54 protein-coding genes and 1 tRNA gene (1 of these 55 running past the window's edge) are annotated in these 57671 nt (G+C 61.8%); 41 read left to right on the plus strand and 14 right to left on the minus strand.

Translation table 11 applies throughout. The features are described 5' to 3' along the window. Positions 1-112: 112 nt before the first annotated feature. Positions 113-364 (minus strand): hypothetical protein, encoded by a 252-nt coding sequence (locus J7557_RS21495; protein WP_367272906.1) that lies wholly within the window; start codon positions 362-364, stop codon positions 113-115. A 50-nt stretch (positions 365-414) separates the two neighbouring features. Here J7557_RS21495 and J7557_RS21500 point away from each other — a divergent pair, with 50 nt between their 5' ends. Then, positions 415-1056 carry a hypothetical protein gene (locus J7557_RS21500; protein ID WP_367272907.1) on the plus strand — a complete coding sequence of 214 codons (642 nt, stop codon included), beginning with the start codon at positions 415-417 and terminating at the stop codon, positions 1054-1056. Positions 1057-1689: 633 nt separating this feature from the next. Here the strand turns inward: J7557_RS21500 and J7557_RS15635 are convergent. Next, positions 1690-1779 (minus strand) — tRNA-Ser (locus tag J7557_RS15635). 225 nt (positions 1780-2004) lie between these two features. Here J7557_RS15635 and J7557_RS15640 point away from each other — a divergent pair. From J7557_RS15640 to J7557_RS15655, 4 genes are read left to right on the plus strand one after another with little or no spacing between them, the layout of a single operon-like run. After that, a complete protein-coding gene (locus tag J7557_RS15640) occupies positions 2005-2328 on the plus strand; it encodes a hypothetical protein (RefSeq protein WP_291420976.1) in 324 nt (107 codons plus the stop codon). A 52-nt stretch (positions 2329-2380) separates the two neighbouring features. Then, positions 2381-3037: a peptide-methionine (S)-S-oxide reductase MsrA gene (msrA, locus tag J7557_RS15645; RefSeq protein WP_291420977.1), complete on the plus strand. Its 657-nt coding sequence runs from the start codon at positions 2381-2383 to the stop codon at positions 3035-3037. A 56-nt stretch (positions 3038-3093) separates the two neighbouring features. Continuing rightward, positions 3094-3486 carry an MmcQ/YjbR family DNA-binding protein gene (locus tag J7557_RS15650; protein ID WP_291420978.1) on the plus strand — a complete coding sequence of 131 codons (393 nt, stop codon included), beginning with the start codon at positions 3094-3096 and terminating at the stop codon, positions 3484-3486. Positions 3487-3512: 26 nt separating this feature from the next. Further along, a complete protein-coding gene (locus J7557_RS15655; protein ID WP_291420979.1) occupies positions 3513-3899 on the plus strand; it encodes a VOC family protein in 387 nt (128 codons plus the stop codon). A gap of 91 nt (positions 3900-3990) precedes the next feature. On the opposite strand, the gene J7557_RS15660 is transcribed toward J7557_RS15655, so the two are convergent. After that, entirely contained in the window at positions 3991-5091 is a 1101-nt protein-coding gene (locus J7557_RS15660; protein ID WP_291420980.1) for a Gfo/Idh/MocA family oxidoreductase, read from the minus strand. Positions 5092-5426: 335 nt separating this feature from the next. Between J7557_RS15660 and J7557_RS15665 the strand changes: the two genes are divergently transcribed. The 12 genes from J7557_RS15665 (at position 5427) to J7557_RS15720 (ending at position 21127) form a co-directional block, all read left to right on the plus strand. Next, positions 5427-6485 carry a LacI family transcriptional regulator gene (locus tag J7557_RS15665; protein ID WP_291420981.1) on the plus strand — a complete coding sequence of 353 codons (1059 nt, stop codon included), beginning with the start codon at positions 5427-5429 and terminating at the stop codon, positions 6483-6485. Between the two features lie 620 nt (positions 6486-7105). Further along, a complete protein-coding gene (locus tag J7557_RS15670) occupies positions 7106-7417 on the plus strand; it encodes an STAS domain-containing protein (RefSeq protein ID WP_291420982.1) in 312 nt (103 codons plus the stop codon). A gap of 18 nt (positions 7418-7435) precedes the next feature. Beyond that, entirely contained in the window at positions 7436-7804 is a 369-nt protein-coding gene (locus J7557_RS15675; RefSeq protein WP_291420983.1) for a response regulator, read from the plus strand. Beyond that, entirely contained in the window at positions 7801-9894 is a 2094-nt protein-coding gene (locus J7557_RS15680; RefSeq protein WP_291420984.1) for a chemotaxis protein CheA, read from the plus strand. The genes J7557_RS15675 and J7557_RS15680 overlap by 4 nt, the downstream gene beginning before the upstream one ends. Further along, positions 9891-10388, plus strand: coding sequence for a chemotaxis protein CheW (locus J7557_RS15685; RefSeq protein ID WP_291420985.1), 498 nt, complete (start codon positions 9891-9893; stop codon positions 10386-10388). Before J7557_RS15680 ends, J7557_RS15685 begins: the two co-directional genes overlap by 4 nt. Further along, positions 10385-12478: a methyl-accepting chemotaxis protein gene (locus tag J7557_RS15690; RefSeq protein WP_291420986.1), complete on the plus strand. Its 2094-nt coding sequence runs from the start codon at positions 10385-10387 to the stop codon at positions 12476-12478. Before J7557_RS15685 ends, J7557_RS15690 begins: the two co-directional genes overlap by 4 nt. Before the next feature lie 100 nt (positions 12479-12578). Further along, positions 12579-14900, plus strand: coding sequence for a methyl-accepting chemotaxis protein (locus J7557_RS15695; RefSeq protein WP_291420987.1), 2322 nt, complete (start codon positions 12579-12581; stop codon positions 14898-14900). 160 nt (positions 14901-15060) lie between these two features. Beyond that, a complete protein-coding gene (locus tag J7557_RS15700) occupies positions 15061-16863 on the plus strand; it encodes a methyl-accepting chemotaxis protein (RefSeq protein ID WP_291420988.1) in 1803 nt (600 codons plus the stop codon). Positions 16864-16871: 8 nt separating this feature from the next. Further along, positions 16872-17333 (plus strand): chemotaxis protein CheW, encoded by a 462-nt coding sequence (locus tag J7557_RS15705; protein ID WP_291420989.1) that lies wholly within the window; start codon positions 16872-16874, stop codon positions 17331-17333. An 80-nt stretch (positions 17334-17413) separates the two neighbouring features. Further along, positions 17414-18268 carry a CheR family methyltransferase gene (locus J7557_RS15710; RefSeq protein ID WP_291421105.1) on the plus strand — a complete coding sequence of 285 codons (855 nt, stop codon included), beginning with the start codon at positions 17414-17416 and terminating at the stop codon, positions 18266-18268. Between the two features lie 13 nt (positions 18269-18281). After that, positions 18282-19400, plus strand: a complete 1119-nt coding sequence (locus J7557_RS15715) for a chemotaxis response regulator protein-glutamate methylesterase (protein ID WP_291420990.1) — start codon at positions 18282-18284, stop codon at positions 19398-19400. Next, complete coding sequence (locus J7557_RS15720; RefSeq protein ID WP_291420991.1) at positions 19397-21127, plus strand: hypothetical protein; 1731 nt, start codon at positions 19397-19399, stop codon at positions 21125-21127. The genes J7557_RS15715 and J7557_RS15720 overlap by 4 nt, the downstream gene beginning before the upstream one ends. 175 nt (positions 21128-21302) lie before the next feature. On the opposite strand, the gene J7557_RS15725 is transcribed toward J7557_RS15720, so the two are convergent. From J7557_RS15725 to J7557_RS15745, 5 genes are all read right to left on the minus strand, one after another. Continuing rightward, complete coding sequence (locus J7557_RS15725; RefSeq protein ID WP_291420992.1) at positions 21303-22046, minus strand: fumarylacetoacetate hydrolase family protein; 744 nt, start codon at positions 22044-22046, stop codon at positions 21303-21305. 1 nt (position 22047) lies between these two features. Further along, the gene (locus tag J7557_RS15730; protein WP_291420993.1) at positions 22048-22818 is read right to left on the minus strand and encodes a DeoR/GlpR family DNA-binding transcription regulator; all 771 of its coding nucleotides are present in this window, start codon (positions 22816-22818) and stop codon (positions 22048-22050) included. A gap of 116 nt (positions 22819-22934) precedes the next feature. Beyond that, positions 22935-24368 carry a M81 family metallopeptidase gene (locus tag J7557_RS15735; protein WP_291420994.1) on the minus strand — a complete coding sequence of 478 codons (1434 nt, stop codon included), beginning with the start codon at positions 24366-24368 and terminating at the stop codon, positions 22935-22937. Continuing rightward, complete coding sequence (locus J7557_RS15740; RefSeq protein ID WP_291420995.1) at positions 24368-25555, minus strand: MFS transporter; 1188 nt, start codon at positions 25553-25555, stop codon at positions 24368-24370. The genes J7557_RS15735 and J7557_RS15740 overlap by 1 nt, the downstream gene beginning before the upstream one ends. Positions 25556-25714: 159 nt before the next feature. Beyond that, the gene (locus J7557_RS15745; RefSeq protein WP_291420996.1) at positions 25715-26203 is read right to left on the minus strand and encodes a hypothetical protein; all 489 of its coding nucleotides are present in this window, start codon (positions 26201-26203) and stop codon (positions 25715-25717) included. Between the two features lie 374 nt (positions 26204-26577). Here J7557_RS15745 and J7557_RS15750 point away from each other — a divergent pair, with 374 nt between their 5' ends. The 8 genes from J7557_RS15750 to nudI all read left to right on the plus strand — a co-directional run bounded on the left by J7557_RS15750 (position 26578) and on the right by nudI (position 35552). Then, positions 26578-27732, plus strand: a complete 1155-nt coding sequence (locus J7557_RS15750; protein WP_291420997.1) for a Gfo/Idh/MocA family oxidoreductase — start codon at positions 26578-26580, stop codon at positions 27730-27732. Positions 27733-27745: 13 nt separating this feature from the next. Then, positions 27746-28633 (plus strand): carbohydrate ABC transporter permease, encoded by an 888-nt coding sequence (locus J7557_RS15755; protein ID WP_291420998.1) that lies wholly within the window; start codon positions 27746-27748, stop codon positions 28631-28633. 119 nt (positions 28634-28752) lie between these two features. Further along, a complete protein-coding gene (locus tag J7557_RS15760; RefSeq protein WP_291421106.1) occupies positions 28753-29595 on the plus strand; it encodes a carbohydrate ABC transporter permease in 843 nt (280 codons plus the stop codon). Positions 29596-29655: 60 nt separating this feature from the next. Continuing rightward, positions 29656-30852, plus strand: a complete 1197-nt coding sequence (locus tag J7557_RS15765) for an ABC transporter substrate-binding protein (RefSeq protein ID WP_291421107.1) — start codon at positions 29656-29658, stop codon at positions 30850-30852. Positions 30853-30958: 106 nt separating this feature from the next. Then, positions 30959-32035 (plus strand): ABC transporter ATP-binding protein, encoded by a 1077-nt coding sequence (locus J7557_RS15770; protein ID WP_291420999.1) that lies wholly within the window; start codon positions 30959-30961, stop codon positions 32033-32035. Positions 32036-32064: 29 nt separating this feature from the next. Next, positions 32065-32931 (plus strand): MurR/RpiR family transcriptional regulator, encoded by an 867-nt coding sequence (locus tag J7557_RS15775; RefSeq protein WP_291421000.1) that lies wholly within the window; start codon positions 32065-32067, stop codon positions 32929-32931. A gap of 83 nt (positions 32932-33014) precedes the next feature. Continuing rightward, positions 33015-35027, plus strand: a complete 2013-nt coding sequence (locus J7557_RS15780; protein ID WP_291421001.1) for a beta-N-acetylhexosaminidase — start codon at positions 33015-33017, stop codon at positions 35025-35027. Positions 35028-35126: 99 nt separating this feature from the next. Further along, positions 35127-35552 (plus strand): nucleoside triphosphatase NudI, encoded by a 426-nt coding sequence (gene nudI, locus J7557_RS15785; RefSeq protein ID WP_291421002.1) that lies wholly within the window; start codon positions 35127-35129, stop codon positions 35550-35552. A 178-nt stretch (positions 35553-35730) separates the two neighbouring features. Here the strand turns inward: nudI and J7557_RS15790 are convergent, their stop codons facing one another. Next, positions 35731-37191, minus strand: coding sequence for a M81 family metallopeptidase (locus J7557_RS15790; protein ID WP_291421003.1), 1461 nt, complete (start codon positions 37189-37191; stop codon positions 35731-35733). A 196-nt stretch (positions 37192-37387) separates the two neighbouring features. Between J7557_RS15790 and J7557_RS15795 the strand changes: the two genes are divergently transcribed. The 13 genes from J7557_RS15795 to J7557_RS15855 all read left to right on the plus strand — a co-directional run bounded on the left by J7557_RS15795 (position 37388) and on the right by J7557_RS15855 (position 49813). Further along, positions 37388-37771, plus strand: coding sequence for a RidA family protein (locus J7557_RS15795; RefSeq protein WP_291421004.1), 384 nt, complete (start codon positions 37388-37390; stop codon positions 37769-37771). A 174-nt stretch (positions 37772-37945) separates the two neighbouring features. Further along, complete coding sequence (locus J7557_RS15800) at positions 37946-38722, plus strand: SDR family oxidoreductase (RefSeq protein WP_291421005.1); 777 nt, start codon at positions 37946-37948, stop codon at positions 38720-38722. Next, entirely contained in the window at positions 38719-39780 is a 1062-nt protein-coding gene (locus J7557_RS15805) for a D-TA family PLP-dependent enzyme (RefSeq protein ID WP_291421006.1), read from the plus strand. Before J7557_RS15800 ends, J7557_RS15805 begins: the two co-directional genes overlap by 4 nt. 4 nt (positions 39781-39784) lie before the next feature. Then, on the plus strand, positions 39785-40333 hold the full coding sequence (locus tag J7557_RS15810; protein WP_367272908.1) for a DNA-3-methyladenine glycosylase: 549 nt from the start codon (positions 39785-39787) through the stop codon (positions 40331-40333). Between the two features lie 251 nt (positions 40334-40584). After that, a complete protein-coding gene (locus J7557_RS15815; RefSeq protein WP_291421008.1) occupies positions 40585-40902 on the plus strand; it encodes a plasmid stabilization protein in 318 nt (105 codons plus the stop codon). 56 nt (positions 40903-40958) lie between these two features. After that, positions 40959-42809: a DNA helicase RecQ gene (gene recQ / locus J7557_RS15820; RefSeq protein ID WP_291421009.1), complete on the plus strand. Its 1851-nt coding sequence runs from the start codon at positions 40959-40961 to the stop codon at positions 42807-42809. Further along, a complete protein-coding gene (locus J7557_RS15825) occupies positions 42796-43788 on the plus strand; it encodes a heparan-alpha-glucosaminide N-acetyltransferase (RefSeq protein ID WP_291421010.1) in 993 nt (330 codons plus the stop codon). Before recQ ends, J7557_RS15825 begins: the two co-directional genes overlap by 14 nt. A 180-nt stretch (positions 43789-43968) precedes the next feature. Then, on the plus strand, positions 43969-44715 hold the full coding sequence (locus tag J7557_RS15830; protein WP_291421011.1) for a sulfite exporter TauE/SafE family protein: 747 nt from the start codon (positions 43969-43971) through the stop codon (positions 44713-44715). 263 nt (positions 44716-44978) lie between these two features. Continuing rightward, entirely contained in the window at positions 44979-45890 is a 912-nt protein-coding gene (locus tag J7557_RS15835) for a LysR family transcriptional regulator (RefSeq protein ID WP_291421012.1), read from the plus strand. A 181-nt stretch (positions 45891-46071) separates the two neighbouring features. Continuing rightward, the gene (locus J7557_RS15840; protein ID WP_291421013.1) at positions 46072-46995 is read left to right on the plus strand and encodes a siderophore ABC transporter substrate-binding protein; all 924 of its coding nucleotides are present in this window, start codon (positions 46072-46074) and stop codon (positions 46993-46995) included. Between the two features lie 55 nt (positions 46996-47050). Then, positions 47051-48013, plus strand: a complete 963-nt coding sequence (locus J7557_RS15845; protein WP_291421014.1) for an ABC transporter permease — start codon at positions 47051-47053, stop codon at positions 48011-48013. A 160-nt stretch (positions 48014-48173) separates the two neighbouring features. Beyond that, positions 48174-49058, plus strand: a complete 885-nt coding sequence (locus J7557_RS15850; RefSeq protein ID WP_291421108.1) for an iron chelate uptake ABC transporter family permease subunit — start codon at positions 48174-48176, stop codon at positions 49056-49058. Then, positions 49055-49813 (plus strand): ABC transporter ATP-binding protein, encoded by a 759-nt coding sequence (locus J7557_RS15855; RefSeq protein WP_291421015.1) that lies wholly within the window; start codon positions 49055-49057, stop codon positions 49811-49813. Before J7557_RS15850 ends, J7557_RS15855 begins: the two co-directional genes overlap by 4 nt. On the opposite strand, the gene J7557_RS15860 is transcribed toward J7557_RS15855, so the two are convergent. From J7557_RS15860 to J7557_RS15880, 5 genes are all read right to left on the minus strand, one after another. Next, a complete protein-coding gene (locus J7557_RS15860; protein WP_291421016.1) occupies positions 49804-51537 on the minus strand; it encodes a PAS domain S-box protein in 1734 nt (577 codons plus the stop codon). The two genes, J7557_RS15855 and J7557_RS15860, sit on opposite strands and share 10 nt — an antisense overlap. Before the next feature lie 10 nt (positions 51538-51547). Further along, on the minus strand, positions 51548-52381 hold the full coding sequence (locus J7557_RS15865; protein ID WP_291421017.1) for a sugar phosphate isomerase/epimerase: 834 nt from the start codon (positions 52379-52381) through the stop codon (positions 51548-51550). 224 nt (positions 52382-52605) lie between these two features. Then, entirely contained in the window at positions 52606-53436 is an 831-nt protein-coding gene (locus tag J7557_RS15870; RefSeq protein WP_291421018.1) for an amidohydrolase, read from the minus strand. 107 nt (positions 53437-53543) lie between these two features. Then, entirely contained in the window at positions 53544-53894 is a 351-nt protein-coding gene (locus J7557_RS15875; RefSeq protein ID WP_291421019.1) for a VOC family protein, read from the minus strand. A 68-nt stretch (positions 53895-53962) separates the two neighbouring features. After that, positions 53963-54811: a MurR/RpiR family transcriptional regulator gene (locus J7557_RS15880; protein WP_291421020.1), complete on the minus strand. Its 849-nt coding sequence runs from the start codon at positions 54809-54811 to the stop codon at positions 53963-53965. Positions 54812-54903: 92 nt separating this feature from the next. Between J7557_RS15880 and J7557_RS15885 the strand changes: the two genes are divergently transcribed. The 3 genes from J7557_RS15885 to J7557_RS15895 all read left to right on the plus strand — a co-directional run. Continuing rightward, positions 54904-55674: an N-formylglutamate amidohydrolase gene (locus J7557_RS15885; RefSeq protein WP_291421021.1), complete on the plus strand. Its 771-nt coding sequence runs from the start codon at positions 54904-54906 to the stop codon at positions 55672-55674. Between the two features lie 40 nt (positions 55675-55714). Next, on the plus strand, positions 55715-57259 hold the full coding sequence (locus J7557_RS15890) for an amino acid permease (RefSeq protein ID WP_291421022.1): 1545 nt from the start codon (positions 55715-55717) through the stop codon (positions 57257-57259). An 86-nt stretch (positions 57260-57345) separates the two neighbouring features. Then, a protein-coding gene (locus J7557_RS15895; RefSeq protein WP_291421023.1) for a glutamine synthetase family protein crosses the window boundary here: on the plus strand, positions 57346-57671 show its beginning. Its footprint extends 1033 nt past the window's final position; the window shows 326 of its 1359 coding nt (coding positions 1-326); its start codon is at positions 57346-57348; its stop codon lies off the right edge, out of view.

Genomic DNA, 57671 nt, shown 5'->3' on the forward strand with positions numbered 1-57671 from the left:
CCGCCAAAAACAAAGGAGAAACCTAGACCCTTGACCACAGCAACCGACCCAAAACAAAACTAACAGGCGGGTCACTTCTCAATGGAAAACCCGGGTCACTTCTCGGCGGAAATCAACAGACAATGGAAAAGGTGTTGCCGAAGCGAGACGTCAGAACCTCGATCACCTGTGTTTGCGATACGAAGGAGATGCCGAGGTCGCCGCGAGCAAAGCTTCCGGCCCAAAGCAGGTACTGCTCCCATAGTGGCTTGTCGAGATTGAGCTGCCCGCGCACCATCTCGATCTGTTCGCGTGTCGCATCCTTGCCGAAAACGACCTGGACCACGTCACCTGGCAGCGCTTGTGTCGCAGCGAATATGAGCACCGATACCAGTCGGCGGCCACGTCCTCAGCGCCATGGCCGGTCAGATAATTATGGACGTCGCGATCGATCCTAGCCGACCTGACGACCGATTTGAGCCGATGTCTCCAGCCGTGGTTCGGCGCAACGCCCTCGATACCGAGCGACCGCACCCAAACACCCAAACGCTGCCCAACCTTGTCCGCTTGCGTATTCGCGGGGTCGGCCTCCCGGGCGCGCTCGGGATCATAGAAGAGCGGCTTTCCGCGCCGCTTGTCGACGTAGAGGAGGAAGCCCTGTTCGAGCACATGCGGATGCAATGGGACGATGCGGAAGGTCTTCGACTTGATGGTGCCATCCTCCGGGGTCAGTCGCATGCACCAAATAGTTGTGCCATCCTGCGCTTTCTCCTCGACGACATTCGAGGAATGCAACTGTGCGATCTCGCCGATGCGAGCGCCGCTGTACGCAGCAAGCCATGCAGCCCATCGTCGGGCACCCGCGCCAGCTTCCGAGAATTTTTCGCTCGTGGGTTCGAGAGCGGCGGCGAGGATTTTCTCGGCGTCCGCGAGCCTAAAGCCCTTCTCCCGGGTCTGGGCCTTCTTTCTCACCTTCACTGCCATGTCCGAGAACGGATTGGACGCAAGGCGCGGGTATTTCTTCGAGCCGATCGCCCAATTGATGATTGCGCGCGGACCCGCCATATCGGCGTATGAAATAGTGCGGGCAGAAATGCCTTGGCCTTGTCGATGGTCGCGCCAGCGGATCACGTCGCCCTGCGTGATGCTGGCGACGTCGTCCCTGCCAAGGAACGCGGTGAGCAAGCGAAGCTTGCCCTCCCACGACTTGCGGGTCTTGGGGGCAATGTCGCCGGATGCGTACCAATCCGCGCACAGGTCCTTGTAGCCGTACGCCTCGCCATCGGCGACCATTTGTGTCGTGCTTTCCTCCACGGAGGGATACCGAGCTGCCTTGGGATCAGGGGCGTAGTCGCGGTTGGCGTTTCGCAAAAGCTGCTCGAACGCATCGCGCTTCACCATTGCGACGCGGCTGCACACCAGCAGTAGCGATCGAGCGTTGAGGCGGTCGCCGCGCTCGTTGAGATAGTCCTTCACTTCCGTCGAGTAGCGCAGCACCGCGGGATGTAGGGCAGGGATGAAGAAATGGCTGTCTGTGAACGTGCCGGGCGCCCCTGGCGCACGCTCGTTGCGTGGCAAGTACTTCTGAACGTCCTGCAGCGCCGAGATCCAGTCGGAGAGTCATCCTGTACCACCGTTCTGTACCACCAGCGGCTTTAGAAGAGCTTGATAAACAGGACTTTCAGGATTTCCGCAGGTCTGCGGTCGAACTGGCGGAGAGAGAGGGATTCGAACCCTCGAGACGGTTCCCCGCCTACACACTTTCCAGGCGTGCGCCTTCGACCACTCGGCCATCTCTCCGCATCGCCTTGGCAACCCTGGAACCAGGTTGTGCACGGCCTTGTTATGCCGTTGCGAGCGTGGCGCAATATACTGATGAACGTTTCGGGCGCAAGCGGGAGTTTCGCACTGTACCGTATGTTTTTCACGACCGCGCTGATCTCTTGTGAAACAGTCCCCGTGCGTGGCAGAAGGGGCAGGTGCAGGGGCGCAGCGGTCGGCGCCCAGAAGCACAGGACGGGGTGAATGCGGATAGCCTTGCGAATTATCGGCACCTGGCTCATTGGCCTGGCGCTGGTCTTGCTTGTCATTGATGGCACGAAATCTTTGGCGGCCAACGGGTTCGTCATGACTTCATTGGGCGATATCTGGCTTCAGATTCACGCGCAAAGCCTTGATACTGTGCGAGAATTTTTCCATAGCCGGTTCTTTGCCAATCTGCTCGACCGGGTCTTCGATGCGCTTCTTACCTATCCGGCCTTTGCCGTGATCGGGGTGCCGGGGATCGTTCTGGCGCTTTTGGGGCGAAAGCCGCGGCGCGAACGGTTTTTGCGAACCGACGATATCTGACCTAAAAATCGGGGGCGACAATCCCCATATTACGCGGCGAAAGGAGAAACAGATGTTCTTCCGCACCAAGCCGACTGCCATCCCCACCGAAGCCGAGGCTCTGCCCGGCCGCGACATGGAAATGCCTGTCGCGTCTCAACATTTTGTCAATGGCGCTGCCCTCAAGGGGCCCTATCCCGAGGGTGCCGAGACCATCTATTTTGGTCTAGGCTGCTTCTGGGGTGCCGAGCGCCTGTTCTGGAAGCTGCCCGGGGTTTTCGTGACCGCCGTGGGTTATCAGGGTGGGCACACGCCGAATGCCTCTTATGAGGAGGTCTGCTCGGGCCGCACCGGCCATACCGAGAGTGTCAAGGTGGTCTATGATCCCAAGGCTATCTCATTGGAAACGCTGCTGAAAACCTTCTGGGAAGAGCACGATCCAACCCAGGGCATGCGCCAGGGCAACGATGTGGGCACCCAGTATCGCTCGGCCATCTATACGACGACGCCTGAGCAGGCCGAGGCCGTTGCCGCGAGCAAGGCCATGTATGAAAAAGCCTTGAAGGACAAGGGCTTGGGCGCGATCACGACCGAGATCGCACCGGCCGGCCCCTTCTATTATGCCGAGACCTATCACCAGCAATATCTGGCCAAAAATCCCAATGGCTATTGCGGGCTCAACGGGACGGGCGTGAGCTGTCCCATCGGGCTCGGGGTTGCCGCCGAGTAATCACTTCTCTGTGCGGCGCGTCTCTGACGCGCCGCTTTGTTAGCAGACTGTTAACGTTGAGCCTCACCTATCCCTCCATCATGCGACGCGAAGGTTTCGAGGCCTTCGTCTCAGCGCTTCCGGCAGTGACATTGGTGCGCCAATGGCGCGACGATTCGGTCGCAAAAGTCGGCGACAAGATTTTTGCGCTGCTCGATCGCGATCCCGGCGAGGTTTGGTGCAAGGTCTCCGACATGTCTTTTGACCTTCTGACCGAACTGCCCGGCATTCGCCCCGCACCCTATTTTGCGCGGGCGGGTTGGGTGGCGATTTCCGTCGATAGTCCGCTCGGAGCGGCCGAGGTAGAGGCCTATGTGGTCGAAGCCCACCGGCTGGTCGCGACGAAGCTGAGCAGGAAGCTGCGCCTTCAATTGGGACTCGACCATTTGCCCGTTCATGCGCCAATTTAAGTTGGGGCTCGGGACGGGAGGAGAGAATGGCGAATGAAGGACTGCTTCAGGCGGTAGGACAGGTGTCGCGGCAGGTGCGCGATATCGAAGCGTCGACGGCCTGGTATCGCGATGTGCTGGGGCTGACCCATCTCTATCAATTCGGCGCCCTGAGCTTTTTCGATTGCGGCGGCTTGCGGCTCTATCTGCAGGAGAGCGCCGAGGCGGGGGCGGAATCGGTGCTTTATTTCCGAGTGCCCGACATTGATGCAGCTCATACGGCGCTGACGGCACGCGGGGTGGAGTTCATCCAGGCGCCGCATCTCATCCATCGGCATGAAGACGGGATGGAAGAGTGGATGGGTTTTTTCAAAGACCTCGAGGGTCGACCGCTGGCGGTGATGGCGCAGAAGCAGGGTCCTGCAGGGCCATGAAAAGAGATTCCCGCTTTCGTGGGAATGACACCGTGGAAATAAGAAAGCCCCGATCCAAGGTCGGGGCTTTCTTTTGTTCTTGCGCCTAAGATCAGCGCCCGAGCTTGCCGTCTACCAGCGAAGTGCCGAGCGGGGCAGGGCGGGTGACGGGGGTCGTGATCTCGACCGCCTGCCCGGTCTTTGAGGAGGTTTCAAACGCTTCCATGACTTCGAGGACGTGGAGGGCCAGATCGCCATTGCAGCGGTGCGGGCGGTTTTCGACGATGGCATGGGCCATGTCGGCAAGGCCGATGGAGCGGTAATTGCCGTCGGCATAGGGCTGGTCGGTGTCGACATTGGTCCACTCGCCGCCCTTTTTGAAGATTTCGACCTGGCCGCCAAAGTGGTTGGGGTCGGGGACGATCAGGGTCGCATCCGTGCCATAGATTTCGAGCGGCACGTGCTTGTGGCCGGCGACGTCAAAGCTCATGGAAATCTGCACCACGGCGCCATTGGCAAAGACCAGGGTGCCGGACACGTGGGTTGCCACATGCACCGGAATCACCTCGCCATTGCGTTCCTTGGCGGTGATGGTGCGTGTGTCGCGCAGCATGGTGCCGAAGCCGGAAACCTTGGCGACCGGGCCGAGCAGGTTCACGAGGTCGGTGATGTAATAGGGGCCCATATCGAGCATGGGGCCGCCGCCGGCTTCATAGTAGAAGGCCGGATTGGGGTGCCAGCGCTCATGGCCGGGGCACATGAAATAGGCGGTGCCGCCCACGGCCTGGCCGAGCTGGCCTTCATCGACAATGCGACGGGCGGTCTGGTGCGAACCGCCGAGGAAGGTGTCGGGGGCTGAGCCGACGCGCAGGTTTTTGGCGCGGGCGGCTTCGATGAGCTTCTTGCCCTCGGCAAAGACAACGCCGAGCGGCTTTTCCGAATAGACGTGCTTGCCGGCGGCAATGGCACGAAGACCCACTTCGACGTGGGCTTTTGGAATGGTGAGGTTGAGGATGATCTCGATGTCGGGATCGGCAAAGATCTCGTCCATGGTGACGGCCTTGACGCCGAACTCGGCGGCGCGGGCTGCCGCGGCCGCCGGATTAAGGTCGGCCACGGCCTTGATGTCGAGAACCGGAAAGCTCTGGGCGGCCTTGAGATAGGCCGCTGAAATATTGCCCAAACCAACGATGCCGATGCCAACCTTGCGCATATTCTCTCCTCTTGCCGCGGGAAAGCGCCGCAGCCAAATGCCTCGCTGCCTTGTATGGCAGCGTCCTCACCTCGCTTCTGACATGCCGGCTTGGGGCAAGACAACGGCTAAGAGGGTGTGCTGCAAATATTGTCGGCAGCGTATTGACATACGTACCTCAGCTCGATTTTACTGGGCGGATATGACAGGGCTGGCAATTTCACCAGCGTTGAGCGCATCCTGCAGGCCGCGAGCCTGTTGGGACTTTTGTGCTTTATCTTGATCTCCGGCGCTCAATCTGATGTTGTTTTCCCTTCACAAGCCCGTCCGGAAAGGACGGATGAGGGGATATTTCCGTGTCGCAAGACGATTTGCCGTCCGCCGGGCGCAGCAAGCGCGGCGTGAAGCCTTCCGGCAAGCCGACGCTCAAAACCATTGCCCAGATGACGGGCCTTGCCGTGACCACCATTTCCCGGGCGCTCAACAACGCGCCGGAACTGGCTCAGGAAACGCGCGACCGCGTGCAGCGCATCGCCGCCGAAATCGGCTATCTGCCGGATCGCGCCGCGCTGCGCCTCAAGACCGGGCGCACCAATGTCATCGCGCTGGTACTGGAGCCCGACGAACAGATCTACGGTTTTGGCACTTCGCTCGTGACCGGGATCACCGAATCGCTGCGCGACACGTCTTATCACCTCGTCATCACGCCGCTGTTCCGCAATGTGCTGCCGATCGAGCCGATCCGGCATATCGTGCGCAATCGCATGGCCGACGGGGTGATCTTCTCCAAGGCCGAAACCTTCGACGAGCGCATCCGCTTCCTCATCGACAATGACTTTCCCTTTGTCAGCCATGGCCGCAGCCAATGGCCGGAGGCCCATCCCTTTGTCGATTTCGACAATGAGGACTTTGCCTATCACGCCACGCTGCGCCTTGCGGCGAAGGGCTGCCGCAAGGTTTCGATCGTTCTGCCCGACAGCGCGCTGACCTATACCGAACACCTCAAGAGCGGTATCGAGCGCGGGGCGCGCGAAGCCGGGATCGCCTATGAATTTGCCGCCGACGTCAATCTCAACAGTGCCACCGACGCCATCCGCAACTATGTGATCAAGCGCTCCAAGCGCCCCGATGGGCCGGATGGCTATATCGGCGCTTCGGAAGTCTCGACCCTGGCCATTCTCGGCGGTCTTGCCGATAGCGGCCACAAGGTCGGCACGACGGCGCATGTGGTGACAAAGCAGGCCTCCTCCATGTTCATGCAGTTCCAGCCGGCGGCGGAAACCGTGGGCGAAGACTTCGTCGAAGCAGGGCGACAGCTCGGGCAAATCCTCCTGCGCCGCATATCGGGCGAGACCGAAGGACTGTCTTATCTGGCCAGGCCCAGTTTCCATTGGGCCGAACGCGCCGCGTCCTGACCAATTCGTCCCATTTTCAGAAAAGACTGGTCAGGCGCTGCGCGTCCGCGCGCAAGTGCCTGATGATACGCAAAAATAATCGCATTTCGCATTTTCGTGATCGCTTTGCGTTACGTGCACATTTTGATCTTGTCCTAATCGGGGCAAAATAAAGGCAGGGCGCACCAAGCGCCGGAGCCGCGCTGCACTGCATAAAATTGCATCAATTTTGGCGTTTTCGGCTCGCTTCGAAGTAGCGGGGCCAATGAATCAATCAGTATTGCCCGGTGCAGGACTCTGAATCGTCCGGGAGTCTATTTGCCACGATTCCCAGCTGACGCGGTTGGATTCAGAATCGTAGGGCGGGATACTCTTGCAGGGAGTCTGTATTTATTCTCAGGTTATACTAACGGATAGCAAGCTAGACTAGTAAAAAACTTCTGTTTGTAACCAATGATTAAGCCATTTCAGGAATGATCATGACAAGGCCGGATGGGAATACGGCTGCTGACATCGTCCATTGACTATCCAGACGGGTTCGCACGTCGCCTGAATACTTTAAACCGTTCATCGGTTGTTAACTAACCTAAGCCCGAGAGCACTATGACATCGCTGATATTTATTCCGACCAGGTCGCTGCCATGACCGGGAGCAGCACATTCACGCTCGTTTTGACCGGCGACGTCTCGGTCAAGTCCGCTCAGGACGTGCTTGGCCGCCTTCGGGAGGCCGTCGCCGGACATGCGGCGATCGCGATCGACACCCAGGATATTTCCCAGGCCGACGTGACCACGGTGCAGACGCTGCTGTCCGCGCGCGCCAAGGCCGAGGCGCTGGGCAAATCACTCACATTGAAGGGGCCGCCCGGCCCCAAGTTGCAGGCCGTTCTGGAAGGCGCAGGGTTCCTCAACCCCGCCCAGCCGGCAGCCCGCTTCTGGACCGAACACATTTAAGCGACGGGACGCGACGGCATGACCAAGACAATCCTCACGATCGATGACTCCGCCTCCATCCGCCAGATGGTGGCCATGACACTGACCGCCGCCGGCCTCGACGTGATCGAAGCCGTCAACGGGCAGGATGGCTATGACAAGGCCACTACCAATACGGTCCATGCCGTCATCACCGACCTCAACATGCCCGTTCTCAACGGCATCGAATTCATCCGCAAATACCGCCAGCACCCCGCCAGCAAGGGCATCCCGATCATCCTGCTGACGACCGAGTCCGACGAGGAACTCAAGCGTCAGGCCAAGGAAGCGGGCGCCACCGGCTGGATCGTCAAGCCCTTCAAGCAGGACCAGTTGCTGGCCGTCATCAAGAAGGTCACAGGGGCATGAACATTTCCGATCCGACCGAGACATTCCGCCAAGAGGCGCGCGAGCTGCTCGATCAGCTCGAAGCCGGCCTGCTCGATCTCGAGCAAGACCCTTCAAATGACGACCTGATCAATTCCACCTTCAGAGCCCTCCATACCATCAAGGGTTCCGGGGCTATGTTCGGGTTTACGGCCGTCGCCGAATTCGTCCACGAATTCGAGACGGCCTTTGACCGTGTGCGCAAGGGCCAGAGCAAGGCCAATACCGCCCTGATCGGCGTGGCGCTCGATGCCAAGGATCACATCCACCTTCTTATTGAGAACCCGGATGCGCCTGTTGATGGCGGCACCGAGATTCTCGTCCAGCTGCGCGCCATCGTCGATGGCGCCGCGGTGGGGGGACATGAGGAAGCGGCGCCGGCCGCTGCGCCCGCGCCCGTGGCTGCTGCCCCGGCTGTGGTTGTCGAGGCGCCGAAGCCGGTCGACAACGGCGCCAAGCGCTGGCGCCTGACCTTTTATCTGCCCAGCGACGCGCTGATCTACGGCACCAATCCAGAACTGCTGCTCAAGGAACTGGCCGGGATCGGACCCACCACTGTCCTGGCGCTCAGCGACCGGATTCCCGATCTCGATATCATCGATCCTGAAGTGAGCCATCTCGGCTGGCAGGTCGATATCGAAACGGCGGAAGATCCGACCGCGGCGATTGACGACGTCTTCCTGTTCCTGCGCGACAATATGGAACTGACGCTGGCCCCGCTGGGTGAGGAAGCGGTTGCTCCCGTGATCGAAGCGCCGGCGCCGGTGATCGAAGTCGCGGTTGCGCTGTCCGACGACGCGATGCCTGAAGCCCCCTTCGTGCCCGAAGCGCCGGTTGCCAAGGCGCCCGCCAAAAAGGCAAAGGCTGCCGAAAAGGCCGAGGCTGAAAAGCCGGCAGCAACCTCGCTGCGTGTGCCGGCCGAACGGCTCGACGAGCTTATGGATCGCGTCGGCGAATTGGTGATTGCTCAGGCGCGTTTGAGCCAGATCGCCAACTCGTCGTCAGATACGGCGCTCAAGACCATTGCAGAAGAGCTGGAGCGCCTGTCCTCGGGCCTGCGCGATACCACCATGGGCATCCGCATGGTGCCGATCGGGACCATTTTCTCGCGCTTCCGCCGCCTTGTACATGACCTTTCGGGGGAACTGGGCAAGCAGATCGAGTTCATCACCACCGGTGAAGAAACCGAACTGGATAAGACGGTTATCGAACGCCTCGCTGATCCCTTGGTGCACCTCATTCGCAACTCGGTCGACCATGGCCTCGAAAGCGCGGAGAAGCGCGTTGCCGCGGGCAAATCGCCCAAGGGGACGGTGCGGCTTTCGGCGGTCTATTCGGGTGCGGAAGTCGCGATTTCCGTCATCGACGACGGTGCGGGGCTCAATCACGAGCGTATTCGCGCCAAGGCCGAGGAAAACGGTCTGATCACCGCCGATGCCAAGCTGACCGAACAGGAACTCAATCACCTGATCTTCGCCCCCGGCTTTTCGACGGCGAAAGAGGTGACTGCGCTTTCGGGCCGCGGCGTTGGCATGGATGTGGTCAAGCGCACCATTGACGGGTTGCGCGGCACGATCGATGTGTCGACGACGCCGGGCAAGGGTTCGGTCTTTACCCTCCGCCTGCCGCTGACCCTCGCCATCATCGATGGCATGCTGATCCGCGTCGGCGATGGCCGCTACACCATCCCGCTCGCGGCCGTCGAAGAATGCGTCGAGCTGCCCGCCGGCCTCGAAGCTTCGGCCAAGGGCCGCAACTTCCTCGATATCCGTGGTTCGCTGGTGCCCTATCTGCGCCTGCGCGAGGTTTTTGGCCTCAAGGGGCAGGGCGACGAGCACGAAAAGGTCGTCATCGTCTCCTCAGGCGAGGGCCGTGTCGGGCTCGTCGTCGATCAGATCATCGGCAACAACCAGACGGTCATCAAGCAGCTGTCAAAGCTGCATTCGGGGATCAAGTCGTTCTCCGGCGCCACCATTCTGGGGGACGGTACGGTGGCCCTGATCCTCGATACCGCCCACCTCGTGGCCTCCGGCCAGTCCTATGTCGAACGTAACCTCGGGAGGGCCGCATGAGCGAGAACCAGGATTTTATGACCGCCCTGACCATCAGGCTCGAGGACGAGCTGTTTGCGGTCGAGGCGAGCCGGGTGCGCGAGATTCTCGATCTCGTGCCGATCACCGAAGTGCCGAGCGCGCCGTCCTTTGTGGGCGGGCTGATCAATGTGCGCGGCCGCGTGGTGCCGCTGGCGGACCTGCGCGTCATGTTCGGCATGGAACGTCCCGAGCCCGATGAGGATACCCGCATCGTGGTCATGGAAGTCGATATCGACGGCGAACCCACCATTGCCGGCATTCTGGCCGACAAGGTGCATGACGTCACCGACATCGAATCTGCCTCCATCGAGGAGGCACCCAAGGTCGGCATGCGCTGGCGCCCCGAATTCGTCAAGGGCATCGGCAAGCGCAATGGCGGCTTCATCATCATTCCCGACATGGAACGGATTTTTGAAACCCCGGGCGGCAGAAGCGCGTCCGTAGCTACACCAGAAGAGAGAGCTAACGCATGAGATTGACCATCAAGACCAAACTAGCCGCGGTATTCACCACGGTCGTGGCGCTATCGGGCGCCAGCATGTTCATGGCCCTGGGCAATCTCGGGACGCTCAACAGCGAAATGGAGCGGATCATCAATGGTCCGGTCGAGCGTTCATCCGTGCTCAAGGGCATGCAGTACGACATGATGAACATGGCCAACGATGCGCGCCGGCTCATCATCTCGCAGGATCGCGCCGAGGTGAACACCATCGTCACCGGCATGAATGAACGCCTCGCCAAGATCACCGGCGTCGCGCAGGGACTGCAGGGCGCGTTTTCCGTCGATGCCTCCAACGTCGACATGAACGCGGTTGTCGATGCACTCGGCGGCTATCGCAATGCAGTATCCCGCATGCAGACCGAGGCGGCCAAGCTGACCGACGCGGAGGCGATGGAGCTGACCGCCACACGCGGCCAAGCGGCCATGGAAGCGGTTGAAACGACCTTGGGCGACCTGCGTACGGGCCTGATGGCGCGCATGGCCGCGGGTGATTCTGCAGCCGGCCAGGCCTATCAGGCGGCCAGCGACCTTTTGATCAGCGCCACCAATACCTTCGCCCACCATCGTGACATTCTCCTCGCCTCGAGCGATCCCGAACGCCAGGATGCATGGTCGGAGAATTACACCGAGGCTCTCGCCAGCCTCTCCCCCGCGCTGGAACGCCTGTCGCGCCTGCTTGGCCCTGCGGATCAGGGTGCGCTCAATCAGATTCGGGCCGCCATCACCGAGATGACCGGCGCTATGGATGCCGGCAATGCAATTGCCGTGCAACGGTCCGACTATGTGACCGGCGAGATCAATACCACCGAAGCCGCGCCGCTCCGGCAGCAAATTTCGGGCCTTATCGACGGCATAGTTGCCCGCAACGACGTGCTCCTTAAGGACACCGTCGCCGAAGCCGACGCCATGTACGAACAGAGCAGGCTTATCCTGATCGGCCTCCTGATCGCGTCCGTGCTCATCGCTGCCATCGCTGCGACCTGGATCGTCATGTCGATCTCGCGCGCCATGTCGGCCGCAGTGCGCCTCGCCAATGACGTGGCCGAGGGCGATCTCAATGCTACGGCCTCGGTCAAGGGGGACGACGAAGTCGGCGACCTGATCAAGGCGTTGAACTCGATGACGGCAAAGCTGCGCGAAGTCGTGGCCGAAGTCACCGCCGCGACCCGCAATGTCGCTTCGGGCAGCCAGGAAATGTCGGCGACCGCCGAACAGCTCTCCCAGGGCGCGACGGAACAGGCTTCGTCCACCGAAGAGGCTTCGGCCTCGATGGAAGAAATGGCTTCCACCATCAAGCAGTCGGCCGACAATGCTTCTCAGACCGAAAAGATCGCGCGCCAGTCCGCTGCCGACGCGATTGCCTCGGGCGAAGCGGTGAACAATGCCGTGTCTGCCATGCAGACCATCGCCGAAAAGATCATGGTGGTGCAGGAAATCGCTCGCCAGACCGATCTGCTTGCGCTGAACGCTGCCGTGGAGGCCGCCCGTGCCGGCGAACATGGCCGCGGCTTTGCGGTTGTGGCTTCCGAAGTGCGCAAGCTTGCCGAACGCTCGCAGGCCGCCGCTGCTGAAATCTCGACGCTGTCGGGCACCACGGTGAAGGCTGCGCAGTCGGCCGGCGAAATGCTCGGCAAGCTGGTACCCGATATCCAGCGCACGGCGGAACTGGTGGAAGAAATCTCCGCCGGCTCCCGCGAGCAGAATGCGGGTGCGGCCCAGATCAACACCGCCATCCAGCAGCTCGACAAGGTGACCCAGCAGAACACTTCCGCCGCCGAGGAGATGTCCTCGACTGCCGAAGAACTGGCAAGCCAGGCCGAACAGCTCCAGGCCGCGATCAGCTACTTCCGCGTCGACGCTGCCTCGGCTGCTGCACTCCATGCGGCTCAGCCGGCCAAGAAAGCAGCCAAGCGCGACCTGCGCTCGGCGGTGATGGCCACCGCCCCGCACATGGCCAAGGCTCCGGTGCGGAGCAAGGCCAATTCCGGTGGTTTCGACCTCGACCTCGATGAAGGCTCCGACGACCTCGACGGCGAGTTCTCGCGCCGCGGCGCTGCCTGAGACTGACCAAAACAGGGATGCCGCGGTGGACGACGCGGCATCCCACCACGATCGCCGCGACGCGACGACCAATTAAATGCCTAGAAGGGGCACCGACCAAATGAGAATGACTATCAAGGCCAAGCTCGCGGCCACTTTTGCGACCGTCGTCGCGCTGTCGGCGGGCAGTATGTTGATCGCTATCCAGAACCTGGGGCAGCTCAACGACTCGCTGAACTACATCGTTAACGTCCGAACGACCAACTCCCTTTCCATGGTCGAATTGCAGTCCAGCATGGAAGCCATGGGCTCGCGCACCCGCGCAATGATCCTGACCGACGACCCCGCCCAGGTGACGAACTATGTCAACCTCGTCGAGGAAAGCCGTGCCGCCGCCGCGGCGAGCATTGGCAAGCTCCAGAGCAATCTGAACGAGCCGCAGGAACAGGCCGATCTCGCTGCGTTCGTGGCCAAGTTCGACGCCTATTGGGTTGCCGTGAAGGATGCCGAAGTCCCGGCCCAGGTCAATAGCGACAGCCAGGCCCTGGCCATCAGCCGCAGCGACGGCAGCACGGCGCTGGGCAAGGTCGAAGAGAGCATGGGCGCGCTCAAGAAGCTGCTCGCCGGGCGCGTGACGGCCGGCGATGTCGGGGCTTTCCCTGCCTATCAGCAGGCGACCGACATGTTCCTCACCATGACCGATATTTTCCGTCAGCAGCGCAACGTGCTGCTCGCTTCGGGCGATCCGGAACTGCAGGAAAAATGGCATACCGACTATCGTGACGGGCTGGCCGCCATCGAACAGCAGATGCCTGTTCTCGGCCGCACGCTCGGTGCCGGCGATGCGGGGCTTTTTGCCGCTGTCGACGTCGCTTATGACGAAATGGTTGTGGCCATGGACAAGGCCGTTGCCATGAGCATCACCCGCGCCGATCTCGACGCTGCCGGGCGCATCGATGCGGCCAATGCGATCCGCATCGAAGCCACGACCATGCTTCAAGCCATGATCGACCATAACCGCACCTTGCTGGCTGACGCCGCCACCCAGGCCAGCGCCACCTATCAGACCAGCCTGATGCTGCTGCTCGGCCTGCTCGTCGGGTCGGCCCTGATTGCCGGTATCGCTGCCACCTGGATCGTCATGGGCATCAGCCGTGGTCTCAACCGTGTCAAGCAGGTGGTCAATGGCGTCGCTATCGGCGATCTCGACCAGCGCGTCGAAATCAAGAGCAATGACGAGATCAAGGACCTTGTCGACACCGTCAATGTCATGACCGACAATCTGCGCGCCTCGGCCGCCGTCGTCGACCAGGTGGCCTATGGCGATCTCTCGGCCAAGCCCACCGTGCTTTCCAACAAGGACGTGCTCGGCCAGGCCATGCAGCGCATGGTCGAAGGTCTCAGTGCCTCGGCCGCCATTGCCGAGAAGATCTCGGCCGGCGACCTTACCGTCGAGCCGCGTCGCCTCTCGGACAAGGATACGCTGGGCATTGCGCTCGAACGCATGGTCGAAAAGCTGCGCGACGTAATTTCCGATGCCATCACCTCGGCCAATAATGTGTCGGCCGGCGCGCAGGAAATGTCGGCTACGGCCGAACAGCTTTCCCAGGGTGCGACGGAACAGGCCTCGTCCACCGAAGAGGCCTCCGCCTCGATGGAAGAAATGGCCGCGACCATCAAGCAATCGGCTGACAATGCCAGCCAGACCGAGAAGATCGCCCGCCAGTCCGCTGCCGATGCGATCGCCTCGGGCGAAGCGGTGAACAATGCCGTGGCCGCGATGGAAACCATCGCCCAGAAGATCATGGTGGTGCAGGAAATCGCCCGCCAGACCGATCTGCTGGCGCTGAACGCGGCGGTGGAAGCCGCCCGTGCTGGCGAACATGGCCGTGGCTTTGCGGTCGTCGCTTCGGAAGTGCGCAAGCTCGCTGAACGGAGCCAGGCGGCTGCGGCCGAAATCTCGACCCTCTCCGGGACAACGGTGAAGGCTGCGCAGTCGGCTGGCGAAATGCTGTCCAAACTCGTGCCCGACATTCAGCGCACTGCGGAACTGGTGGAAGAAATCTCGGCCGGCTCTCGCGAACAGAATGTTGGCGCGGCCCAGATCAACACCGCCATCCAGCAGCTCGACAAGGTGACCCAGCAGAACACGTCGGCCGCCGAGGAAATGTCCTCGACCTCCGAAGAGCTGGCGAGCCAGGCCGACCAGTTGCAGACCGCCATCAGCTACTTCCGCCTTAGCGCTTCGGCGACAAGTGCGGTTGGTCAGGTGACGCGAAAGCCCGCCCCCAAGCGCGATATCCGCGCCGCGGTCGTTGCCTCGGCTCCGCATATGAGTTCGGCCTCCAGCCGTTCCAAGGGCAGTGCCGGCGGTTTCGACCTCGAACTCGACGGTGCATCGGACGATCTCGATAACGAGTTCTCCCGCGCCGGCGCCGCATAACGGCACTGAAGGCCAGAAGTCCTCCGCGTCCTTTGCCGATACGCAACAACATCGTGGGCCGGACCCTTTGCCCGGCCCCAAAGCAACCCACCCCGGCTACGGCCGGATCTAGATGGCTAAAGGAACGCAGGAGCGTTCTGTCGGACAAGGACGATCTCGAATGAGATTCACTATCAAATTGAAGCTTGGCCTGGCCTTTGCCGCGGTCATCCTGATCTCGGGCCTGATGACGGCCTTCTCGATTTCCAACCTGGGCTCGCTCAATGATGCGATCACCCGGCTGATTGATGGCCCTGCTGCCAATCTCAAGGAGTCGAACGACCTCGCCAATGCGGTGTTGATCGCCACGCGGGCCGAGAAGAACCTCATCATGAACGGCAATGCCTCCGAAATTCAGGGCTATGTCGATACCGTGCTGACCAATCGCGGCGAGATCGAGCCGCTCCTCGCCAATCTCGAACAGGACACCGATCCGACCATTCGCGAAAAGGCTGCGGCTTTCCGCGAACTGTTCCCGCGCTGGGTGTCGCTGCAGGACCAGATCCTAGCGCTCGGCAAGCAGAACACCGTCGAGTCCAATGATCGTGCCGCCGCCATCTCCATGGGCGACGCCGCAACGATCAACAACCAGATGATTACCCTGCTCGACGACCTCAATGGCCTCATTACCGAGGACATGGCGGTGATGGACCAGGAAACCAATGCGCAGTTCGAAAACTCGCGCAACCTGCTGTTCGCGGCGACCGGCCTGACCCTGATCCTCTCGATCGGCGTTGCCCTCTGGATTTCGATGACCATCAGCGCGGGTCTGCGTCGCGCCATTGGTCTGGCTGACGCCATCAGCATCGGCGATCTCAACCAGAAGATCGAGCACAAGGCGAATGACGAGATCCGCGATCTCGCCAATTCGCTGACGGTGATGACCGACAATCTGCGCGCTTCGGCCACCATTGCCGACCAGATCGCCGGTGGCGACCTGACCGTCGAGCCCAAGCGCCTGTCGGAAAAGGATACGCTGGGTATCGCGCTCGAGCGCATGGTCGAAAAGCTGCGCGACGTGATCTCCGACGCCATTGCCTCGGCCAACAATGTGTCGGCCGGCGCTCAGGAAATGTCGGCGACCGCCGAACAGCTCAGCCAGGGCGCGACCGAACAGGCCTCGTCCACCGAAGAAGCTTCGGCTTCGATGGAAGAGATGGCCGCAACCATCAAGCAGTCGGCCGACAATGCCAGCCAGACCGAAAAGATCGCGCGTCAGTCCGCTGCCGACGCCATCGCTTCGGGCCAGGCCGTGACCAATGCGGTTTCGGCCATGGAGACCATTGCCGACAAGATCCTCGTCGTGCAGGAAATCGCCCGCCAGACCGACCTCCTCGCCCTCAACGCCGCGGTGGAAGCCGCCCGTGCCGGCGAACATGGCCGCGGTTTCGCGGTCGTCGCTTCCGAGGTCAGAAAACTTGCTGAACGCTCGCAGGCCGCTGCTGCCGAAATCTCGACCCTGTCGGGCACCACGGTGAAGGCCGCCCAGTCTGCCGGCGAAATGCTCTCGAAACTCGTGCCCGATATCCAGCGCACGGCCGAACTGGTGGAAGAAATCTCCGCCGGCAGCCGTGAGCAGAATGCCGGTGCCGCCCAGATCAACACCGCCATCCAGCAGCTCGACAAGGTGACCCAGCAGAATACCTCTGCCGCCGAAGAAATGTCGGCGACGGCCGAGGAACTGGCGACCCAGTCCGAGCAGCTCCAGTCCGCGATCAGCTACTTCCGCCTCGGCAATAGCGCGACGGCTGCGCTGGCCGCTGCACCCAAGGCAAAGCGCGATCTCAAGAGCGCCGTCATGGCCTCCGCGCCGCATATGCAAAAATCTGCCGGCCGGGCCAAGGCCAATGCCGGCGGTTTCGACCTGTCGCTCGATAGCGCTTCCGACGATATCGACGAAGGCTTCACCCGTATCTCCGCATAGAGGGAAACATGGCTGACCATAATCAATATGTGACCCTGGGCGTGGCGGAGGAACTCTTCGCCGCCCCCGTCACCAAGGTGCAGGAAATCCTCGACATGCGTGCAATTGCACGCCTGCCGAGGGCTCCGGACAACTTCCTCGGCATCATCGATGTCCGCGGGCAGGGCGTGCCGGTCCTCGACCTGCGCCTCACGCTCGGCATGGAGCCGGCGCAAGACACCGAGACGACGCGCATCGTCGTGCTGTCGGTCAACAGCATCTCGGGCCCCGTGACGCTGGGCCTCAGGGCCGACCGCGTCTTCGAGGTGACCGTGCTCGATAGCGATGTGCTCGATCCGCCGCCGGCCTTCAATGCGCGCTGGCAGGATCACTGCATCGAGGGCATCGGACGGCGCAACGGCGTCTTCGTGACCGTGCTCGATCTCGACAAACTGCTCGGCGAGGGGGCTGACGTCCTCTCGGCTGCCTGAACACAATCGACCCGCGCTATTTAGAGCGCGGGCCCCTCTCCCTGTTGGAGACCAGAGTGGCTCTAGTATCGCGTGCCCAAATTATTGAAGACGATGGCGAAGACCACCTGAGCCATGCCGATTTTGCCAAGATCTCGGCCCTGATCGGGTCCGAGGCCGGCATCCGCCTGCCGCCGGCCAAGCGCCTGATGGTGGAAGGCCGGCTGCGCCGCCGCCTTCGCGCCCTGCAGCTCGCAACCTTCGACGCCTATTGCGACTATGTTTTCCGCCAGGATGGGCTCAAGGCCGAGCTGCCTTACCTCATCAATGTGGTGACGACCAACAAGACGGATTTTTTCCGTGAGCCTGAGCATTTCGAGCTGATGCGCTCGAAAATGGTGCCCGAGCTGCTGGCGGCGCGGGATGGCGAGCGCAATCCGGTGCTCAAAATCTGGAGCGCGGCGTCTTCGACCGGTGCCGAGGCCTTTACCTGCGCCATGGTGCTGGCCGACATGGCCAAGGCGCAGCGCAATTTCCGCTTTTCGATCCTCGGCACCGATATTTCGACCGACGTGCTCGACCACGCGCGCCGCGCCGTTTATCCCGCCGAGCAGATCGTGCCGGTGCCGCAGAACATGCAGGCGCAATATCTGATGTGGTCGCGCAAGGCCGGCATCCGCCCCGATGTGCGCATCGTGCCGGAATTGCGGCGCCTCGTGCAATTCCATCGGCTCAACCTGATGGACGAGAAGTACCCCTTCGATCGGGATGTCGACATCATCCTCCTGCGCAACGTGCTGATCTATTTCGACAAGGCGGACCAGGCCAAGGTGATCAACCGGCTCGTCGGCCATCTTCGGCCCGGCGGTTATCTACTTCTTGGTCATTCCGAGTCCATGATCGGTACATCGATCCCCGTCCGGCAGGTTGCGCCTGCCGTGTTCCAGCGCGTGTGAGAGCTGATTAGTCATGAGTAAGATCCGCGTGCTGATCGTCGACGACAGCGCCTCGGTCCGGACTACGCTGAGCGAAATCATTGCCGCCGACCCTGACCTCGAGGTCATGGCGACGGCAGCCGACCCCTATGTGGCGGTCGAAAAGATCCGGCACGAAGTGCCTGACGTGATCTTTCTCGACGTCGAAATGCCGCGCATGGACGGGCTGACTTTCCTCAGAAAGATCATGTCGCAGCGGCCGATCCCGGTCGTCATCTGCTCGGGCGTGGCCCAGGCCGGCTCGGACACGCTGATGCAGTGCCTTGAAGCCGGTGCTGTCGATGTCGTGACCAAGCCCCGCGTCGACACCGCGCAATTCCTGCAAGAGTCGCGCATGCGCATCTGCGACGCCGCCAAGGCCGCGGCGCATGCCAAGCTCAAGGGCCTGAAGAAGGCCGCACCGGAACTTAAGGTCGAAGCCAAGCTGACGGCCGACGCGGTGGTGCCGCCGATTTCCGAAGCCCGCCGCGATAGCCTGATCGCGCGCATGCCGGTGACCGAACCCATCGTCTCGATCGGTGCCTCGACAGGTGGCACCGAAGCCCTGCGCGAAGTGCTCGAAGGCCTGCCGGCCAATAGCCCGGCTATTTTGATCGTACAGCACATGCCGGAAAAATTCACCGGCGCCTTTGCGCGCCGCCTCGACAGCACCTGTGCCATCGAGGTCAAGGAAGCCGAGGACGGCGACCTCGTCATGGCCGGGCGTGCGCTGATCGCGCCGGGCAATGTGCATATGCAGCTCGTGCGCAATGGTTCGCGCTATACCGTGAAAATCGTCGAGGGTCCGCATGTATCGCGGCATCGTCCGTCCGTCGACGTGCTGTTCCGCTCGACCGCGCAGGCGGCGGGGCGCAATGCCCTCGGCATGCTTCTTACAGGCATGGGTGACGATGGCGCCAGAGGCCTCCTCGAAATGCGCCAGATGGGCAGCCCCACCGTGGCGCAGGACGAGGAAAGCAGCGTCGTCTTCGGGATGCCCAAGGAAGCCATTCAGCGCGGCGCCGCCGGCCGGGTGCTGCCGCTCTCGCGCATGGCGACCGAAATCGTGAACTTTGGCCGCAACGCCCCAAAACCAACCGGAGGCATGGCATGACCAATAATAAGCCCCAAGCCAGGGATATTTCCGCGCTCTCGACCGCCCTCGCCAAGCCGCGCCAGGAGATCGAAGAGGCCTTCGTTTCCGTCGGCTCGCGCCTTTCCGAAGGCGCCGCCATGCTCAACAAGCTGACACGCCAGTTCGAAGCACTGCCGGCGGCGCTGCAGGGCGAGGAAGTTATCGAAGCCTCGAGCCAGTTGCGTGCTGTGGCGCGCACGGCGCTACAACTCACCGAAGATTTTGCCAAGGAAAAGGCTGATCTCACACGCCTTGTAGAAGTGGTTTCGGCGGCCAATAGCCCGATCGGGGAGCTGCGCCGCACGGTCAAAATGATCGGCATCGTCTCGATCAATGCGCGCGTGACGGCGGCTGGCATCGTCGGGGACAATGACGATTTTGAAGTCTTCACCACCGATATTGCGACGCTTTCGGATTCGGCGCGTTCGACCATTCACGAGTTCAGCCAGGTCTATCGGCAATTGGTGACCGAGGTGGCGCAGGCCGCCAACCAGCGCGACCGGTTCGACGCCGCCCATGCCCATACGCTGACCGAACTGGCCCACAATCTCGACGAGACGCTGGAAGCGCTCGATCGTCAGCGCCAGTCGGCGGTGGAAAGCTCGGCCGAAACCGGCCGCGTGTCGCGCCAGATCGTCGGGCGGATCGGCAGTGCGGTCATGGCCCTGCAGGTGGGCGATTCCACCCGCCAGCGGCTCGAACATGTGGAAGCGGGCCTTGATTGCCTCGCCGATATTTTGGGCGGCAAACCGGTCGATGGATCGACGTTTGATGATGCGGTTGGCGAGGAGGCGCTGACGGCATTGAGCCTGCTCGAACAGGAACAGCTCCGCGCCACTGCCGCCGACTTTGCCGGCGAAGTGGGTGAAGCAGAACAGGCCTTACAGGCGCTGGCAGCGGACGCCGGTACCATCATGGCGCGCAGCCGCAATCTTTATGGCGATGGCGAAAACGAAGCTTCGGCCCTGACGGTGCTGAGCGCGCAACTGCGCGTGGCGACGGAAATCCTGCGCGATTGCGAAATGGAACGCAGCAAGCTCGAAGCCGTGGCGGCAGCCGTGCAGCAGACCGTCTCCATCCTTCTCGGCCATGTCGCGGCCGTGCAGGATATTGAAGCCAATATGCGGCTTGTTTCGCTTAATGCTGCGGTGCGCTGTGCTCAACTGGGTCCACGCGGCGCTTCGCTTACGGTAATCGCTTCGCAGCTCCGCGAACTGACGACCGAAACCGTGGTGGCGGCGGAAGCGGCCATGGCGCAGCTCGATGAAGCTTCGGCCCTGGCCGGTGCCTTTGGCGCGGCGGCGGGCGGAGACAATGCCGGCCAGATCGGGCGGCTCGAACAGCAGGCCAATCACGCCATGACGCTACTCACGCGTCTCGACGAAGGTCTTTCCGCCGCTATGGAAAGCCTCAATGCCGATGGTCCGAAGGTTATCGGGCTGTTGCAGGCGGCGGCGAGGGGCATCGATGGTCAGTCGCGGTTTGCCGAAAGTATGGACGATATCGCGCTGCAGATTGCCGCGCTTTCGTCCGACGCTATGCCGGACCCACTGGCGGCGGAACTCTCTCCGGTACTCGAACGCCTGCGAAAGACCTATACGATGGAAGCCGAACGGCAGATTCATAGCAGGCTCTTCGGTGGCGCGGTTGCAGCGCCGGTGGAAGAGGCGAGCGATGATATGGATCTTGAAGCCTTGATGTTCTGAAAATGGCAAAGGCCCGCGGAAGCGGGCCTTTTGTTTTGGGGGTTCTGCATCCACTCTGTCGTCATTGCCGGGCTTGTCCCGGCAATCCATCTCGCCTCCGCATGGACCACCGGGACAGGCCCGGTGGTGACGATGGGCGGGGTAGTGTGCGGGCTCGCTTCCGATGTGGGCGCGCTCAATACGTGCAGCGCGCCGCAACCTTGCCCCATTCGCCGAGCTTGCCTTCGACATGATCGGTTGTGCCCAGAGGTACGGCGATGCGGGCGCCGGTGATGATGGTCTGGCCGGCCTTGAGCGGGAAACCGCGGGCTTCGGCATGGGGCGCGAGCCAGACGAGGGCGGCGACGATGTCGGCCCAGGAGGCGCCGGTCGAAACCTCCTTCACGGTCTTGCCGTCATAGCTCAGCGAGACTGGGAGGGTTGGCAGCGCCGCGCGAACCTCGTTGGCAAGGGCCGGGCCAACGACGACGGCGCCATTGCTCTGGAGATCGCCCAGTTGCAGGTTGCGCGGAGTGGCGTCGCGGTCGACAAAGGGGTTGGCGACCATTTCGAGCACCGGATTGACCGAGGCAATGGCGGCCTCGACTTCGAACTGATTGGGCTTGCCGAAGAGATCGGCGCCGAGCAGCACGGCGACTTCCACTTCTGCAAGGAAATGGCGATGCGTCTTGGCATCGAGCACTGCGCCATTGGCAAAGAAGCGATTGGCGGGGATGGGCGAGCAAAGCGGTTCGCCCTGACCACCCGCAACGATCTTCCAGCCGCCGACCGGGCCGATACCGGCAATGATCAGGTTCTGCATGGCATAGACGGCAGTCATATCGGCCGGCACATCTGCGGCATCGACCGGGCCCACCAGCGGGCCGCCATCGTGGGCGGCAATCAGGGCTTTTGCGAGAGTCTCTTGGCTGGCGGTCATTTTAGGTCCTGTCTGGTTCGGAAGCGGCAGTTTCGATCAGGGTGATCCCCGCATCGGCGCAGAGGGTTCTGATCGAGTCATAGGGGCAGTGATCGGTGATGAACGTATGGGCCTGCGAAAGGTGGCCGATGCGCACCGGTGCGGTGCGGGCAAATTTGCTCGAATCCGACACGAGGATGACGTGGCGCGCATTGGCGATGATGGCCTGAGCGACCTTCACCTCGCGAAAATCGAAATCGAGCAGGGCCCCGTCTTCATCGATGGCCGAGACGCCGATGACGGCGAAATCGACCTTGAATTGGCGGATGAAATCGACCGCAGCCTCGCCGACAATGCCGCCATCGGAGGAGCGCACGACGCCGCCGGCAATGACAACTTCCATGGATGGGACGGTGCGCAGGCGATTGGCGACATTGATATTATTGGTGATAACCATGAGGCCGCGATGGTCGGCAAGGGCCTGGCTCACGGCTTCGGTGGTCGTGCCGATATTGATGAAGAGCGAGGCATTGTCGGGGATCAGCGCCGCCGCAGCACGGCCGATGGCCTGCTTTTCGTCGGTGGCGATCTGGCGGCGGGCTTCGTATTCGACGTTTTCGACGCCGGACGGGTGCATGGCCCCACCATGGGTGCGTTTGAGGGCGCCGCGATCGCAGAGGAGATTGAGATCCTTGCGGATGGTTTGCGGGGTGACGTCGAACGCCTCGACGAGCTGCTCCACCGTGACCCCGCCCTTTTTACGGGCAAGTTCGACGATCTGAGCCTGTCGCATCAAGGGATTCATGGGGGCCTGCCGCTTTCGGTTTGTGAGTAAACGAAAGTGGGGGGCGGGGGAAGGGTGGTCATCCTCGGGCCAGGCCCGAGGATGACGATCAGTGGTTGAGCGAGTTATTTGGCCAGCGCCGACCATTTCACCTGCGGCACGAAGGCGAAATCGCGATCGAACGGAAAGCTTGGGCGAGGGGTGTGGTTGCGGGTTGTGCGCTCGACGAACTGGTCCACGACGCCGGGCGACAGGGCCATGATGCCGGGATTGGCGATCGGGCCGAGTTCGGGGGAGAGATAACCGGACTTTACCGCGACGATCTTTGCGGTGCGCGGATCGAGGCCGAGCTTGGTGAAATCAGCGATATTGTGGAAGGGGCGACGCCGGACGGTGAGGACGAGGTCGATGCCGCCGATGCGGACCACGGCTTCGCGGAAAAGCGGGTTTTCGTGCTCGAGGAGGAAGACGACTTCTGCCGTGGTGTCGACCGGGGTCGAGGACGGGTCGAGGCTGGCCCCGATATGGAGCGGGATGGTGGCACCGACGCCGGCGGCATACGCGGCTTCGGTTGCGGCCTTGTCGGCAATGCCGGCAAAGATCACGCCTTGCGCGTTACGGGCGATGAGGGCCGCAAGCACTTCGGCGCGGTCGCCGACGCCGCCGCCGGTGGGGTTGTCACCGGATTCGGCGAGCACGACCGGGCCCGTCGTGCTGGCAATGGCGCGATCGACGCATTCGTCGATGGAGCCGACCTCCATGCCGAACACGAACTGTTCGCGCACGTCCCAATAGTCTTGCGCCAATTTCGAGGCGGCTTTTTCCATCGCTGCCGTGTCGGTGCCGGTGATAACGGCGCAGGCGGTGGAGCGGGGTTCGTCGGCCCAGACATAGCCGACCTGGAAGGAGGCATCCCAGATGCCGGTCGGTTCTTCGACTTCGTGGAGCTGGGTGTAAAAGCTTTTCGCCGGTTCGTCCTGGGTTGAGGTGCGTTCGCCGGGCAGGAGGACCGGGACGGGAGCCCAGGCGACTTTGGGCCTGACGCCGGTGCGGAGAGCGCGGACCAGCATGGTCACAGCGCGGCGCATGGTGTCGGGCACGTCGATATGGGGGGCGGTGCGATAGGTCGAGAAGATGTCGAGACCGTCGACGATCTTCTGGCTGACATTGCCGTGGAGATCGTAACTGGCGGCGATGATGACATCGGGGCCGACGACTTCGCGGACGGAAGCGATGAAATCACCCTCCGCGTCGAACATACCTTCGACGAACATCGCGCCGTGCATGGCGAGGTAGACGCCATCGAGCGGCAGGGCGGCCTTAATGCCGTCGAGGATTTCGGCTTTCCACTTGCTGTAAAGCGCGTTTTCGACGGGGCCGCCGGCAATGGCGCGGGCATGGAGCACGGTGATGAATTCGGCCGGGAAGTGCGTCAGGAAATCAAAATACTGATCCTTGAGCATCGAGGGGCCGCGCAACACGCGGAAATCGGCCTCGCGGGCGATGACGGGATTATAGGTGCTGCATTCGGTATGCAGGCCAGCAACGGCAATGCGCATCAGAGCACTCCTGGAACTTCGGCTTCTGGATTGTGATTGGTTTTAACCGGGCGCGGTGTGAGGCGTCCGGTGAGGAAAAGGCTGACCAAGAGGAACGGCACGACGCAGGCAATGCCGAAGCGGATGCCGGAATGTTCGGCGACAAAGCCGATCAGCGGCGGGCCGATGAGAAAGCCGGTGAGTGCCACGAAGGAGAGCACGGCGACATTGGCCGAGGCGGCGCGATCGCCGATGCCCGCGGCGGCGGTGACGGCAAGCGGGAAACCGACGGAAACGCCGACGCCGATGATGCCGAAGCCAATGAGGGCGAGTTCAACGCCGGGGGCAAAATACAAAATGATGCCGCCGAGGACAGCGAGACTGCCGCAGATGCGGGCGGTGTTCACGGCGCCAAAGGTGCGCTTGAGGGTGTCGCCGCCGAAACGGCCGGCTGCCACCATGAAGGCGAAGAACGAATAGCCGAGACCGACGAGACCGCCTTCAGCCGAGAGGGCATCACGGAGGAAGATGGCCGACCAGTCGGCCATGGCGCCTTCGGTCATGGTGATGCCGAAAACGAAGAGGCAGATGCCGATCAGCGCCGGGCTTGGGAGCGACCAGGCGGATTTTTGCGTCTGGCCTTCGGCCGGCGCGTCATTGAGCTTTGGCAGCGCGAGGCCGGCGAAGATGGCGACGGGCAGGACGAGGGCCGCAAGGAGCGGCACGGCGATCTGGGGCACGACGCCGAGGGCGGCAAAACCCGAGCCAATGAGGCTGCCTGCCATGATGCCGAGCGACCAGCAGCCGTGGGAGGTGTTCATGATCATCTTGCCGCTCGATTTTTCGACGAGGTCGGCCTGCACGTTGAGGCCGAGTTCGACGAAGGAAATGGCGGAGCCGGCCAGCATCAGGGCGATGAAGAGAAGGATCGGGTGCGGTGCGAGGACCGGGAGGCTGGCGGCGATGGAATAGAAGACAAAACCCCAGATGATGGCGCTGCGGGCGCCGATTTTTGCCACCAGCGGGCCGGCAAAGGGCAGGGTGATGAGCGTGCCGCAGGGCATGCCGAGGAGAGCGAGCGCCAGGGCGGCGGGGCCGAGGCCGAGACCTGCCTGGATTTCCGGGATGCGCGGCAGCCAGGAGCCGAAGGCAATCGGCTGCAGGAAGAAGACCAGCATGGTCAGGCGCTGGGGGGAGAGGAAGGACATGTTGTCTGCCATTCGATGCGATGAGTTTCGCGCGCCCCCTCACCCGTCTCGGCCTTTGGCCGATCCACCCTCTCCCCGATGGGGAGAGGGATAGAAGTAGGCACCTCTTGTTCTTCTCCCCATCGGGGAGAAGGTGGCGCGCAGCGCCGGATGAGGGGCTTAGCCCTGCTTACCCATCGGATACGGCAGATATCCCACAAACCCCGTCAGCTTCCACTGGCCTGCAACCTTGCGGCAGAAGTAGAGCGTCTGCCAGTTCAGGCGATCGACGCCGCCATTGCTCAGCTTGATCTCGCCGTTGAACTTCTTGTGCGCGATGGCGCGGTCGCCGGTGATCTCGATTTCGGTCAGGCTCGTGGCGCGATGGATGCCGGCCTCGACGTCTTCGGCATAGGACTGCTTCTGACCTTCATGCGCCTGGCGCAGCCATTCGGCGCTATAGTCGGCAAGCGTGGGGTAGCTGATGGTCCAGCCATCGGGATTGTCGTTTTTATTGCCGTTGATGCCCATGAAATTATCGGCGACGAAATCGTCTGCGACCATGGACCAGTCGGCGGCCACATAGGCGGCGATGTCGCGCGGCACCAGCATGCTCCAGATAGCCGAGCGGTCGGCGTCATGGGGGAAGGGATTGGTGGAAAGGCTCATTTCAGGGGTCTTTCGTGATCTCTCGGGCAGCCCTCTCCTCGTTTTGGGCTGCGCGATACACTCTGTATGAAATTTTCAGGCATGTCATCTCTGGTGACACTCCTGAAAGAGGCCACATGGATACCAATTGCGACATGCTGCTCGCTTTCGGGTGGCTTGTCCACATGGATTTTTTGGCCAAACCCCTGCCAAACGCCTAGAAATACAGCAAAGTGCCGCCCAAAAATGCGCCATGACGAGGTGGCTTAAATTGGTATTGTCAACACTCGGAATCTGTGTTGACATTGTGTCATAAAGACGCCTAGTCTTGAAAATCGTTTACAGAAATGCCGACTAATCCGGAAGAGATTGGCGGAAAACAGGGTACAGGGAATATGCGGGTAGGCATTATCGGCCTTGGCTATCGCTTGGCTTATCTGGCGCGGGTTTTCACCGCTGCCCGGAGTGATTTCGAGATCGTCGGTTATGTCGATCCGGCCCCCGCGGGCCTTCCCTATACCAAGGAGCATGGCGTCTCCGTCGGCAAGCAATATGACAGCCTCGAAGCGCTGATCGACAATGGCAATCTCGACCTGCTGATGGTCGGTTCGCCCAATCACATGCATCTCGAGCACATCCGCATTGGCCTCGAGCGCGGCATGAAGCTTTTTGCCGAAAAGCCGGTCGTGACCTCGGTGGAAGACACGATGGCGATTGCCGAGCTGATCGGCAAATACGGCTCGGACAATGTGATGGTCGGTCTGGTGCTGCGCTATGCGCCGCTCTATGTCGATCTGCGCAAGGCGCAGGCCGAGGGCAAGCTGGGCAATATCGCCTCGATCGAAGCCTCGGAAACCATCCCACCCTATCACGGTGCTTTCTTCATGCGCGACTGGCGTCGCTATGGGAAATATTCGGGCAGCTTCATGCTCGAAAAGTGCTGCCACGACCTCGATCTCTATAATGGCGTCATGGGCTGCCGTCCGCGCTATGTGGCGAGCTTTGGTGGCCGCCGCAGTTTTACGCCGGAAAATGCGCCGCAGGTTTCCGGCATCAACGACATGGAAGTCTACCATCGCAAGCCGTCCGGCTGGATGGGCACCGACAAGGTCTTTGACAGCGATGGCGACATCATCGATTTCCAGACCGCCCTCGTGCAGTACGAAAACGGCGCGGCGCTGACCTTCCACACCAATCTCAACGTGGCCGACGATTTCCGGCGCTTTGCCGTAATCGGCGCCAAGGGCATGGCCGAAGGCGATTTCGTGCGCAATTACTTCAAGGTCACCGACAGCCGCACTTCCGATCGCCTCGAAGACAAGACCTATGAAGTCAGCTCGCTCTCGAGCCACTATGGTGCCGACGAGCAGATGGCCGAAGATATCTTGAAGCACCTCGTCGACGGCGCGCCGCTGCCGGTTTCGGTGGTCGACGCGCTGGAAGCAGGGCTTCTGGCACTCTCCATGGACGAGGCGATGCGCAACAAGTCCGTAGTGGACATGGGTCCCATCTGGCAGCGTTTCGATGCTGCCCTCGGGCGACAGGGCTGAGGAGAACAAGCCGATGACCAGTTCGCGTAGCGCCACCATCTTCGCCCTCGCCCTTCTGGCTCCGGCACTGATCTATATCCTGACCATCGTCGCCTATCCGCTGGTCGATACGATCATTCTCAGCTTCACCAATGCCTCGCTCAAGGCCGGCTACGATTTCGTCGGCTGGGCCAATTACCAGCGCATTTTCGGTGTCGGCAATTTCACCGAGGTGATCGTCCGCACCTTCATCTGGACCTTCTTCTCGGTCACGACCAAGATGGTCATCGGCATGGCCGGCGCCGTCCTGCTCAATGCCGCCATTCCCGGCCAGGCGGTGTTCCGCATCCTCACCATGCCGCCCTGGATCGTGCCCATGGCCATCGGCATCTATATGTGGAGCTGGATGTATAACGGCCAGTTCGGCATGATTTCGGGTCTGCTGCAGAATTTCGGCCTCGTCGGCGGTCCCGTCGCCTGGCTCGCCTATGGTCACACCGCCTTCTGGGCCACCATCGTCACCGACGTGTGGATCGGCGTGCCCATGGTCACCATCTATTTCCTTGCTGCCATGCAGTCGATCCCCAAGGATCTCTACGAGGCCGCCTGGACCGATGGCGCCGGCCGCTTCTACCGCTTCCGCCGCATCACCGTGCCGCTGATGGTGCCTGCCATCATCACCATGAGTCTTCTCTCGCTCATCGCCACTTTCAACTCGTTCGACATCATCTGGATCCTGACCCAGGGCGGTCCCTCGGGCTCGACCACGACCATGATCATCGACACCTACAAGACCGCCATTGGCAGCCGCAAATATGGCGAAGGCGCCGCCCGCGCCGTGGTGATCTGCATCTTCGTGTCGCTGTTCTGCCTCGCCTACTTCCGTGCCGTCCGCAAGCTCCAGCAGGGAGAAGCCAAATGAGCTTTCATGACTCCAAGGTCACTCTGCCAGCCGGTGCCAATCCTCTGGCCGCCAGCGCCAGTTCTGTCGCCGAACTCAGCAAAGCAAAGGCAAAGGCCAAGGCTCGCCCCTCCAAGGCAATGATCGACCGCTACCACTGGTACGAAGTTGCCGCCCTTTATGCCGGCATCGCGGTCTTTCTGTTCTTCGTGCTCGCGCCCTTCATCGAAGGCTTCCTGGTTTCACTCAAGCCTTTGGCTCAGCTCTTTTCGACGCCCTATAGCTTCATTCCGAAGACCTGGTCGTTCGATGCCTACATCAATATGTGGACCTCGGTGCCGGCGCTCGGCATGCACATCTTCAACTCCTTCTTCATCTCCTCGGTGGTGACGCTGATCGTCGTCGCCATCGTTGTGCCGGCTGCCTATTCTTTCGCCCGCTTCAACTTTGGCGGCCAGGCGCTGCTGCTCGGCATGTTCCTTGCCGTGAACATGTTCTCGGGCGCCGTGCTCCTGATCCCACTCTTCCGCCTGATGCGCAGCCTTGGCCTGCTCAACACCTATTTCGCCATGATCGTGCCGGGTGCGGCTTTCCTCATCCCGTCCTCGATCTGGCTCCTGCGCACCTATATGATGCGCATTCCCCGCGAGCTTGACGAAGCCGCCTGGGTCGATGGCGCCAGCCGTCTCTATACCCTGCGCCGCGTCATCCTGCCGCTCGCCATGCCCGGCATCGTCGTGGTCGCCATCATGACCTTCATCGGTGCCTATGCTCAGCAGTTCATTTTCGCGCTGACCTTCAACTCCAAGACCGAATTCATGCCGCTGCCGGTGGGCCTCTTCGCCTTCTTCGGCAAGCAGGAAGTGATCTGGAACGAGCTGATGGCAGCGTCTTTCGTCGGAATCCTGCCGGTCATGATCGTGATCATATTCCTGCAGCGCTATCTCGTCGCCGGCCTGACCGCCGGAGCCGTGAAGCAGTAGTGAGAGGGCCCGAGGGGGCCCAATTCAAGGGAGACTACAATGAACAAGACTATCGGTTTGATGGCCGTATCGATGCTGGCTCTTGCCAGCGCATCGACCGGCGCCTTCGCCCAGGATGTGAAGGAAATCTCCTTCATCAACTGCGGTGACGAACTGACTGCCGGCTATGCCGAAACCTTCGCCGAGTGGGAAGCTGCCAATCCCGGCTTCAAGGTCGTTCCGGAAATCGTTGGCTGGGGCCAGTGCCAGGACAAGGTGACGACGCTGGCTGCCGCCGGTACGCCGGTTGCTCTCGCATATGTCGGTTCGCGTACCCTCAAGCAGTTCGCCCAGAACGACCTGATCGTTCCCGTCCCGATGACGGACGAAGAAAAGGCCTCCTACTACAACTACGTTCCCGACACCGTGACCTTCGACGGCACCCAGTGGGGCGTTCCGGTCGCTTTCTCGACCAAGGCCCTGTTCTGGAACAAGGACCTGTTCGAAGCCGCTGGCCTCGATCCGGAAACCCCGCCCAAGACCTGGGAAGAAAAGATCGCTTTCGCCAAGCAGATCACTGAAAAGACCGATGCAGCCGGCTACGGCGTTGTCGCCAAGACCTTTGACAACACCATGCACCAGTTCCTGCACTGGGTTTACACCAATGACGGCCTCGTCATCGATGCCGACGGCAATATCGTCCTGAACTCGCCGCAGGTTCTGGCTGCCCTCACCGCCCTCAAGGACATCGTTCCCTATGGCGAAGAAGGCCCGACCGCTTATGAACAGAACGAAGTCCGCGCCATCTGGCTCGATGGTGGCGTCGCCATGATCGAAGCCTCCCCGGGTGCTGCCATCCGCGCCGAAGAAGCCGGCATGAACTGGGGCGTTGCCAACCTGCCGCTCGGTCCGGATGCCAAGGGTCCCGGCACGCTGCTGATCACCGACGCTCTCGCCATCTTCAAGGGCACCGGCGTTGAAGAGCAGGCCATCAGCCTTGCCAAGTTCATCACCACCGGCGACCGCCAGTGGGATGCTGAAATGGCCCAGGGCCTGACCCCGCTCCGTCCGCTGCACTCCGATGAACTGGTTGCCGAAAAACCGTACTGGAAGCCGTTCCTCGACGGCATCGAATTCGGTGGTCCCGAGCCGCTGTTCACCGACTATATCGGTCTGCAGAACACCATGATCGAAATGGTTCAGTCGGTCGTGACCGGCGCTGCCGAGCCTGCTGCTGCCCTCGAAAAAGCCGCCGCTGAACTCGAGCAGTACAAGTAAGCCTCAGTCCTGATCTTGCTGCCGCCCTGAAAGGGGCGGCGGCATCCCCAAAATATCGAAAATTGCCTGCCCGCGGGAACCGACCCGCCGACCGGAGATGCGAACCATGTCGCAACTGAGCCTCAAGCGCCTCGAAAAATCCTTCAACGAAGCCCGTATCATCAAGGGCATCGACCTTGAGGTTGCCGAAGGCGAGTTCGTTGTTTTCGTTGGCCCTTCGGGCTGTGGTAAGTCGACGCTGCTGCGCATGATCGCCGGGCTCGAAGATGTCACCCAGGGCGAGATCGAAATCGGCGGCAAGGTCGTCAACGATCTTCCCCCGGTGCAGCGCGGCATCGCCATGGTGTTCCAGTCCTATGCGCTCTATCCGCATATGTCCGTCTACGAGAACATCGCCTTCCCGCTGCGCGTCGAAAAGCTGCCGCAGGCCGAAGTCGACAAGCGCGTCAGCGCTGCCTCCAAGGTGCTACAGCTCGATAGCCGCCTGCAGCACCGCCCCGGCCAGCTTTCCGGTGGCCAGCGCCAGCGCGTCGCCATCGGCCGCGCCATTGTGCGCCAGCCCAAGATTTTCCTTTTCGACGAGCCGCTGTCCAACCTCGACGCTGCGCTCCGCTCGGAAATGCGCATCGAACTGATGGAGCTGCACAAGCGCCTCGGTTCGACCATGATCTATGTGACCCACGACCAGATCGAAGCCATGACCATGGCCGACAAGATCGTGGTGCTCAATGCCGGCGAGATTTCTCAGGTTGGCTCGCCGCTCGATCTCTACCACAAGCCCGACAATCTCTTCGTCGCCGGCTTCATCGGTTCGCCCAAGATGAACTTCATCAACGGCAAGGTGCGCAGCGCCGACGGCACCACGGTCACCATTGATCTCGGCTCGCTCGGCACGCTGAAGCTGCCGCGCAGCAGCACGGCTGTTGCCGGCCAGGATGTGACCGTGGGCATTCGCCCAGAGCACATGCAACTGGGAACTGGCGAATTCAGCCTCGACATCACCCCGAACATTGTCGAGCACCTGGGCATCCACACCATCGCCTACTCGACCCTGCCCGGCGGCGAGGCCTTTATCGGCCTCTTCGAAGGCAACCCGACGATCGAAGATGGCAAGACGCTCAAGATGGGCTTCTCCATTGCCAATGCGCATCTGTTCGATGCCAAGGGGTTGGCCGTCTACTAAGTCCGAGGAGCCCGCTGGGGAGAGGGAAAATGCTCGACATCGTCGGCCTCTTGCAGACCGAGAAGAACGGCTTTACCCGCTCCGAACGGGCCCTTACGGACATCGTCCTTGCCGATGTCGACTCTGTTCTGAAAATGAGCATTGTCGACCTCGCTGCCCAGGCCGAAGTGTCGCCGCCCACGGTGACCCGCTTCTGCCGGCGCCTCGGCTGCGACTCCTATGCCGATTTCAAGGTGCGGCTGGCCCAGTCGCGCTTTGTCGGCCAGCGCTATTTCTCGCCGGCGGCGAGCCCGACTTCGGTGCATGAAATTGCCCAGGGCGTCGTCAACGGCATTCAGTCGATCATCTACGAAACTTTTGAGCACCTCGATTTCGGCGCCGTAGAACGCGCCGCCGAGAGCATCGCTAAGTCCAGTTTTATTCTTTCGTTCGGCTCCGGTGGCGCTTCCTCGATGATGGCCGGGGAGATCGAGACGCGGTTCTTCCGGCTCGGCTTGAAGGTTGCTTCAACTGACGATCATCAGCTGCAATTGATGCGCGTTGCCGCGGCCCCGCCGGGGACGGTGATCGTTGCCTTCTCGCTTTCGGGCAACAATGCGCAGTTGGCCAAGACGCTGACGGTTGCCGGCGAATATGGGCTGACGCGCGTCGTTGCGACGCGTTCGGCCTCCATGGTGTCGGCGCAGTCCGACATCCTGCTGCCGGTCAACTGGCATGAAAATGCCGATATCCTGCGGCCGACACCTGGCCGATATGCCTTTCTCGCTACGGTCGACGTGCTTGCACAGACCGTCGCGACGCGCCTCGGCGCCTCCGCCGTCGCCAGCATGCGGCGCATAAAACATCAGCTCGTCGTCAATCGCGACGGCGACGACGGCCAGCCCCTCGGGGACTGAGCCCAGCCGGACATCGGCTCTAGCAATCATCCGACATGGCATCGCGGTCACGCGGCGCCCTTTGCCAAAAAAATGAGAAGCAAATGACTGCCAAGTTTTCCCTCGTCACCACCTGGACCCCGGCTTCGGGCAGCGAACCGCTCGGCTATGGGCTTGAGTTGACCAATATCGGCGACGAACCGGTTTCCAATTTTCAGCTCGGCTTTTCCGGCCCCGCCCGCGTCGATCCGCATGCGACGCTCGAAAACGGCAAGCTTCTCAAGCGCCTCTCCAACCACACCCTGATCGCGCCGCCCGATGGCTATGTGCTCGAGCCCGGCGCGACCTGGACCTCGACGGCGCGTGGGCTTTCCTATGGTCTCAGGCACTGGAGCGATGGCGCGAATTCGGCCTATGTCGTGCTGGAAAATGGCCAGACCGTTGTCATCCCGACCAAGCCGACGCAGGGCAAGGGCCACAATTCGCCACTGCTGAAGGGCACGGCAAGGTTCCCGGTGCCGGCCAAGGCTGCCGTGCCGCATTCGATCATTCCGTGGCCGAAGTCGGTCGCGACAACTGGTGCGCGCATTGCCCCGGCCGGGCTTGATCTCAAGCCGCAGGGCGAGGCCGCCAACCGCGCTGCCGCCGCCTTTGCCGGTCTCGTGCACGATCTCTTTGCGGTCGAAGCGCTGGTGCGTCCCGCTTCGGAAGCCGGCATGCCTGTGCACATCACCGAAAAGGCAGGCATGGGTGCGGAGGCCTATGAGCTCTCCTTTGCCGAGAACAGTGCCACCATTTCGGCCAGCACGCGCCAGGGCATGTTCTATGGCCTCGTAACGCTCGGCCATATCCTGCGCGGCGCCAAGCAGTATCCGCATACCTTTACCTTCCCGACGGGCGGTGTCATCGCCGACGAGCCGGGCTTTGCTTTCCGCGGTAGCCATCTCGATGTGGCGCGCCAGTTCTATACCGGCGGCGAAGTCAGCCAGCTCATCAAGATCATGGCCTGGAACAAGATGAACAAGTTCCACTGGCACCTGACCGAGGACGAAGCCTGGCGCATCGAAATCGATGCCTACCCGGCCCTGACCGAAGTCGCCGCCTGGCGCGGCCACGGCAAGGCGCTGCCGCCGCTGCTTGGTTCGGGTCCGCAGCCAACGGGCGGCTTCTATTCTAAGAATGTCATTCGCCAGATTGTGACGCTCGCCGATAGCCTCGGCATTGCGGTGATCCCGGAAGTCGATATGCCGGGCCATTTCTACGCAGCCCTGCAGGCGCTGCCCGAACTGCGCGACCCCAACGAACAGGGCGAATACCAGTCGGTCCAAGGGTTCCCCAACAACAGCCTCAACCCCGCGCATGAGCCGGTCTACAAGTTCGTCGAAACCGTCGTGGACGAAGTGCTGGAAATGTTCCCCGCGGGCATTTTCCACCTCGGCGCCGACGAGGTGCCGCTGGCCGCCTGGTCGGGGTCACCCCTGGCACTCGACATGATCGAGAAGATCGCGGGCCCAGCGATGCGCGAAAAACATGCCAAGCAATTCAATCAGTTGGGCAATCACCACGGCGCCGACGAGATCGAAGGCTCGCCCACGGCGATCATCCAGGCAGAGTTCATCAAGCGCGTTCACAAGTACATTGCCTCCAAGGGCGCGATCACCGGTGGCTGGGAAGAAGCGGCCCATGGTGATGCCGTGGACAAAAAGACCTCCTATGTCATCGGCTGGCGCAATGTGGAGATCAATGCGGCGCTGGCCGAGCGCGGATTCGATATCGTCGTTTCGCCCGGCCAGCGCTACTACCTTGATATGGCCAATGGCATTTCCTGGGCCGAACCGGGCGCCGGCTGGGCTGGCTGGTCAGGTCCGCAGGAGACCTATGAGTTCGAAGCGCGCGCCGGTTTCTCGGAAGAGGGGCTGAAGCACCTTCTAGGCATCCAGAGCTGCATCTGGTCCGAAAGCATGACCGACCGCGCCATTTTCGACCGCCTGGTGTTCCCGCGTCTTTCTGCCATCGCCGAGGCCGGCTGGACGCTGCCCGAGCGCAAGAGCTGGGACCGGTTCAAGTCCATAGTCGGGCTGATGCCGATCATGTACGGCAACTGGGCCGCCGAATAACGAAGCCTGAAAAACGAGAAGCCGCCGTTGTCAAGCGGCGGCTTTTTGCTGTCAGACTGTTAGCATCTGATGTCACGTTCCGGCGAAATGGGGGATTTCATGAAGCAGCGCACCATTGTCTGTCCGATCATCGAGAATGACGGGGCGATTTTGCTCTGCCGCATGCCGATGGACCGCGGCGTGTTTCCGAGTCAGTGGGCACTATCCGGCGGCGGCATGGAGCCTGGCGAGACGATGGAAGAGGCGCTACGGCGCGAAATTCGCGAGGAGCTGGGTGATCGCTTGGTGATCGAGACGGTGACCCCATTCCGGTTTCGCGATGACAGGCGGATAAAAACCTATGCCGATGGGCGTACGGAAGAGATTTACATGATCTACCTGATCTTCGATTGCCACGCGGCGAACCGGGATGTGGTGATCAACGAAGAGTTCGACGAATACGCCTGGGTGCGGCCGGAGGATCTGGCTGCGTATGATCTCAATGCTGCGACGCGCGTGACGTTCGCCGCGAAGGGTTTTTTGTAATCCACCTCTTTCCTCCACCGCTTGCGGGGGAGGGGGACCGCCGACAGGCGGTGGAGGGGGGAGCCGTACCCACAAAACCTGCGGCTCGACACCGACCGGCATCACTCCCGTGGCACCCCTCTCCACCACGCTTTGCGTGGTCCCCCTCTCCCGCGAGCGGGAGAGGAATGGTGGTGGCTCACGTGCCCCACGGATTCTCCACCATCGGCCAGATATCCTTGCGCGCCTTGCGGTAGTTCGTTTCCGCAGGGCGGTTTGGGTAGGGTTTTCCGGCCGAGCAGTAGATGATCTCCGACGCGATCTTCGAGAACGAGTCGTAGAAATGGTTGGTCGACTTGATCAGCAGGATTTTTCGCGATTTCGGATCGATGCCCAGGGCCGAATAAAGGCTCGGGTCAAAGCTCTGGGCGCGGGTTGAGTTGAGGATCACGTCGATGCCGTCGAAGTGAATCCAGGCGGCATCACCAAACGGCGCAAAACTTTCGCCGAAGCGCATTTCGGCGTCGCGGACGAGTTTTTTCACCGTAACGCGCTTGTCGATGGGGCTGCCGGTATCGGGAGCCGACTTGGCGCCGAAGCGGAGCTGGATTTCGGCGCCTTCGCCGGCGGCAAAGCAGATCTGGACCGCGATCGGGTCCCAGATGGTGCCGACGGCGACGTCGGTGGCGCCGCGGGAGATGAATTCGGCAAGAAGCACGGTGGCGTCGCCCGCCGTGCCGCCGCCGGGATTGTCCCAGACGTCGGCGACGACAACCGGGCCGCTTTTGGCCGCGAGGGCAGCGTCGACGGCGGTCTTTTCATCGACCTGCGCCACCATGGTGGTGCCGCGCATGGCAAAGAGTTCGCGGCCGAGCTTTTCGGCAAGCGCCGCGCCCTTTTCCGGATCGTTGTCGGTGATCGCAAGAACCTTGGTGCCCATTTCGGGCACGTCGCCGGCCATGAAACCGTGGACGACGGAAAGGGACAGCAGGCCCTGCTCGGACTTTTCGAGTGCTATCAGCTTGTCGACGAAGCCGCGCATCGGCTGGCGCGAGGTCGGGAAGACGTCGATCATGCGGCAATCGAAGACCGTCATCACCGGCTTGATCTCGCCTTTCAGGGCGCGGGCGGCGATGTCCCAGAGATCCCGGGCGCGATCGACGAAATCGGTATGCGGGAATTCCTTGAAATAGACGAAGAAATCGGCGGCCTCAGCGCGCTTTTTCGTCAGGTGGCTATGGGGGTCGAGCTCGGCGCAGACCAGAACGTCCGGCCCGACGATGTCGCGCACGCGGGAGAGAATATCGCCTTCGCAATCGTCATAGCCCTGCGCGACCATGGCGCCATGAAGGCCGAGGACGACGCCGTCGACGGGCATGGCGGCGCGAAGTTGGTCCAAAATGGCGTCGCGCAGCTCTTCATAAGTGGTGCGGGCGACAAGGCCGGCAGGATCGGCCCACGAGGCGCTGCCTTCGATCAGAGTCCAGCCTTCCCTCGCGCAGACTTCGCGGCCGACGGTGATCGGCGCGGTGCAGAGGGTCGGGGTCGCCGGGTGTTCGCCGGGGCCGGCATGCAGCGAAGCTTCAAAGGCGCGCTTGTCGACGGCGATGGGGGAAAATGTATTGGTCTCGGTGGCGAGGGCGGCTGTGAAAACGCGCACGAGAAGCTTCCAGAAAATGAACAAATGAAGGTGCCGAAAGACAGGTCGGCAATTGTGACACTAGCATATCGTTTGCAGGGCTTCACGTAAGAAATTTACATTCTTTGGGGTGGCAGGCGGGGGTTTTGGGTATATTTTCGGCCAATCCTGCGCCAAAAGAGTAATAGAATTTCATTTTGCCTCAGAGGAGGGCCTTATGCCTATCAAGCGTTATGGCGCGGAAAAATCCGGCGCCGGTGGCCAGAACCTGCCTTTCGCCCGTGCCGTGGAAGCCGGTGGCTTTCTCTATGTTTCGGGTCAGGTGGCCATGAAGGATGGCGAGATCGTCAAGGGCGGGATCGTCGAGGAGACGCATCTGACCATCAAGAACGTGCTCGCGATCCTGGAAGAGGCTGGCTACGGGCCGGAGCATATCGTGCGCGTTGGCGTGTGGCTGGATGACCCGCGGGATTTCTGGAGCTTTAACGGCGTCTACAAGAGCTACTTTGGCGAGCACCCGCCGGCCCGCGCCTGCGTGCAGAGCCGCATGATGGTGGATTGCAAGGTCGAGATCGATTGCGTGGCGTATAAGGGGCCGTAGGTCGTGCGCCCAGTTGGCCATAGCGGCCTGCAAACGCCAATTTTCTCCGCTTCCGGTGCTCACGTACTGATGTACGCTCCGCTCCGGTTCTCGAAAACCGGCATTTTCGGCTCGCTCTGACTCAACTGTCCACACAACCTAGTGCCGGACTACCCTCATGCTGGAGGAACTAAAGTGTCAGAAAATCCCTTCCGGCTCGACGGAAAGACCGTGCTCATCACCGGCGCCGGTGGTGGCATCGGGCGGTCGCTCGTGGCGGTGTTTCATGAGGCGGGCGCCAATGTCGTTGGGGCCGATCGCGAGGCGGGGCTGCTCGATGGCCTGCCGCTCGTACGAAAAGTGCTGTTCGACCAGGCCGATATGGCGGGGACGCGGGCGACGGTTTCGGCCGATATTGCGGCGCATGGTGTTTATGATGCGGTGGTGGCCAATGTGGGTTTCACCCGGGCCGAGCACTTTGGCATGGTCGATGACCAGGTTTGGGCGAGCGAACTCAATATCAATCTCAATGGCGCCTATGCGCTGACCGATCCGATCGTTGCAGCCATGGGCAAGGTGGGTCGTGGCGCGCTGGTGTTCATTTCCTCCGTCAATGCCATGGGTCACTACGGCAATCCCGCTTATTCGGCGGCCAAGGCGGGACTGGTCGCCTATGCCAAGGGCATTGCCGTCGAGCGCGGGGCGGAGGACGTGCGCGCCAATGTGGTGGCGCCCGGCTCGGTGCGGACGCCGGCCTGGGACCATCGTCTTGCGGCCGATCCAACGCTGCTCGACAATGTACTGCCGCACTATCCGCTGGGGCGCATGGTGACGCCGGTTGAAGTGGCCAATGCGGCGCTGTTCCTGTGTTCGGATGCCGCTTCCGGGATTACCGGCACGCTGCTTCCGGTCGATGCGGGGCTGACGGCGGGTAATCTCAGATTTGTCGATGAAGTGCTGAGGGGCAAATGACCTCTATTTTTGAACTCGAAACCCCGGTTGTCCTGATCGATCTCGACAAGGCCGAAGCGAACCTCAAAAACGCGCAGGATGCGGCGGACAAGGCGGGCATCAAGCTGCGGCCGCATATCAAGACCCACAAGCTGCCGCGCTTTGCCAAGCGCCAGGTGGAGCTGGGTGCGGTGGGGATCACGGTGCAAAAGCTCGGTGAGGCCGAGGTAATGGCCGATGCCGGGTTGAGCGATCTTTTGCTGACGTTCAACATCATCGGAGCGAAGAAGCGGACGCGGCTTAAGGCGCTGCATGACCGGGTGACCATTCGTGTTGTCGCCGATAGCGTCGAGACGGTGGCGGGGCTGGCCGAGACGTTTGTCGATCCCGCAAAACCGTTGGGTGTGTTCGTTGAATGCGATACCGGTATGGGGCGCTGTGGCGTGCAGTCGGGGCAGGCGGCGCTGGAGCTGGCGAAGAAGATCGCTGCGGCGCCGGGGCTGAGCTTTGCCGGGCTGATGACCTATCCGGCCGCCGGAAAATACAAGGAAGCCCAGCAGTGGCTGGCCGATGCAAAGGCGCTGTTCCTCGGCGCGGGTGTGGCTCTGCCGGGGATCACGACGGGCGGCACGCCCGATATCTGGCATATGAGCGAGGCTGGCGTCGCGACCGAATATCGGCCGGGCACCTATATCTATATGGATCGCTCGCAGGTGGTGGCGGGCGCTGCGACGTTCGAGCAGTGTGCGTTGACGGTGCTGGCGACTGTGGTGTCGCGACCGACGGATGGTCGAGCGATTATCGATGCCGGGACCAAGACGCTGACAAGCGATCTCCTCGGTATGCAGGGGCACGGCTATGTCGTCGATTTTCCCGATGCGAAGATTGTGGGGCTGAGCGAGGAGCATGGCGCGCTCGATGTGTCGGCTTGTGCGGTGAAGCCGAAGATTGGCGATGTCATCCGCATCATCCCCAATCACTGCTGCCCGGTGAGCAATCTCTTCGATACGGTCACACTGGTGCGTGGGGATGAGGTGCTCGAAACTGTGCCGGTGGCGGCGCGGGGGCGGGTGGACTGAGCCTGTGCTCACTCGCGATTTCTTTGACCGCCCTGTGCTGGAGGTTGCGCCGGAACTGATCGGCGCGACCTTGCTCGTTGATGGGGTTGGCGGGGAAATCGTCGAAGTGGAAGCCTATGACGAGAGCGATCCGGCCTCGCACAGTTTTCGGGGTCCGACGCCGCGCAATGTCGCCATGTTCGGGCCAGCGGGGCATGCCTATCTCTACAAGATCTACGGCATTCATTTTTGCCTGAATTTCGTCTGCGAGCCGGGTAGCGCCATCCTCATCCGGGCGCTGCGGCCGACGGCTGGCTTTGACGCCATGCACGAGCGGCGGGGCGGGGTAGTCGACAAGCAGCTTTGTGCGGGGCCGGGGAAACTGGCCGAGGCGCTGGGGCTTGATCTCACGCAGAACGGCATGGCGCTCGATGAGGCACCGTTTCAATTGCTGGCGGCGACGGCGCCGCGCGAGGTGGCGACCGGGTTGCGGATCGGCATTACCAAGGGTGTCGAGACACCTTGGCGCTTTGTTGAGCGTGGCTCGCCTTATCTCAGCAAGCCGCTCAAATAGTCATGTGCCGGCGCCTCTTCACCTCTCCCCCAGGGAGAGGTGCGCTTGGCGATGATCTTGTGATCGCTCTATCGGCAACCAGACCCATCCCGCGCCGTTGGCTCTTCGCGAAGGGTAGCGCGCGTCAACCGGACGCGGTGGTATGAGGAACGGGCAGGTTTTTCCGGTTTCCCGCCCGGCCAACGAAATGGCAGCCGAGCCTCTGTCCCATCCGCGCTACGCCTTCGTGTTCTTCACGAGAGGAGGCAGAAATGCCGCAGGGCGATAAATCGGCCTATACCGACAAGCAGAAGCGTAAGGCGGCGGCTATCGAGGATGGCTACGAAAAGAAGGGCGTGAGCCACGATGAAGCCGAGCGCCGCGCCTGGGCTACCGTCAACAAGGACGATGGCGGCGGCAAGAAATCGGGCTCGGGCCGCGGCAAGGAGACGGGTCACCCTGCGGCGCATAAGGGCGGGGAAAAGGGTGGCAAGGCCTCGGCAAGCCGCTCCGCGGCCGAGCGCTCGGCTTCGGCCAAGAAGGCGGCGGCGACGCGAAAACGCAATGCCGAGCATCACGCTCATCACTAGGTGATAGAAGCGATTGGTGTGTTGCGCCCGACTGAGTCGCGTGATTCAAGAGAGGCGTGCAAGCGCTCGATTCATTTGACCTGTTTTCGCCGCACCGCGCCGAGCGGCCGACCCCGCTTGAGGTTTTGCGCGACATCTTTGGGCACAAAGCTTTTCGTGGCCAGCAGGACCAGGTGATCGACCAATTGGTCGCGGGCGGCGATGCCGTCGTGCTGTTCCCGACGGGTGCGGGAAAATCCATGTGCTTCCAGATCCCGGCCATTTGCCGCTCGGGCGTGGGCATTGTGGTCTCGCCGCTGATCGCGCTGATGCGCGATCAGGTCGAGGCGCTGAAACAGGCCGGCGTGGCGGCGGCGGCGCTCAATTCCTCGCTCTCGCCGGAAGAGGCGAGCGCGGTGCGCCGGCAATTGCGCGCGGGGGAACTGGACCTCCTTTATGTGGCGCCGGAGCGCGTGGCGACGCCGGGTTTTGCCAATATGCTTTCGGGCGTCGATATCGCGCTGTTTGCCATCGACGAAGCCCATTGCGTGAGCCAATGGGGACATGATTTCCGGCCGGAATATCGCGAGCTTATTCACCTCGTCGAGCTTTTCCCCGGCGTGCCGCGCATCGCGCTGACGGCGACGGCCGATCCGACGACGCGCGAAGACATTATCGAGCGTTTGGGGCTCGAACAGGCCAAGGTTTTTACGACCTCGTTCGACCGGCCGAATATTTCTTATTCCATCGTCGAACGCGACAAGCCGCGCGAGCAATTGCTCGATTTCCTCTCCGGCCATAAGGGCGAGAGCGGCATTGTCTATTGCCTCTCCCGCGCCAAGGTCGAGGACATGGCAGACTATCTCTCGGGCAAGGGGATCAGGGCGCTGCCCTATCATGCCGGCATGTCGGCGGAGCTGCGCAGCGCTAATCAGGATGCGTTCCTGAAAGAGGAAGGTCTGTGTCTGGTCGCGACCGTGGCCTTCGGCATGGGCATCGACAAGCCGGATGTGCGCTATGTGGCGCATATGGACTTGCCGTCTTCGATTGAAGCCTATTACCAGGAGACCGGTCGCGGCGGGCGCGACGGGCAGCCGGCCGATGCCTGGATGAGCTATGGCATGGCGGACGTGGTGCAGCGCCGACGGATGATCGACGAGGGAGGGGCGCCGGACGAGGTCAAGCGTCTCGAACACGGCAAGCTCAATGCGCTGCTCGGCGTCTGCGAAACGGCGGAATGCCGGCGCAAGGCCATCCTCAATCATTTCGGCGAAGCGCATGCCGGTAATTGCGGCAATTGCGATACCTGCCGGTCGCCGGTCGAAAGCTGGGACGGCACCGAGGCGGCGATCAAGGGATTGGCGGCGATCTATCGCACCGGCCAGCGCTTTGGCGCGGCGCATGTGATCGACGTGCTGGTGGGCAAGGAAACAGAGAAGGTTCAGCGCTTCGGGCATCAGAACCAGCCGGTCTTTGGTCAGGGGCGGGAACTTGATGCAAAATCCTGGCAATCGGTGCTGCGGCAACTGACGGCCATGGGGCTGATTGTCGTCGACCATGCCAATCATGGGGCCCTGACGCTGGGCGAGGCGGCGCGTGCCGTCTTCAAGCGCGAGAAAAGCGTGACCCTCAGGAAGGACCGGCCGAAGAAGGCCGTGGAAGTTCGTCGGCAGCTCACCAAGGCGGTCAACCTGCCGGAAAGCGCGCAGGGACTTTTCGATGCCTTGCGCTCCGAACGGCTGAAAATTGCAAAAAGCCAGGGCGTGCCGCCCTATGTCATTTTCCATGATGCGACCTTGCGGGCCATGGCGCTGGCGCGGCCGACGCATCCGCATGATATGCTCAACCTGCCCGGCGTCGGGCAGGGCAAGCTCGACCGCTATGGCGAGGCATTTCTGGCGGTGGTGATTGGCTATGACGGAGCCTGACCTGTCTCCGAGCAGGCGGCAGCGCCTGCCGGTTATCGACATTGCCCGCGGCGTCGCTATTCTCGCCATGGCGTTTTACCACCTCTGCTGGGACCTCTGGTATTTTGGGTTTCTGGCGGCCGATGTGGGTTTCGATCCGCGCTGGGTGTTCTTTGCCCGCTCGATTCTCGCGAGTTTTCTGTTCCTCGTCGGCGTGGGCCTGGTGCTCGGGCATGGCGAGGGCGTCAGGTGGAGGAGTTTCTGGCGGCGCTGGCTTTTTGCCTTTGGCGGGGCACTGGCCATTACCGTGGGCACGCTGATCGCTTTCCCCGAGAGCTTCGTCTATTTCGGCGTGCTGCATGCCATTGCGCTCTTCATGCTCATGGCCCTGCCGTTTCTCTTCGTGCCGGTGGTGGTCGTGGCGCTGGTGGCGCTGGCCTTCATCCTGCCGCCCTTCTTCTTTGCCAATATCCTCTTCGACGAGAAGATTTTCTCCTGGCTCGGCTTCTGGGTTGTGCCGCCCATTACCAATGATCTCGTGCCGGTCTTTCCCTGGTTCGGTGCCGTGCTGATTGGTGTTCTGGTGACGCGGCTCGGCAAGGCCGCGCTGCTTCCGAAACTGGCGACCATTCAGCCGGCCGGAAAAGTGCCGCGCACCTTTGCGTTTCTGGGGCGCTGGAGCCTGTCCTTCTATTTGATCCACCAGCCGGTGCTGTTGGCGGTGATCGTGCCGCTCTCCATGTTTTTGGGCACGCAGAACACTTTGCGTGAAGCCGACTTTTTGCGCTCTTGCCAATCGACCTGCGAGAGTGCCGGTACCTCGGCGGAGATGTGCACCACCTATTGCCAGTGCGGGCTCGAAGGGCTCGACGAGGACGACCTTTGGGACGCGGTCTATACCGGTGCGCTGACGCCGGAGGAGCAGACAAAACTCGACGAAAACAACCGCCAGTGCTCGGCGCTGATCTATCCCGAACTGCTGGACGCTCCCGCGCAATAGCGATTGTTCGGGGCGTCGTGATGGGAAAGGGCCTAGCGGGGTATTTTGGGGGCTGTGATGCCCGCATCGAAGGAGGCCTTCGGCCGACCTCCCCCCAAAAGGAGAGGAACCTTTGCCAAGGCATGCCCCCTTGCCCAAGCATTGCTGGCAAGACGGAAAATGCTCGGTCATGAAGGTGTCATGTCCCCGCTACTCCTCGCCGTCATTGCCCTAGCGACCTTCTGCACCTCGATCATTTCGGGGATTTTCGGCATGGCCGGGGGGATGATCCTCCTTGCCGCGCTGATGACCGTGTTGCCGGTGGCGACGGCGATTGCGGTGCAGGGGGTGATCCAACTCATCGCCAACGGATCGCGCGCTATTTTTTCCCGCCGGTATATCGACTGGCGCATTCTTGGCACCATTCTGCTCGGGCTCCTGGCGGCGGCGACGCTGCTGTTCATCGTGCGCTACACGCCTGATTTCATCACGGTCTGTCTGGCCGTGGGGCTGATGCCGATCCTCGTGTGGATTCCCAAGGACTGGCTGGCGCTCGATGCCAGCAAGCCCGTGCATGGCTTTCTCTGCGGCTTCTTCGGGTCCGGGCTCAATCTGGCGGTGGGTGTCGCCGGGCCGACCATCGATATCTTCTTCATCCGCACCGAAATGGACCGCCGCACCGTGATCGCCACCAAGGCGGCGGCGCAGGTGCTCTCCCATGGCGCCAAGATCGTCTTTTATGGCGCCATGGCCTCGGCCATGAGTGCCGGCGATTGGAGCATCGCTCTCATCGCGGCGCCCTTTGCGATTTTGGGCACCAATGTCGGCTACCGCGTGCTGCAGCGCCTGACCGATGACAATTTCCGCAAATGGACGCGCTGGATCGTCACCGGGATCGGGCTTTTTTATCTGGTGCGCGGTTTGATGGCGCTGGCTGGCGGCCAATAACGAGATCTCAGCGCGTCGTCATTGCCGGGCTTGTCCCGGCAATCCATCTCGCCTCGGCCAGCCATTCTTGCGAATGGCTTGGGACCACCGGGACAAGCCCGGTGGTGACGAACCCGGGTGGATCGGGGATGGCAAGACCGGTGAACCGCGCTTTGAGGTGGAACGGGGCCATCCCCCCCGCTTACGCACAACAAATGCCCGAAAACCCGCAGAGCCATTTTGAACTCCCGCAATCGCCCTCTATGGTGCGCGGGGGAGACGACATGGCACCTTTCGATAGCGTAACCGCGCGGCTTATCCTGCTTCTGGCTGAAACCGGCTCCATTGGTCGCGCCGCCGAGCGCGAGGGGATTGCCTCTTCCGCCGTCAGCCGGCGCGTTTCCGATCTCGAGGCGCGGCTGGGCGTCGTGCTGTTCGACCGTTCGGCGCAGGGGGTCAAATTGACCAGCGCCGGGGAAGCCTATGCCGAGGGTTGCCGCACGGTTCTGCGCTCGATTGCCGATCTCGATGCCGTCATGGCCGAATTCGGCTCGGGCCTCAGGGGTAGTCTGCGGCTTGCTTCGACCGGATCGGCGCTGACCGGGCGCCTGCCGGAACTGCTGGCGCGCTACGCCAAAAAATTTCCCGGCATTGAAATCGCCATTGCTGAAATGGGTGCGGCCAAGGCGCTCTTGGCGCTCGACGAGGGCCGGGCGGACGTCGCCATTGTCTCAGACAATTATGATTTCGCCCGTTTCGATATCCGGCCGTTCGAAGACGAGCGCGTCTGGGTGCTGGCGCCGCCTGATCATCCATTGGCCAAGCAAATCGAACCGCGCAAGGCGATCTCGTTCGATGCGGTTCTGCCCTATGCCATGGTCGGTGTGCATCAGACCGGTTCGCTTGATCGACTGCTCTCGGAGGCGGCGAACACCAAGGGCCAAAAGCTGACCGAGACGCTACGAGTCGAAAGTTTTCCGGCGCTGGTGCGCATGGTGGAAGCCGGTTTCGGCATCGGCTTCCTGCGCTCGACGAGCCTGCATCTCCTCGCCGGCACCGATCTCGTCTGCGCGCCTTTGGCCGAAAGCTGGGCCATGCGGCAATTGCTGGTGGCGCGGCGCAAGTCGAGCCCGCAATCGGCGGCAATGAAGAGCTTTATTGCGCTCTGTTCGGAAACCTACGCACCCTCCATTTGAAACGTTTTCGCTTGTGGAGCGCCTAAACCGCGCAGAACAGGGCGATTCTGATCTGACAAAAATCGGACTTCCTGCGTCATATTTTCCTTTGACTCACTCAAATGTGCTGGCTAGGAACCTTGATAAGCGCTGTCAGGATTTCGGCGGCGTGTCCCTTGATGCAAACCGATTGGATCGTCCCGTGACATCGCTTTTCCGCACCACTGCATTCGCCGCGGCTCTTTTTGCCTCTGCCGCCGTGCTCGCCCCCGTGGCTTTTGCCCAGGACAAGGTGATCACCCATGCCCAGGGTGAAACCACGCTGACCGGTGTGCCGGCAAAGGTGCTGGTGCAGGATTGGGCCGTGTTCGACGATCTCAACGCTCTGGGTGTGACCGTTGCCGGGGTGCCCTCGTCCAATGCCCCGACCTATCTCGCGGACAAGATTCCGGCCGATGCGATCCAGATCGGTTCGCTGTTCGAGCCTGATTTTGAGGGTATCGCTGCGGCTGAAGCCGATATCTATTTCATCGCGGCCCGCTCGCGCGAAGCCATCGGCACCTCCAAGGACATTCTCCCTACCGTTGACCTCTCGGTCGACAACGGCTCCATCGTCGAAGGCGTCAAGAAGAACATGACGACGCTTGGCGACATCTTTGGGCTCGAAGCCAAGGCCACCGAACTCAATGCCGCGCTCGATGCCAAGGTCGCTGAAGTGAAAGCTGCGGCCGAAGGCAAGGGCAATGCCCTGGTGCTCGTGACCAATGCCGGCAAGCTCGGCGTCTATGGCCCGGATTCGCGCGTTTCCTGGATCTACAACGAAGTGGGCATGCCCTCGGCGCTCGATGGCGTGAAGGACGGCGATCACGGTGGTGACTCCGTTTCGTTCGAATTCCTCCTCGAAGTGAACCCGGACTGGGTGTTCGTCGTCGACCGTGATGCCGGCACCGGCGAAAACGCCGGCGCTGCCCAGGCCCTGCTCGACAACGAACTCTTCAACCAGACGACGGCCGCCAAGGAAGGCCACATCGTCTATGTCGATCCGCAGGCGTCCTACATCTCCATGCACGGCTACCAGGGCGTGCTGCTGCTGCTCGACCAGGTTCTGGCTGGGCTGAATAGCTAAAGACTAAACAGGTGGCCGGAGCGATCCGGCCACCGGCTTTGCTTAAGGCCCCTCCTTGCGCATTCTGCTTCTCGCCTTTCTCGCGACGCTGATCCTGGCTTTCATCAGCCTCTTTGTTGGCGTCAGCGATGTGTCGCTGCCCGCTCTGCTGTCGGGCACGGCGGATTTGCGCGCCACGGAAATCTTCTTCATCAGCCGCGTGCCGCGGACCCTGGCGCTGATGCTGGCCGGCGCCTCCATGGCCATTGCCGGGCTCGTCATGCAGATGGTGGTGCGCAATCGCTTCGTCGAACCCTCCACAGCCGGGACGAGTGAATCGGCGGCGCTGGGTTTTCTCGTCGTGACGCTTCTGGCGCCCGAATGGCCGCTGATGGCCAAGATGGCGGTTTCGGCGCTGTTCGCGCTTGGCGGCACGGCGCTGTTCCTGCGCATTCTGCGCGCGGTGCCGCTGCGCGATGTGCTGCTGGTGCCGCTGGTCGGCATCATGCTCGGCGGCGTCATCGGCGCGGTGAGCGCCTTCATCGCCTATCGCACCAATCTCATGGCTTCGCTGCTCGCCTGGAACATGGGCGACTTTTCGGGTGTCTTGCGCGGGCGCTATGAGCTGCTCTGGCTCGGGCTGGCCGGGGGCATTCTCGCCTATATCGCGGCCGATCGCTTTACCGTTGCGGGCATGGGCAAGGATTTCACCACCAATCTCGGGCTCAACTACAAGCGCGTCATGGTGCTGGGGCTGGTGATCGTTTCCGTGGTCAGCGCCGTGGTGCTGGTTTCGGTTGGCTCGATCCCGTTCCTGGGGCTGATCGTGCCCAATCTTGTCAGCCTCGTCGTTGGCGACAATATGCGCCGTACCGTGCCCTGGGTGGCGGTGGGTGGCGCCGGCTTTGTGCTCGCCTGCGATATTGTGGGACGGTTAATCCGCTTTCCCTATGAAATCCCGATTGCCGTGGTCATGGGTGTCGTGGGCAGTGCCGTGTTCCTCTATCTGCTGCTGAGGACGCCGCGCCATGCGAGTTGATGCGGGTTCCGATAATGGCGTCGTTTCGGCGAACGGGGATTCCCGCTTTCGCGGGAATGACACCGAGAGTGGGGATAGTTCGGGGCGGAAGAAATTGTCGCGGCCGGCGCTGGTGCTGATTGCGCTTGGTGTGGCTGCGCTCGTTTCCATTGCCCTCTTCATGACGCTCGACGCCAAGGGCAGTTGGAGCTTCGTGCTCTCCTTCCGCGGCAAGAAGCTGCTGTCGCTGGTGCTGGTTGCCTATTCGGTGGCGGTATCGACCGTGCTGTTCCAGACCGTCACCAACAACCGCATCCTGACGCCTTCGATCATGGGTTTTGATGCGCTCTATGTGCTGATCAAGACGGCCGTTGTGTTCTTCTTCGGTGTTTCGGCGCTGGTGTCGATCGACAGCCAGATCCAGTTCGTCGTCGAACTCTTCGTCATGGTCGGCTTTTCGTTCCTGCTGTTCCGCTGGCTGTTCCTGGGCGAGGAGCGGAGCCTGCATCTCCTGGTGCTGGTCGGCATTGTGTTTGGCATTCTGTTCCGCAGCCTGTCGCAATTGATGCAGCGCATGCTCGATCCCGGCGCCTTCAATGTGTTGCAGGACACGCTCTTTGCCTCTTTCGCGACGACCGATCCGACCCTGCTCGGCATTGCGACGGTGATCGTGGTGTTGACGAGTTTTGTCGGTTGGCGGCTGATGCATACCTATGACGTGCTCTCACTGGGGCGGGCGCAGGCGATCAATCTTGGGGTCGACTACAAGCGCACCGTCGCTGTTATTCTTGTGCTGGTCGCGATCCTTGTATCGGTATCGACGGCGCTGGTTGGGCCGGTCACTTTCTTCGGTCTGCTCGTTGCGACGCTGGCGCATTCGCTGATCGGCAATTCGAAACATCGCTACGTGCTGCCGGCGGCGGTGCTGCTTGGTGTCATTGCGCTCGTCGGCGGCCAGACCCTGCTCGAGCGCGTCTTTGCCTTCGATACGGCCCTGTCGATCATTATCGAGTTTCTGGGCGGCCTCGTTTTCATTGTCCTGGTGCTGCGGAGATCGGCCCGATGATCATCACCTCCGATATCAGCAAATCCTATGGCGAGAGCACTGTTGTCGACGGCGTCTCACTGAGCCTGCCCAAGGGCGGTATCACCTCGATCATCGGGCCCAATGGCGCGGGAAAGTCGACGCTGCTCTCCATGGTCAGTCGCTTGATGGCGATGGACAAGGGCTCGGTGACCGTGGATGGGCTCGATGTCAGCAAGACGCCCGGCGATGTTTTGGCGCGGCGGCTCTCAATCCTGCGGCAAGACAATCACATGACCGCGCGCCTGACGGTGCACGATCTCGTTTCCTTTGGCCGCTATCCCTATTCCAAGGGGAGACTCAATGCTGATGACAAGGTGCATATCGACGAAGCCATCGGCTATCTCGATCTCACTGCGCTGTCGGGGCGTTTCCTTGACGAGCTTTCGGGCGGGCAGCGGCAGCGGGCGTTTGTGGCCATGGTGCTCTGCCAGGACACGGACTATGTGCTGCTCGACGAGCCGCTCAACAATCTCGACATGAAGCATGCCATGGGCATGATGAAGCTCTTGCAGCGCGCAGCGAGCGAACTCGGCAAGACCGTCGTGCTGGTGTTGCACGACATCAATTTTGCCTCCTGGTATTCCGACCATATCGTCGCCATGAAGCACGGCAAGGTGGCGGCGCAGGGACCGGTGGGCGAGATGATCAAGCCCGACGTGCTTTCATCCATCTACGAAATGGATATCGCCGTGCACGAGATCGCCGGGCAGCGGATCAGCGTCTATTACGGCTGAGCCACCGTCATTTCAGAGAAGCAGACGACCCGGCCGCGGCCGCCGGCCTTGGCGGCGTAGCAGGCCGCATCCGCTTCGCCGAGATAGCCAAGGCCCGATTCCGAGCGCGATTTTATGACGGTGACGCCGATGCTGGCGCCGATGCGATGGCCGCGCCCGTTCCAGGAAAAGGCAAGGGCGCCGATGGCCCTGACGATCTTTTCGGCGACCTTGCGGCCATTGGCGAGCGGGCAATCTTCGAGCAGCACGGCGAATTCATCGCCGCCCAGCCGGGCGGCGAGGTCGTGTCCGCGACAGGCTCCGCGGATGGTTTCGGCCACCTGCTTGAGGAGGGCATCGCCCGCGGCGTGGCCGGCCGTATCATTGACCGGCTTGAAGCGGTCGAGATCGACATAGAGCAGGCAATGCTGGCGCCGGCCATCGCGCGCCGATCCGATGGCGACGCTCAGCGCCCCATCGAAGGCGGCACGATTGGGTAGGCCTGTCAGAACGTCATGGCTGGCCGAATGGACAAGCTGGCGTTGCAGGGCGCGGCTCTGGGTAATGTCCTGAAAGACCAGCACCGCGCCCGACATTTTTCCATCAGGCATGATGACGGGAGAGGCGGAGCAGCGGATATCGCGCGCCTGGCCATCGCGCGACACGAGGACAACCTCGTCCTCCACTTCCATGGCCGCGCGATGGGTGAGGCAGGCCATGGCGGGGCAGGGGGCCGCCTCGTCGGAATGGGCGTGGCGTAGGGGAAAGACGGTCTCGGCGAAAAGGCCCTTGGCCTCATCGGCGGAAAAACCGGTAAAGCGCTCGGCGGCGGGGTTGACGAAGGTCACCCTGCCCTGCGCGTCGGTGGCGATCATGCCATCGGCGATGGCTTCGAGCGTCACGCGCAGCCGCTCTTTCTCGGCCGCCAATTCCTGCTCTATGGTCTTTAAATAGGTGATGTCGGTATCGGTGCCGACGGTGCGCAGCGGCGCGCCATTCTCGTCCCATTCGACCGGGCGGCCACGGCTCAGGATCCAGATATAGCTGCCATCACGGGTCAGTTCGCGATATTCGAGCGCGTCAAAACTGTCGTCGCCCTGGTCCTGCCGATGCACATTGGCGATGACTTGGGGGCGATCCTCGGGGTGGATGCGGGCAAGCCATTGGGCTTGGTCGCCATCCACCTCTTCATCGACAGGAATGCCGCGCATCTTTCGCCACATGCGCGAATAGAACATCGTATCCCGGCGGATATCATGGTCCCAGACGCCCTGCCGCGCGCCTTCGAGCGCATGGTTCCAGCGACTTTCCGAATAGGCCAGCGCCTCTTCTGCGCGCTTCTGCAATTCGATGCTGGTGACTTGCAGGATCAGGCAATCGGGCTGGCCGTCGTCATCCGTGGAGAGCGCGGCGGCCAGCATAACCCAGACCGGGTGGCCATCGGCATGGCGGAGGAGATGTTCGCCGCGATAGTGGGCGGCTTCGCCCCGGGCAAGGCGTATGAGATGTTGCCGCGCCGCGCCCGTGTCCTCGGGATGTACGAGATCGAAACCGTCGAGACTTTGCCCGCTTTCCATCCTGTGGCCGAGAAGGCGGGTAAAGGCGGGATTGAGATAACGCACCGTGCCATCGAGCCCGGTGACCAACATGCCGACCGGCGCGACTTCGGCAAGGCGCGACAGGACGGGCACGGCGCGTTGCGTGCGCCGTGCCCGTGTGACGCGCCGTTGCGCTGTGCGCGCCAAGCTCAAGTCCTCAAACCTCGATGAGCGAGAGGATGAAATCGCGTTCGAGCGCCAGGCCCGCCCATTCGTGCGGCTGGTCGGCATCGAAGATCAGCGTATAGGGGCCTTTGTAACCGGCCTCTTCGGCCGCACCCACGCAGGCGCCATAATCGGCTTCGTCGAGCTGGCCCTGGGCAAAGCTTGCCTTGGCGTGGCAGAGCTCGGCCCGCGCAAAGATCGAGGCCAGGTCTTCGTATTTCGTATCGCCGCCCCAATTGCCGAAATCGCCGAGAAGGCCGATGCGACCTTCGAGCCGATCGAGCACCTCATGCACTGTGGCCGGCGTCGAAAGCAGGTCGAACCAGTTTTCGGTGACAAGACGGACGGAAGAGCCGGCATTGCGATCGGCCAGCCGCTTCAAGGCCGCGACGGACAGGTCGAGCGTTTCAGGCGTCGGCTTTTGCTTGCCGGCAATGACGCGCGCATTTTCCGCACCCAGCTCATTGGCAACGTCGAGCCAGCCGGCAATCCAGGCTTCGTCCCGGGCACCGTGTTCGGGATGGGTGATATCGCCGGCATCGATCAGCAGGGTTTGGAGGGTCACCTCGGCGCGGGCAAGTTGGTCTTTAAGTTCGGCGAGATAAATGGAATCGCGGCTGCGCATGTGGAAGGAGACGATTTCCACGCGGTGATAGCCGTGATTGGCCAGCACCGAGGGCAGGCCGAGCAGGGACTCGCTGCCTTCGCCATAGGTATCTTCCCCCGCGCCGATGGCGGTGGTCGTCAGATCATGCGGATAGGTCGTGCCCAAAAGGCGATGCAACGACCAGGTGGAGACCGCGATGCGGTCAGCACTCTGGGCCATAAAGTCTCTCCCCAATTCCTCCGGCAGCAGAATCACATGTGCACGGAGGGGCTGCAATACAATTTGTTATAGCCACAAACGATTAGGGTCGGCGGCGTTCACCGCACGCTCGCCTGCAAACGCCAGCTTTCTGCGCTTCCGGTGCTCACGTACCAACGTACGCTCCGCTCCGGTTCTCGCAAGCCGCCATTTTCGGCTGAGCGTGCGGCGAACGTCATCCGACCCTAGCCGAGCCGATAGATGCGCTCGGCATTGCGGTGAAACAGCTTTTCCTGATTTTCCTGCGTCTCGTCGGCAACGATCTCGCGGGCGGCTTCGACCCAGCGTGTGAGGGAGCCGGTGAGGGTGACGACCGGATGATCCGAGCCCCAGACGACGCGGTCCCAGCCAAAGCTGTCGATGACGTGCTCGACATAGGGGCGGAGGGTTTCACGCGTCCAGTCGGGATTGCAATGGTTCACGATGCCCGACACCTTGCCCATGACATTGGGGAGGGCGGCGACGTCGCGGAGGTTTTGGCGCCACGGATCAAGGCCGATGCCATTGATGTCGGGATTGCCGCAATGGTCGAGGATGAAGGTCACTTCGGGGACTTTTTGAGCCAGGGCGACGCCGAGATGGAGCTGATCGGCGCGGAGGCAAAGGTCGAAGGTGAGGCCATGCCGGGCGAGAAAACGCAGATTGTCGGCGAAGAGTTTTGGTTCGCTGACATCATCGGGCACTTCGTGAAGAATGCGGCGCAGGCCTTTTACCCGGCCTTTGCCAACCGCGAGCAGCTTTTCAAGCTGGGCCGGGAAATCGGGATTTTCGGGACGGCAGGCGGCGATGGCGCCGACTATGCCGGGAAGACCGAGGACGAATTCGGTCTCGGGCAAAATATCGGCTTCGGCGACGTCGACCTCCATATGCAGCGCCGCCTCGATGCCCAGCGGCTTCGCCTCCGCCCAATAGGCTTCAACACTCCACGGCTTGTTGATAGCCGGCGAATTCCCCAGCCACGGATAGGAAAGCCGGTCGGGATAGATGAGGTGAAGGTGAGTATCGATGATGCGCATGGTCGTCCTCCTGCGCCTCTGGGTATCAGAAAATTGCGGCGATCACAGGGGCATAGACGCGCCGACCGCGGGGGAATTTGGCCGCTTTCGGCTACCGGCCGGTGACGTCAGGCGTGAGAGAGAATATTGAGCAGCTTGCCGAAAGGGTCGCGTACAAAGAAGCGCTCGACGCCCCAGGGCTCTGTTACCGGGCCATATTCGATTTCATGCCCGGCATCGATCATCCGCGCGTGAACGGCGGCAAGGTCATCGACTTCGATCGACAGGTCTGGCACTGGCGTGCCCGACCCGCCCTCGAGCGCGAAGCTGATCTGGGGTGTCGACTGCCCCGACCCAACGAATGTGATGATCCAGCCGTGGTCCATGCCGATCTCCATGCCCAGCAGCTCGCCGTAGAAAGCTTTTGCGGCTTCCAGGTTTTCTGTCGCGACATTGGTGACGACCCGATTTACGGCCATGGTTAAATTCCTCAAGTCAGGAGTGGCAGTTTAGCAGCTTTGGCAGGGAAAAGCCGACCCTTTACGCTTCATCCGCCCAGTTGCTCCTTCCCCTCCAGCGTCCCGATGCGCGCGCTGGCGGTCTCCCAGCTCAGTGCGGTCACCCGTGCAATGATCGCCTCGGCCACCCCCAGCAGCGCCGCATTGGCGTCCCATGTCCGGCCCGTTTCGGTGCGGCAGGGCAGGCAATAGCGGGCGTGGCGGGCGATGGGGCTCAACCATTCGTCGGTGACGAGGACGATATGGGCCTTTCGCCGGGAGAGGGTGTGGGCGATGTCGAGCATGGCCGGATCGTAGCGGCGGACGTCGAAAAGAATGGCGAGATCGCCGGGTTTGACGTCGATGAGCTGGTCGGCACTGGTCGCCGGGCGCCCGTCAAGGCGACGGATACCGGGGCGGATGAGGCGGAGATGGGCTTCGAGATAGCCGGCGAGGAAATCTGTAAAGCGCCCGCCGGCGAGGTAGCAATTGCGCTTGGTTTCGGTGAGGCGCCGGCAGACGGTTTCGAATTCGCCGGGCGAAATCAGCGTCGCCGACTCTTCCATGCGGCGGGCCGATTGGGCGAGGAAGGCGGCGAGATAAGGCGCTTCGCCCGAATGGTCCGCGGGCGTCGCGCCGCGCTGCAGCGGCGATTTTGAGCGCTGTTCCAGTTCCTCGCGCAGGGCGCGCTGGAAATCGGGATAGGATTTGAAGCCCAATTGGGCGACGAAGCGGACGATGGTCGCGGCACTGACATCGGCGCCCGCAGCGAACTCGGCGACCGGGGCGAGGCCGAGGAGGGGATAGTTGCCGAGAAGCCCGCGGGCGGCGCGTCTTCCGGCTGATGTCAGCTGCTCGTCGAGGTCGTGAATGCGTGCGGCGACCGTCTTCCCCTCCATTTCCCCTCCTGAACTCTGCGTTTCAATATTGACAGAAGTTTCGTTTGTGGAACTACTGTTACAGAAGTTAATCGCTTGCCTATAGAGGGAATATGGACGGCGAAGCGCAAAAATCGGTTCTGGTGACCAATGCGCGGGGGGCTTCACCCTTCGTCATTCTGTGCGACCATGCCTCCAATAGAATTCCCGAACGCTATGGCGATCTCGGCCTGACGCCGAGCGAAAGACTGAGCCACATTGCCTGGGACCCCGGCGCGCTGGCAGTGAGCCGGGTGCTTTCGGACCTGCTCGATGCGCCGCTGGTGGAATCCACCGTGTCGCGCCTCATCATCGACTGTAATCGCGCCCTCGATGCGCCGGACCTGATTTGGACGCTTTCCGAACGCACGCGCATTGCGGCCAATGAAAATATCACCCCCGAAGAACGGGACTATCGTATCGCCCAGTATCATCGACCCTTTCACGGCGCCATCGACGTCCTGCTCGAAGCGCGCCGCCATGCCGGCATCGAAACCATTGTTGTCTGCATGCACTCCTTTACGCCGGTGTTTCTGGGTCAGAAGCGGCCCTGGCCTATCGGGGTCATCCATGGGCGGGACGAGCGTTTCACCAAGGCTTTTCGCGACGCGATGGCGGCGGAACGCCCCGAACTCAATATCGGCTGGAACGAGCCCTATGCCGCGCTCAATGGCGTGACGTTGACGCTCGAAAAACATGGCGATGGGCGCGGGCTCGAAGCCACCATGATCGAAATCCGTAACGACGAAATTCTCTCGCCCGAAGGGGTTGGCCAATGGGCCGGCCTTGTTGCGCGGAGCCTGCAACATGCGCTTGAGGAGCGACGGCAGGCCCGAACGCATTAGGCGGGACACAGGGTTCAGCATAACCAAGGGGACAGGGACCATGGCTGATACCAAGAAGGTGGGAAGTGTCGCTTATGCGACACGAGACAAGTCGTATTTCGAAAAGCGCGGATTGCAGCGTTACGCTGGCATCTGGTCGCTTTGGGCGCTCGGCGTTGGCGCGGTGATTTCAGGCCATTTTTCCGGATGGAACTTTGGCTTCATGACGGGCGGCTGGGGCGGCATGGTCGTGGCCGCCGCCATCATCGCCATCATGTATCTGGGCCTCGTTTCCTCCATCGCCGAAATGAGCCCGGCGCTGCCGCATACCGGCGCGGCCTATTCCTTCGCGCGTACCTCGATGGGGCCATGGGGCGGTTTCATTACCGGGCTTTTCGAGAACGTCGAATATGTGCTCACCCCGGCGGTGATCTGCACCTTTATCTCGGGCTATTTTGGCTCGATCACCGGGCTTGATACGGCCTATTACCCGGTGCTCTGGGTGGTGTTTTTCGTCATCTTTTTGGCGCTCAACATCTACGGCGTGGCGCTGAGCTACAAGGTGACGCTGGTTGTCACCCTGATCTCGCTGGCGGGTCTGGCCTTCTTCTGGTTCAGCGCTTTTCCGAACATCGACTTCAGCCGCTGGGCGCTCAATATCGGTGTGGGGCCGGATGGTGCCGCAGTCGAATTGCCGGAGGGCAATGGTTCGTGGTTCCCGTTTGGCTGGCAGGGTGTGCTTGCGACGCTACCTTTTGCGGTCTGGCTGTTCCTTGCCATCGAGCAGGTGCCGCTTGCGGCCGAAGAATCGGTCGACCCCAAGCGTGATCTGCCGCGCGGCATTCTGCTTGGCTTCTGCACGCTGCTGCTCTCGGCCTTTCTCATCGTGCTGCTTAACCCCTCCATTCCGGGTGTCGGCAGCTTTGCGCTGGGATCGTCGCTTGAACCGGCTCTGGATGGTATCCGCGCCATCTATGGCGATGCCGCTGCGCCGCTCTTTGGCATCGTGGCGCTGATCGGGTTGATCGCCTCGTTCCACACCATTCTCTACGCACAGGGCCGCCAGGTCTATTCGCTGAGCCGCGCGGGATATTTTCCGTCGGCTCTCTCGGTGACGCATGAAAAGTACAAGACGCCCCATCTGGCGATGATTTCGGGCGCGACGCTCGGCCTCGTCGTCATGCTGGCGATCTGGTTCGTCAATGGTGGTGGTGGGCCGGGTGAAACCCAGCTCGGTGACGATATCATCGGCTCGGTGCTGCTCAATATGGCCGTGTTCGGCGCCATGCTGAGCTACATCATGCAGGCGCTGAGCTTCATCATCCTCAGGCGCAATCAGCCCAATATCGAACGGCCGTTCCGCTCGCCGGTGGGTATTCCGGGCGCGGTGCTGACCATCATCATCGCGGCCGTGACGCTGTTCTACCAGCTGCAGGACCCGAATTTTTACAAGGGTGTCATCTGGGTCGTCCTGTGGTGCGCCATCGGCGTCGTTTATTTCGCCCTGGTGGGTCGCCACAAGCTGATCCTCTCGCCCGAAGAAGAGTTCGCGCTTGAGCATCGCGGCGATGCCGCCGTGGCGGCGGCGGTGGCACCAAAGGCCTGACGAGAAAAGGGGCGCCGCGGAGAACGGCGCCCCGACCCCATCGCGCACCAATGACGCGGCGGGCTGACAAATAGAGGGACAAAAACGTGGGCTATTCGCTCGACACACTGCGCAAGGACGTCGCCGAAGGGCGGATAGATACGGTGCTCGTCGCTTTTCCCGACATGCAGGGACGGCTGATCGGCAAGCGGTTTCAGGCCGAGTTTTTCCTCGATGGCGCCATGGACGAGACCCACGGCTGCAATTATCTGCTCGCCGACGATATCGACATGGAACCGGTGCCCGGCTACGCGGCGGCCAATTGGGGCAAGGGCTATGGCGACTTCGTCATGAAGCCCGATATTTCGACTTTGATGAAGTGCACCTGGCTCGAGGGTACGGCGCTGGTGCTGGCCGACCTCGTCGACCACCA

The organism is Devosia sp. (assembly GCF_017744655.1).
Taxonomy (GTDB): domain Bacteria; phylum Pseudomonadota; class Alphaproteobacteria; order Rhizobiales; family Devosiaceae; genus Devosia.

Excerpts from the sequence above, each read along its gene's own strand:
- J7557_RS21500 (WP_367272907.1), top strand. The coding sequence starts at position 415 with ATGGACGTCGCGATCGATCCTAGCCGACCTGACGACCGATTTGAGCCG.
- J7557_RS15640 (WP_291420976.1), top strand. The coding sequence starts at position 2,005 with ATGCGGATAGCCTTGCGAATTATCGGCACCTGGCTCATTGGCCTGGCG.
- msrA (WP_291420977.1), top strand. The coding sequence starts at position 2,381 with ATGTTCTTCCGCACCAAGCCGACTGCCATCCCCACCGAAGCCGAGGCT.
- J7557_RS15655 (WP_291420979.1), top strand. The coding sequence starts at position 3,513 with ATGGCGAATGAAGGACTGCTTCAGGCGGTAGGACAGGTGTCGCGGCAG.
- J7557_RS15660 (WP_291420980.1), bottom strand. The coding sequence starts at position 5,091 with ATGCGCAAGGTTGGCATCGGCATCGTTGGTTTGGGCAATATTTCAGCG.
- J7557_RS15670 (WP_291420982.1), top strand. The coding sequence starts at position 7,106 with ATGACCGGGAGCAGCACATTCACGCTCGTTTTGACCGGCGACGTCTCG.
- J7557_RS15675 (WP_291420983.1), top strand. The coding sequence starts at position 7,436 with ATGACCAAGACAATCCTCACGATCGATGACTCCGCCTCCATCCGCCAG.
- J7557_RS15680 (WP_291420984.1), top strand. The coding sequence starts at position 7,801 with ATGAACATTTCCGATCCGACCGAGACATTCCGCCAAGAGGCGCGCGAG.
- J7557_RS15685 (WP_291420985.1), top strand. The coding sequence starts at position 9,891 with ATGAGCGAGAACCAGGATTTTATGACCGCCCTGACCATCAGGCTCGAG.
- J7557_RS15690 (WP_291420986.1), top strand. The coding sequence starts at position 10,385 with ATGAGATTGACCATCAAGACCAAACTAGCCGCGGTATTCACCACGGTC.
- J7557_RS15695 (WP_291420987.1), top strand. The coding sequence starts at position 12,579 with ATGAGAATGACTATCAAGGCCAAGCTCGCGGCCACTTTTGCGACCGTC.
- J7557_RS15700 (WP_291420988.1), top strand. The coding sequence starts at position 15,061 with ATGAGATTCACTATCAAATTGAAGCTTGGCCTGGCCTTTGCCGCGGTC.
- J7557_RS15705 (WP_291420989.1), top strand. The coding sequence starts at position 16,872 with ATGGCTGACCATAATCAATATGTGACCCTGGGCGTGGCGGAGGAACTC.
- J7557_RS15715 (WP_291420990.1), top strand. The coding sequence starts at position 18,282 with ATGAGTAAGATCCGCGTGCTGATCGTCGACGACAGCGCCTCGGTCCGG.
- J7557_RS15720 (WP_291420991.1), top strand. The coding sequence starts at position 19,397 with ATGACCAATAATAAGCCCCAAGCCAGGGATATTTCCGCGCTCTCGACC.
- J7557_RS15725 (WP_291420992.1), bottom strand. The coding sequence starts at position 22,046 with ATGACCGCCAGCCAAGAGACTCTCGCAAAAGCCCTGATTGCCGCCCAC.
- J7557_RS15730 (WP_291420993.1), bottom strand. The coding sequence starts at position 22,818 with ATGCGACAGGCTCAGATCGTCGAACTTGCCCGTAAAAAGGGCGGGGTC.
- J7557_RS15735 (WP_291420994.1), bottom strand. The coding sequence starts at position 24,368 with ATGCGCATTGCCGTTGCTGGCCTGCATACCGAATGCAGCACCTATAAT.
- J7557_RS15740 (WP_291420995.1), bottom strand. The coding sequence starts at position 25,555 with ATGTCCTTCCTCTCCCCCCAGCGCCTGACCATGCTGGTCTTCTTCCTG.
- J7557_RS15745 (WP_291420996.1), bottom strand. The coding sequence starts at position 26,203 with ATGAGCCTTTCCACCAATCCCTTCCCCCATGACGCCGACCGCTCGGCT.
- J7557_RS15750 (WP_291420997.1), top strand. The coding sequence starts at position 26,578 with ATGCGGGTAGGCATTATCGGCCTTGGCTATCGCTTGGCTTATCTGGCG.
- J7557_RS15755 (WP_291420998.1), top strand. The coding sequence starts at position 27,746 with ATGACCAGTTCGCGTAGCGCCACCATCTTCGCCCTCGCCCTTCTGGCT.
- J7557_RS15760 (WP_291421106.1), top strand. The coding sequence starts at position 28,753 with ATGATCGACCGCTACCACTGGTACGAAGTTGCCGCCCTTTATGCCGGC.
- J7557_RS15765 (WP_291421107.1), top strand. The coding sequence starts at position 29,656 with ATGGCCGTATCGATGCTGGCTCTTGCCAGCGCATCGACCGGCGCCTTC.
- J7557_RS15770 (WP_291420999.1), top strand. The coding sequence starts at position 30,959 with ATGTCGCAACTGAGCCTCAAGCGCCTCGAAAAATCCTTCAACGAAGCC.
- J7557_RS15775 (WP_291421000.1), top strand. The coding sequence starts at position 32,065 with ATGCTCGACATCGTCGGCCTCTTGCAGACCGAGAAGAACGGCTTTACC.
- J7557_RS15780 (WP_291421001.1), top strand. The coding sequence starts at position 33,015 with ATGACTGCCAAGTTTTCCCTCGTCACCACCTGGACCCCGGCTTCGGGC.
- nudI (WP_291421002.1), top strand. The coding sequence starts at position 35,127 with ATGAAGCAGCGCACCATTGTCTGTCCGATCATCGAGAATGACGGGGCG.
- J7557_RS15795 (WP_291421004.1), top strand. The coding sequence starts at position 37,388 with ATGCCTATCAAGCGTTATGGCGCGGAAAAATCCGGCGCCGGTGGCCAG.
- J7557_RS15805 (WP_291421006.1), top strand. The coding sequence starts at position 38,719 with ATGACCTCTATTTTTGAACTCGAAACCCCGGTTGTCCTGATCGATCTC.
- J7557_RS15815 (WP_291421008.1), top strand. The coding sequence starts at position 40,585 with ATGCCGCAGGGCGATAAATCGGCCTATACCGACAAGCAGAAGCGTAAG.
- J7557_RS15825 (WP_291421010.1), top strand. The coding sequence starts at position 42,796 with ATGACGGAGCCTGACCTGTCTCCGAGCAGGCGGCAGCGCCTGCCGGTT.
- J7557_RS15830 (WP_291421011.1), top strand. The coding sequence starts at position 43,969 with ATGTCCCCGCTACTCCTCGCCGTCATTGCCCTAGCGACCTTCTGCACC.
- J7557_RS15835 (WP_291421012.1), top strand. The coding sequence starts at position 44,979 with ATGGCACCTTTCGATAGCGTAACCGCGCGGCTTATCCTGCTTCTGGCT.
- J7557_RS15850 (WP_291421108.1), top strand. The coding sequence starts at position 48,174 with ATGACGCTCGACGCCAAGGGCAGTTGGAGCTTCGTGCTCTCCTTCCGC.
- J7557_RS15855 (WP_291421015.1), top strand. The coding sequence starts at position 49,055 with ATGATCATCACCTCCGATATCAGCAAATCCTATGGCGAGAGCACTGTT.
- J7557_RS15865 (WP_291421017.1), bottom strand. The coding sequence starts at position 52,381 with ATGGCCCAGAGTGCTGACCGCATCGCGGTCTCCACCTGGTCGTTGCAT.
- J7557_RS15870 (WP_291421018.1), bottom strand. The coding sequence starts at position 53,436 with ATGCGCATCATCGATACTCACCTTCACCTCATCTATCCCGACCGGCTT.
- J7557_RS15875 (WP_291421019.1), bottom strand. The coding sequence starts at position 53,894 with ATGGCCGTAAATCGGGTCGTCACCAATGTCGCGACAGAAAACCTGGAA.
- J7557_RS15880 (WP_291421020.1), bottom strand. The coding sequence starts at position 54,811 with ATGGAGGGGAAGACGGTCGCCGCACGCATTCACGACCTCGACGAGCAG.
- J7557_RS15885 (WP_291421021.1), top strand. The coding sequence starts at position 54,904 with ATGGACGGCGAAGCGCAAAAATCGGTTCTGGTGACCAATGCGCGGGGG.
- J7557_RS15890 (WP_291421022.1), top strand. The coding sequence starts at position 55,715 with ATGGCTGATACCAAGAAGGTGGGAAGTGTCGCTTATGCGACACGAGAC.